Source organism: Luteimonas sp. gir, from assembly GCF_037198055.1.
GTDB classification, from domain to species: domain Bacteria; phylum Pseudomonadota; class Gammaproteobacteria; order Xanthomonadales; family Xanthomonadaceae; genus Luteimonas; species Luteimonas citri_A.
The window spans coordinates 112,735-170,405 of record NZ_JBBAXQ010000003.1 but is presented as its reverse complement, the minus strand read 5'-3'; the positions used below and the strand labels follow the sequence as shown (position 1 = coordinate 170,405).

47 protein-coding genes and 1 pseudogene (2 of these 48 only partly in view) are annotated in these 57,671 nt (G+C 65.8%); 20 read left to right on the top strand and 28 right to left on the bottom strand.

The window, feature by feature from the left end; all coding sequences use genetic code 11:
- Positions 1 to 2,536, bottom strand: partial view of a TonB-dependent receptor gene (locus WAF18_RS07250; RefSeq protein WP_337244505.1) — the 5' portion only. Its footprint begins 602 nt before the window's first position; only the first 2,536 of its 3,138 coding nucleotides appear in the window; the start codon lies at positions 2,534 to 2,536; the stop codon falls past the left edge of the window.
- A gap of 264 nt (positions 2,537 to 2,800) precedes the next feature.
- On the bottom strand, positions 2,801 to 5,563 hold the full coding sequence (locus tag WAF18_RS07245) for a TonB-dependent receptor (protein WP_337244504.1): 2,763 nt from the start codon (positions 5,561 to 5,563) through the stop codon (positions 2,801 to 2,803).
- A gap of 198 nt (positions 5,564 to 5,761) precedes the next feature.
- Between WAF18_RS07245 and WAF18_RS07240 the strand changes: the two genes are divergently transcribed.
- Positions 5,762 to 6,787 carry a sugar kinase gene (locus WAF18_RS07240; protein ID WP_337244503.1) on the top strand — a complete coding sequence of 342 codons (1,026 nt, stop codon included), beginning with the start codon at positions 5,762 to 5,764 and terminating at the stop codon, positions 6,785 to 6,787.
- Positions 6,788 to 6,871: 84 nt separating this feature from the next.
- Here the strand turns inward: WAF18_RS07240 and sppA are convergent, their stop codons facing one another.
- Entirely contained in the window at positions 6,872 to 8,767 is a 1,896-nt protein-coding gene (gene sppA, locus WAF18_RS07235) for a signal peptide peptidase SppA (protein ID WP_183427627.1), read from the bottom strand.
- 120 nt (positions 8,768 to 8,887) lie between these two features.
- Positions 8,888 to 10,267 (bottom strand): MATE family efflux transporter, encoded by a 1,380-nt coding sequence (locus tag WAF18_RS07230; RefSeq protein ID WP_337244502.1) that lies wholly within the window; start codon positions 10,265 to 10,267, stop codon positions 8,888 to 8,890.
- A gap of 197 nt (positions 10,268 to 10,464) precedes the next feature.
- On the opposite strand from WAF18_RS07230, the gene WAF18_RS07225 reads away from it, so the two are divergent.
- A complete protein-coding gene (locus WAF18_RS07225) occupies positions 10,465 to 11,580 on the top strand; it encodes a DUF3667 domain-containing protein (protein ID WP_337244501.1) in 1,116 nt (371 codons plus the stop codon).
- 11 nt (positions 11,581 to 11,591) lie between these two features.
- Here the strand turns inward: WAF18_RS07225 and WAF18_RS07220 are convergent, their stop codons facing one another.
- Together WAF18_RS07220 and WAF18_RS07215 are read right to left on the bottom strand one after the other, a co-directional pair.
- A complete protein-coding gene (locus tag WAF18_RS07220) occupies positions 11,592 to 12,221 on the bottom strand; it encodes a DUF3106 domain-containing protein (protein WP_337244500.1) in 630 nt (209 codons plus the stop codon).
- The gene (locus tag WAF18_RS07215; RefSeq protein ID WP_337244499.1) at positions 12,208 to 13,188 is read right to left on the bottom strand and encodes a sigma-70 region 4 domain-containing protein; all 981 of its coding nucleotides are present in this window, start codon (positions 13,186 to 13,188) and stop codon (positions 12,208 to 12,210) included. Before WAF18_RS07215 ends, WAF18_RS07220 begins: the two co-directional genes overlap by 14 nt.
- A gap of 90 nt (positions 13,189 to 13,278) precedes the next feature.
- On the opposite strand from WAF18_RS07215, the gene WAF18_RS07210 reads away from it, so the two are divergent.
- The gene (locus WAF18_RS07210; RefSeq protein ID WP_337244498.1) at positions 13,279 to 13,548 is read left to right on the top strand and encodes a hypothetical protein; all 270 of its coding nucleotides are present in this window, start codon (positions 13,279 to 13,281) and stop codon (positions 13,546 to 13,548) included.
- Positions 13,549 to 13,695: 147 nt separating this feature from the next.
- Entirely contained in the window at positions 13,696 to 15,930 is a 2,235-nt protein-coding gene (locus WAF18_RS07205; RefSeq protein WP_337244497.1) for a primosomal protein N', read from the top strand.
- 37 nt (positions 15,931 to 15,967) lie between these two features.
- Here WAF18_RS07205 and WAF18_RS07200 read toward each other — a convergent pair whose 3' ends face one another.
- The 4 genes from WAF18_RS07200 to pssA form a co-directional block, all read right to left on the bottom strand.
- Entirely contained in the window at positions 15,968 to 16,741 is a 774-nt protein-coding gene (locus tag WAF18_RS07200; RefSeq protein WP_337244496.1) for an NYN domain-containing protein, read from the bottom strand.
- 65 nt (positions 16,742 to 16,806) lie between these two features.
- Positions 16,807 to 17,295: a ribosomal protein S18-alanine N-acetyltransferase gene (gene rimI, locus WAF18_RS07195; RefSeq protein ID WP_183427634.1), complete on the bottom strand. Its 489-nt coding sequence runs from the start codon at positions 17,293 to 17,295 to the stop codon at positions 16,807 to 16,809.
- A 2-nt stretch (positions 17,296 to 17,297) separates the two neighbouring features.
- Positions 17,298 to 17,552 carry a hypothetical protein gene (locus WAF18_RS07190; RefSeq protein ID WP_337244495.1) on the bottom strand — a complete coding sequence of 85 codons (255 nt, stop codon included), beginning with the start codon at positions 17,550 to 17,552 and terminating at the stop codon, positions 17,298 to 17,300.
- On the bottom strand, positions 17,549 to 18,319 hold the full coding sequence (gene pssA, locus WAF18_RS07185) for a CDP-diacylglycerol--serine O-phosphatidyltransferase (protein WP_183427636.1): 771 nt from the start codon (positions 18,317 to 18,319) through the stop codon (positions 17,549 to 17,551). The genes WAF18_RS07190 and pssA overlap by 4 nt, the downstream gene beginning before the upstream one ends.
- Before the next feature lie 109 nt (positions 18,320 to 18,428).
- Here pssA and WAF18_RS07180 point away from each other — a divergent pair, with 109 nt between their 5' ends.
- The 3 genes and pseudogenes from WAF18_RS07180 to WAF18_RS07170 all read left to right on the top strand — a co-directional run bounded on the left by WAF18_RS07180 (position 18,429) and on the right by WAF18_RS07170 (position 21,229).
- A complete protein-coding gene (locus tag WAF18_RS07180) occupies positions 18,429 to 18,833 on the top strand; it encodes a DUF4124 domain-containing protein (RefSeq protein WP_337244494.1) in 405 nt (134 codons plus the stop codon).
- A gap of 64 nt (positions 18,834 to 18,897) precedes the next feature.
- Positions 18,898 to 20,592, top strand: a complete 1,695-nt coding sequence (locus WAF18_RS07175; protein ID WP_337244579.1) for a proline--tRNA ligase — start codon at positions 18,898 to 18,900, stop codon at positions 20,590 to 20,592.
- A 166-nt stretch (positions 20,593 to 20,758) separates the two neighbouring features.
- Positions 20,759 to 21,229: pseudogene (locus tag WAF18_RS07170) on the top strand (H-NS histone family protein).
- An 83-nt stretch (positions 21,230 to 21,312) separates the two neighbouring features.
- On the opposite strand, the gene WAF18_RS07165 reads toward WAF18_RS07170, so the two are convergent.
- A complete protein-coding gene (locus WAF18_RS07165; protein WP_337244493.1) occupies positions 21,313 to 22,575 on the bottom strand; it encodes a threonine/serine exporter family protein in 1,263 nt (420 codons plus the stop codon).
- A gap of 104 nt (positions 22,576 to 22,679) precedes the next feature.
- Between WAF18_RS07165 and WAF18_RS07160 the strand changes: the two genes are divergently transcribed.
- From WAF18_RS07160 to WAF18_RS07145, 4 genes are all read left to right on the top strand, one after another.
- Positions 22,680 to 23,789: an ABC transporter permease gene (locus WAF18_RS07160; protein ID WP_337244492.1), complete on the top strand. Its 1,110-nt coding sequence runs from the start codon at positions 22,680 to 22,682 to the stop codon at positions 23,787 to 23,789.
- Positions 23,790 to 23,856: 67 nt separating this feature from the next.
- The gene (locus WAF18_RS07155) at positions 23,857 to 24,687 is read left to right on the top strand and encodes an ABC transporter ATP-binding protein (RefSeq protein WP_337244491.1); all 831 of its coding nucleotides are present in this window, start codon (positions 23,857 to 23,859) and stop codon (positions 24,685 to 24,687) included.
- A gap of 6 nt (positions 24,688 to 24,693) precedes the next feature.
- The gene (locus WAF18_RS07150) at positions 24,694 to 25,620 is read left to right on the top strand and encodes an MlaD family protein (protein WP_337244490.1); all 927 of its coding nucleotides are present in this window, start codon (positions 24,694 to 24,696) and stop codon (positions 25,618 to 25,620) included.
- Complete coding sequence (locus WAF18_RS07145) at positions 25,617 to 26,303, top strand: ABC-type transport auxiliary lipoprotein family protein (protein WP_337244489.1); 687 nt, start codon at positions 25,617 to 25,619, stop codon at positions 26,301 to 26,303. The genes WAF18_RS07150 and WAF18_RS07145 overlap by 4 nt, the downstream gene beginning before the upstream one ends.
- A 33-nt stretch (positions 26,304 to 26,336) precedes the next feature.
- Here WAF18_RS07145 and WAF18_RS07140 read toward each other — a convergent pair whose 3' ends face one another.
- Complete coding sequence (locus WAF18_RS07140) at positions 26,337 to 26,933, bottom strand: alpha-ketoglutarate-dependent dioxygenase AlkB (RefSeq protein WP_337244488.1); 597 nt, start codon at positions 26,931 to 26,933, stop codon at positions 26,337 to 26,339.
- Positions 26,934 to 27,019: 86 nt separating this feature from the next.
- On the opposite strand from WAF18_RS07140, the gene WAF18_RS07135 reads away from it, so the two are divergent.
- On the top strand, positions 27,020 to 29,866 hold the full coding sequence (locus WAF18_RS07135) for a rhamnan synthesis F family protein (protein ID WP_337244487.1): 2,847 nt from the start codon (positions 27,020 to 27,022) through the stop codon (positions 29,864 to 29,866).
- A 9-nt stretch (positions 29,867 to 29,875) separates the two neighbouring features.
- Here the strand turns inward: WAF18_RS07135 and WAF18_RS07130 are convergent, their stop codons facing one another.
- Entirely contained in the window at positions 29,876 to 30,511 is a 636-nt protein-coding gene (locus tag WAF18_RS07130) for a CoA transferase subunit B (RefSeq protein WP_337244486.1), read from the bottom strand.
- Position 30,512: 1 nt separating this feature from the next.
- A complete protein-coding gene (locus tag WAF18_RS07125; RefSeq protein ID WP_337244485.1) occupies positions 30,513 to 31,247 on the bottom strand; it encodes a CoA transferase subunit A in 735 nt (244 codons plus the stop codon).
- 110 nt (positions 31,248 to 31,357) lie between these two features.
- Here WAF18_RS07125 and WAF18_RS07120 point away from each other — a divergent pair, with 110 nt between their 5' ends.
- Positions 31,358 to 32,707, top strand: a complete 1,350-nt coding sequence (locus WAF18_RS07120) for a phosphomannomutase (protein ID WP_337244484.1) — start codon at positions 31,358 to 31,360, stop codon at positions 32,705 to 32,707.
- A 15-nt stretch (positions 32,708 to 32,722) separates the two neighbouring features.
- Positions 32,723 to 34,126, top strand: a complete 1,404-nt coding sequence (locus WAF18_RS07115) for a mannose-1-phosphate guanylyltransferase/mannose-6-phosphate isomerase (RefSeq protein WP_337244483.1) — start codon at positions 32,723 to 32,725, stop codon at positions 34,124 to 34,126.
- A 66-nt stretch (positions 34,127 to 34,192) separates the two neighbouring features.
- On the opposite strand, the gene rfbD is transcribed toward WAF18_RS07115, so the two are convergent.
- The 4 genes from rfbD to rfbB all read right to left on the bottom strand — a co-directional run bounded on the left by rfbD (position 34,193) and on the right by rfbB (position 37,673).
- Positions 34,193 to 35,095, bottom strand: a complete 903-nt coding sequence (rfbD, locus tag WAF18_RS07110; protein ID WP_337244482.1) for a dTDP-4-dehydrorhamnose reductase — start codon at positions 35,093 to 35,095, stop codon at positions 34,193 to 34,195.
- Positions 35,092 to 35,649 carry a dTDP-4-dehydrorhamnose 3,5-epimerase gene (gene rfbC / locus WAF18_RS07105; RefSeq protein ID WP_337244481.1) on the bottom strand — a complete coding sequence of 186 codons (558 nt, stop codon included), beginning with the start codon at positions 35,647 to 35,649 and terminating at the stop codon, positions 35,092 to 35,094. Before rfbC ends, rfbD begins: the two co-directional genes overlap by 4 nt.
- Positions 35,646 to 36,533 (bottom strand): glucose-1-phosphate thymidylyltransferase RfbA, encoded by an 888-nt coding sequence (gene rfbA / locus WAF18_RS07100; protein WP_337244480.1) that lies wholly within the window; start codon positions 36,531 to 36,533, stop codon positions 35,646 to 35,648. Before rfbA ends, rfbC begins: the two co-directional genes overlap by 4 nt.
- 84 nt (positions 36,534 to 36,617) lie before the next feature.
- Positions 36,618 to 37,673: a dTDP-glucose 4,6-dehydratase gene (gene rfbB / locus WAF18_RS07095; protein ID WP_337244479.1), complete on the bottom strand. Its 1,056-nt coding sequence runs from the start codon at positions 37,671 to 37,673 to the stop codon at positions 36,618 to 36,620.
- Between the two features lie 209 nt (positions 37,674 to 37,882).
- Between rfbB and WAF18_RS07090 the strand changes: the two genes are divergently transcribed.
- The 6 genes from WAF18_RS07090 to WAF18_RS07065 all read left to right on the top strand — a co-directional run bounded on the left by WAF18_RS07090 (position 37,883) and on the right by WAF18_RS07065 (position 42,906).
- Positions 37,883 to 38,629 carry an electron transfer flavoprotein subunit beta/FixA family protein gene (locus WAF18_RS07090; protein WP_337244478.1) on the top strand — a complete coding sequence of 249 codons (747 nt, stop codon included), beginning with the start codon at positions 37,883 to 37,885 and terminating at the stop codon, positions 38,627 to 38,629.
- A 100-nt stretch (positions 38,630 to 38,729) separates the two neighbouring features.
- On the top strand, positions 38,730 to 39,671 hold the full coding sequence (locus WAF18_RS07085; protein ID WP_337244477.1) for an electron transfer flavoprotein subunit alpha/FixB family protein: 942 nt from the start codon (positions 38,730 to 38,732) through the stop codon (positions 39,669 to 39,671).
- 200 nt (positions 39,672 to 39,871) lie between these two features.
- Complete coding sequence (locus WAF18_RS07080) at positions 39,872 to 40,561, top strand: glycosyltransferase family 2 protein (protein WP_337244476.1); 690 nt, start codon at positions 39,872 to 39,874, stop codon at positions 40,559 to 40,561.
- Positions 40,561 to 40,956 carry a DUF2304 domain-containing protein gene (locus tag WAF18_RS07075; protein WP_337244475.1) on the top strand — a complete coding sequence of 132 codons (396 nt, stop codon included), beginning with the start codon at positions 40,561 to 40,563 and terminating at the stop codon, positions 40,954 to 40,956. Before WAF18_RS07080 ends, WAF18_RS07075 begins: the two co-directional genes overlap by 1 nt.
- On the top strand, positions 40,953 to 41,981 hold the full coding sequence (galE, locus tag WAF18_RS07070) for a UDP-glucose 4-epimerase GalE (protein WP_337244474.1): 1,029 nt from the start codon (positions 40,953 to 40,955) through the stop codon (positions 41,979 to 41,981). The genes WAF18_RS07075 and galE overlap by 4 nt, the downstream gene beginning before the upstream one ends.
- A 133-nt stretch (positions 41,982 to 42,114) precedes the next feature.
- Positions 42,115 to 42,906, top strand: a complete 792-nt coding sequence (locus WAF18_RS07065) for a glycosyltransferase (protein ID WP_337244473.1) — start codon at positions 42,115 to 42,117, stop codon at positions 42,904 to 42,906.
- Between the two features lie 125 nt (positions 42,907 to 43,031).
- Here the strand turns inward: WAF18_RS07065 and WAF18_RS07060 are convergent, their stop codons facing one another.
- The 10 genes from WAF18_RS07060 to WAF18_RS07015 form a co-directional block, all read right to left on the bottom strand.
- The gene (locus WAF18_RS07060) at positions 43,032 to 43,967 is read right to left on the bottom strand and encodes a GDP-L-fucose synthase (RefSeq protein WP_337244472.1); all 936 of its coding nucleotides are present in this window, start codon (positions 43,965 to 43,967) and stop codon (positions 43,032 to 43,034) included.
- A gap of 2 nt (positions 43,968 to 43,969) precedes the next feature.
- Positions 43,970 to 45,091 (bottom strand): GDP-mannose 4,6-dehydratase, encoded by a 1,122-nt coding sequence (gene gmd / locus WAF18_RS07055; RefSeq protein WP_337244471.1) that lies wholly within the window; start codon positions 45,089 to 45,091, stop codon positions 43,970 to 43,972.
- Between the two features lie 262 nt (positions 45,092 to 45,353).
- Positions 45,354 to 45,734, bottom strand: coding sequence for a hypothetical protein (locus WAF18_RS07050; protein ID WP_337244470.1), 381 nt, complete (start codon positions 45,732 to 45,734; stop codon positions 45,354 to 45,356).
- Complete coding sequence (locus WAF18_RS07045; protein WP_337244469.1) at positions 45,724 to 48,342, bottom strand: hypothetical protein; 2,619 nt, start codon at positions 48,340 to 48,342, stop codon at positions 45,724 to 45,726. Before WAF18_RS07045 ends, WAF18_RS07050 begins: the two co-directional genes overlap by 11 nt.
- A 162-nt stretch (positions 48,343 to 48,504) precedes the next feature.
- Positions 48,505 to 50,796, bottom strand: a complete 2,292-nt coding sequence (locus WAF18_RS07040; protein ID WP_337244468.1) for a glycosyltransferase family 2 protein — start codon at positions 50,794 to 50,796, stop codon at positions 48,505 to 48,507.
- Entirely contained in the window at positions 50,762 to 52,978 is a 2,217-nt protein-coding gene (locus WAF18_RS07035) for a glycosyltransferase family 2 protein (protein WP_337244467.1), read from the bottom strand. The genes WAF18_RS07040 and WAF18_RS07035 overlap by 35 nt, the downstream gene beginning before the upstream one ends.
- Positions 52,971 to 54,587, bottom strand: coding sequence for a class I SAM-dependent methyltransferase (locus tag WAF18_RS07030; protein ID WP_337244466.1), 1,617 nt, complete (start codon positions 54,585 to 54,587; stop codon positions 52,971 to 52,973). The genes WAF18_RS07035 and WAF18_RS07030 overlap by 8 nt, the downstream gene beginning before the upstream one ends.
- On the bottom strand, positions 54,584 to 55,936 hold the full coding sequence (locus tag WAF18_RS07025; RefSeq protein WP_337244465.1) for an ABC transporter ATP-binding protein: 1,353 nt from the start codon (positions 55,934 to 55,936) through the stop codon (positions 54,584 to 54,586). Before WAF18_RS07025 ends, WAF18_RS07030 begins: the two co-directional genes overlap by 4 nt.
- Positions 55,926 to 56,747, bottom strand: coding sequence for an ABC transporter permease (locus tag WAF18_RS07020; protein WP_337244464.1), 822 nt, complete (start codon positions 56,745 to 56,747; stop codon positions 55,926 to 55,928). Before WAF18_RS07020 ends, WAF18_RS07025 begins: the two co-directional genes overlap by 11 nt.
- Before the next feature lie 13 nt (positions 56,748 to 56,760).
- Positions 56,761 to 57,671, bottom strand: the 3' portion of a protein-coding gene (locus tag WAF18_RS07015; protein ID WP_337244463.1) for a cystathionine gamma-synthase. It continues 271 nt past the right edge of the window; 911 of the gene's 1,182 nt are visible here — the last part of the coding sequence; the start codon falls outside the window, past its right edge; the stop codon is at positions 56,761 to 56,763.

Sequence of the window (57,671 nt, the reverse complement as noted above, 5' to 3'; positions counted from 1 at the left end):
GATCGAGGGCATAGCCCAGGTCGGCCCACGTGCTCAACAGGCGGGTGCGCTGCACGTAGCTGTCGATGTCCTTGTAGAACACCGCCGCCGACAGCAGACCGCCCTCGGCGAAGTACCACTCGGCGCTGAGGTCGTAATTGGTCGAGCGGAACGGATCGAGCTTGGGATTGCCGAGGTTGATCGAGAACACTCGCCCGTCGTCGAAGAAGTTCGTCGGCCCACCGCTGACGCTGGGCGACATGTAGGTTAGGGTCGGCCGGGCCATGGTCTTGGCGGCGCCGAAGCGCAGCACGACATTCTCGGCCACGTCCCAGGACAGGTTCAGCGACGGCAGCACGTCGGTGTAGCTGTGGCCGACGGTCGTGCCCACCAGCAGGCGCTCACCGGCATCGGCGGTCGCGCTGGCCACGCCGAAGAAACGCTCGCAGTTCGCCTCGCCGCCGGTGGGGCACGGTGCCCAGCCCGACGCGTCGATCTGGGTCCGGACCACGCGCACGCCGACGTTGCCGCGCAAAGCGCGCTCGAGCAGGTCGGTGTTGAAGTCGAGCTGACCGTAGACCGCCATGCTGCGCTCGGTGACCTCGAAGTTGTTGTTCGAGGACCCGAAATGGCCGATGCCGGCCAGCCGATAGTCGCCGCCGGGCACGCCGTTGTCGGCATTGCTGTAGATGTCGAGCAGATCGGCGATGCGATCGAAATCCGGGATCAGCCACGAGGCTGGCATGCTGCCCGAGAGGTTCTTGCCGAAGCCATCGAGCGTGGTGCCAAGGTCGCCCAGCGTCACCCCGGCCGGCAGCGCCTGCGGCAGGCGGCCGTAGCTGATGTGGCGGTACTCCTGGCTGCGCATCTCGTAGTCCTTCCACGCCAGGCCGGTGCGGAAGGTCAGACTCGGCGTGAAGTCGACGGCCAGATCCACCTTGGCGCTGTCGAAGGCGTTCTTCACATAGCTCGGATTGAGCCGCACCTCGCTGATGTTGGCGCCGCGCGCAGTGCCGTTGCTGTTGACCGGCACCGCACCGTAACCCAGCCACGACCAGGCATCGGCGCTGCTGGTGTCGAACGGGAACGTCATGCTCGGCATCTGTGGATCGCCACGCATGTCCAGCACGAAACCATCGAGGTTGGCATTGTCGAAGCTGACCATCGAGAACACCGGCCGCGCATAGTCGGACACCGAATGGCCGAGCGTGGCGTCCAGGCGGACGGCGTCGTTGAACCGGTGCTCGAGCTGCAGGCTGAACTGCTTGAACTCGGTCGACTCCTCGATCTGGCTCGACTCGGTGCGGAAATCGACATTGTCGAACCCGCCGTAGACCAGGCGATTGCGGTCGTCGACCTGGGCTTCGCGCACGATGATCTGGGTCTTGCCGCCGAGATTGGCCGCGCGATGCAGATTGGCGCCGAGCGAATCCTCGCGCTGATCCTTGTCGAGCTTGGAGTACATCGCATCGAAACTCAGCAGGGTGTCGTCGCTGATCCGGAACTGCAACGCGCCGGTCACACCCAGGCGTTCGATCTCGTGTTTGGTGCGGATGTAGCGCGGGTAGCGCGGGATCCAGGCATTGGTCGCGGTCTCGTAGGCGTCGATGTTCGCTTGCGACCCTTCCGGCCGCGGCAGCCCGGTGCCGCAGTTGGCCGCGTCGATGCCCCAGGTGCCGTAGCCGTTGTTGCTGTTCGGATTGCCGAGCTCGCCGGACGTGGGGTTGCGAGGGGTCTGCGGGTCGTAGCCCGCGGGCGAGCAGAAGCCATAGATGCCGTTGTTGTTGGCGTTGGACTGGTTCGAGTTGCGGTGGTTGCCATGCTCCCAGCGCACCGGGTTGTAGCCTTCCTCGAAGATCGAACGCTCGCTATAGGACGCCGACAGCAACGCACCGACCCGGCCGTCGGCCCAGGTGTTGCTGATCAGCCCCGATACGCGCGGGTCACTTTCCTCCGAGAGCTGGTTGTAGCCCAGCTGACCGCTGGCCGAGGCGCGGAAGCCTTCGAAATCGAACGGGCGCGAGCCGCGCAGATCGACCGTCGAGCCCAGCGAGCCCTCGTCCATCTGCGCCGACTGGGTCTTGTTGACCTTGACCTGGCTGAAGAGCTCGGAGGCGAAGGTGTTGAAGTCGAAGCCGCGCGAGCGGTTGACGCCGGCGCTGCCGCTGCCGGCCGTCGCCAGCGCTTCCAGGCCATTGAGGCGCACACGGGTGAAGTCCGAGCCCAGGCCGCGCACGGAGATCCGCTGGCCCTCGCCGCCCTCGCGGTCGATCGAGATGCCGGCCACGCGCTGCAGCGATTCGGCAAGGTTCTGGTCGGGGAACTTGCCGATGTCCTCGGCGAAGATCGCATCCACCTGCTCGATGCTGTAACGCTTCTCGTCGAGCGACTTCTGCAGGCTTTCGCGATAGCCGGTGACCGTGACCGCGGCCATGTCGGAAACGTGGGCAGGGCCCTCGGCGGCCTGCTGGGCAAAAGCCGGCGACGCCAGCACGACAGCGATGCCGGCCGCGAGCAGGGAAACCGGTGTCTTCCGGCGATCGGTCGTGTCTTGCATGGTCTGGCTCCTCCCCTGTGTCGCGCATCGAGCGGTGGCATCAGCACCGCGCCCCGAAATGACACCGATGGTCATTCGGGCCGAAACGGTAACAGCGGCGACACGGGCGGTGCATCTTGCAGCGCAACAAGTAGGACGTCGAAGGCGTGCAACGCACCTGCGATGCGCACCGAGCACAGTGCCGCCATGCATTTGCAAGCCGCTGGTTCGCACACACGAAAACGGGGCGGCCCTCAGGCCGCCCCGGCTTGTCGCACAGCAGGATCAGAACTTGTAGCGCAGACCGAGCAGGTACTGGCGGCCGGTCTGGCTGTACTCCAGCGGCAACTGCAGCGCTGGGTTGGCGACCCAGGACTCCTGCGCCACGTTCGTCAGGTTGATGCCTTCGAGCGTGATCTCGAACTGCTCGTCGAGCTTCCAGCGCAGCGACGCATCGATGGTCGTCGTGCCGGACTGTCCGTGCACGCCATTGCCGGCGCTGTCGAAGCCGACCTCGGTGCCGGGCACCTGGATCAGATAATCGTCTCGGTTGGTCGCCGATATACGCCCGGAAAAGCGCTCGCCCTCGTAGAACAGCGTCGCGTTCCAGGAATGCTTCGACAACCCGGTGAGATCGGTCTTCTGCGCATTCGCGCCGGACGAGGTCAGGTACTGGATCTGCGAGTCGACATAGGTGTAGTTCAACTGCACGCCGAAGTCGCGCCAGATGCCCGGCAGGAACGTGAAGGGCTGCGTGTAGTTCGCCTCCACGCCCCTGAGCTTGCCGCCCGGAGTGTTGATCGGCACCGAGAACACGAAGTCCTCGTTGACCGACACGCCCGTGCCGTCGAGCAGGCTGGCCGGCAACCCGCTGGACGCGAAGGAACGGGTCTCGCGAGTGTTCTGGATGAAGCTGTCGATGTCCTTGTAGAACAGGCCCACGCCCAGCATCGCGCCTTCGTCGAAGTACCATTCCAAGCCCAGATCCGCGGTCTTGGCACGGATCGGATCGAGCAGCGGATTGCCGCCGGCAACAGTCCGCGCCGAGCCACTGACATTGACCGTCACACCAGGCGTCAGGCTTCCGAGGCCGGGACGCGACATCACCTTGGCCGCGCCAAGCCGGATCAGGAGATCGGGCGCGATCTCGGCGACCAGGTTCATCGAAGGCAAGGTATCGCTGTATTCGCGCGCGACCGTAGTCGGCGTGGGCGTGCCACTCGCCGATGCGATGCCGGTCGACGACTGCTTGGTACGCACATAGCGCACGCCGAAGTTGCCGGAGAACGGAATGGAGCCCAGATCGGTCGAGAATTCGCCCTGCAGATAGGCGCCGCGGTCTTGCTCGTCGACGCTGCGCGTGCTCGCCGCGAACTCGCCCTGCGCGAACGTGCCCTCGCCGCTGAAGATGCCGAACAGGTTGGCGATCGCGTTGAAGTCCGGGACCACCCAGGTGCCAGGCGCGCCGGACAGCCCACTGAGGCTGGCGAGGGTGACCAGGTCGGTCGGCACCTGCGCCGAGCCGTCCGGGAACGCCGGCACGAGGGCCTCGTTGGCCGTGCGCCGGAACTCGCGCGAGCCGAACGAATAGTCCTTGGCCAGAATGCCGCCCTTGAGGCGGAAGCCGGGGGCCAGGTTCCAATCGAAATCGACCTGACCGGAGTCGAAGTCGTTCTCGACATAGTTCTGTCGCAAGCGGATCGTCGACAGTGTCCACCCGGCCGGATCGGTCGGATCGATGCCGTAGTCGAAGACCGGCCGATACGGATCCTGGCGGTAGTCGTAGCTGTAGCCGTCGACATTGAGCTTGTCCATCATGATCGTCGCCTGCACCGGATTGCCGTGCTCGGATCGCGAGGTCCCGACACGTCCGCTCACGCGGAAGTCGCTGCTGAAGCGATGCTCGGCTTCCAGGCTCAACTGGCGGAACGTGGTGCTCCACTCGTCGTGGCGGCTTTCCGAGCGCAGATCCACGTTGTCGAACACACCATAGACCAGCGCGCCGTTGCGGATCTCGCCATCGCGGACGATCGTTTCAGGCTTGCCAGCGCCGCCACGACTGAACGAGTACGCCTCGATGTAGCGCTCATCGCGCGAGGCATCGATCTTCGAGTACAGGCCGTCGAGCGAAATCGTGGTCCGGTCGGTCGGCTTGAACTGCAGCGACGCGGTCACGCCGGTGCGCTGCTGGTCGTGCTCCATCAACGTGTAACGCGGGAAGCGCGGGTGGTAGACATCGGCGCCGCGCGCCGCCTGGAACGGCGAGTCCGCGCTGAAGCCGCCGTTGCTCGTGCCATTGGCCCAGCGCACCGTGCCCGTGCCCTCTTCCACGCCCTTGCGCTCGCTGATCGCGAACGACACCAACGCACCGATGCGACCATCGGCCCAGGTGTTGGACACCAAGGCCGCCAGGCGCGGCGACGTGGTTTCCGATGCGTCCTCGTAAGCTGCCTGCCAGCTGGCGGCCATCGTGAAGCCGTCGTAGTCGAACGGACGCGCCGTGCGCAGGTCCACCGTGGCGCCGAGAGAACCTTCCTCGACCTCGGCAGACGCCGTCTTGCGGACGATGAGCTGGGAGAACAGGTCCGAGGCGAAGACGTTGAAATCGAAGCCACGCCCACGGTTGGTGCCGCCCGCGCCGTCGCTGCCGCCGACCGTGCTCAGTGCCTCCATGCCGTTGATCCGCACGCGCGTGAAGTCCGGGCCGAGCCCGCGTACCGAGATGTTGCGACCCTCGCCGGCTTCGCGCGTGATCACCACGCCGGGAATGCGCTGCAGCGACTCGGCGAGATTGAGGTCGGGGAACTTGCCGATGTCCTCGGCCACGATCGCGTCGACCACGCCGGCCTCGCCGCGCTTGATGTCGAGCGCCTTTTCCACGCTCGCGCGGTAGCCGACCACCCGCACCGTGTCGAGCTCGGCGGCCTGATCGTCAGCACCGGCAGCCTGCTGCGCAAGCACGGGGAATGCGGCCGCCTGGAGCGCCAGCGCGATGCCGGTCGCCAGCAAGGTAACCGGTGTCTTTTTTGAATCGACCCACTGCGTCATACGTCCCCTCCCAGGGTGCCCGGTGCATCGTGTGGCGCGGCTTGACTGCATCGTCGCGCTTGCTAATGTGGTGACGGCGCCCGAAATGACACCGCGGGCCAAACGCTATCAGAACGCCGCGAGCGACGCATGCTGCGGCGCGACAGACTCACTTTTCGGCCTGCGCGCGTCGTCGGCCCACCCCACAGGTCATTGTTCATGGGCAAGCGCATCCTCTGTTTCGGCGAACTGCTACTGCGCCTGGGCGCGCCGGGGCGCGAACTCCTGCTGCAGAGCCGGCAGTTGCAGGTGCACGTGGGCGGCGCGGAAGCCAATGTCGCAGTCTCGCTCGCGAGGTTCGGACACGACAGCGCATTCGCAGGCACCGTCGCCGACAACGCGCTGGGCGAGGCCGCGCTCGGCGAGCTGCGCCGCCACGGCGTCGACGTGTCGCGCGTGCGCCGCGTTCCCGGGCGCATGGGCCTGTACTTCCTGGCGACCGGCGCCGGACTGCGCCCCAGCGATGTCGTCTACGACCGCGCCGACTCGGCGTTCGCACGCGCCGCGGCCGAGACTTACGCGTGGCCGTCGCTGCTGGACGGCATCGATTGCCTGCACGTGTCCGGGGTGACCGCTGCGGTCGGCCCGAGCAGTGCGCAGGCCGCCGCCGACGCGGTCCGTGCCGCGCGCGCGCATGGCGCGCTCGTGTCGTTCGACGGCAACTTCCGGCCGAAGCTGTGGGCGACGTGGAACGACCGGCCCGCACCGCTGCTGCAGGCCCTGCTGGCCGAGGCGGACCTGGCGTTCATCGACTATCGCGACGTCGATCTGATTGTGGGGCCAGAGGCCAGCGAGGCGCACCTGCCGCCCGCCGAGCGCACGATCGCCGCCGCCGCGCGCGCATTCGCGCGTTTCCCGTATCTGCAGCGGATCGCCTGCACCCAGCGCGACGTGCGCAGTGTGGACAGCCACTTGCTCGGCGCCTTGCTCGTGCACCGCAACGGCGCAGTCCATCGGCTCGATCCATTACCGGTCGACGGCATCGTCGATCGCATCGGCGGCGGCGACGCCTTCGCCGCCGGCGTGCTGCACGGCGTGCTGTCGGGCATGGAGGACGCGCAGGCACTGGCATTCGGCCTGGGCGCGGCGCGCCTCAAACACAGCGTCCCCGGCGACTTCAACCTCGTCGGCGCGGACGATGTCGCCGCCCTCGTCGACAGCGGCCGCCTGGACGTCCGCCGCTAGAAGAAACAAAGAACCGGGGTCAGAGTGGCATTTTCCTTCAGGGAAAATGCACTCTGACCCCGGTTTAGGCGCGGCTGTGACGGGTCAGAGCTCGCAGAAGCAGTAGGCGACGGCCTTGACCGGCTTGCCGGGCACGGGCGTCATCACGCTCTCGAGCAGGCGCAGGTCCTGTTCGGCCCGCGGCGCGGCGCGCGACAGCAGCCCGCGCGCGAGATCGCTGTGGCCCAGCAGCAGGCTGCCGGCACGGCCGCTGACCAGGCCGGTCAGGAAGCGTCCGAACGGCGTCGCGGTCTTCTCGATGTAGCGCACGCGCCAGCGGTCGGTGCCGAGTTCGGCGAGTTCGGCCGCCTTGGCGATCGCCGTGCGCAGGCCGCCGAGTTCGTCGACCAGACCGCGATCGAGCGCCTGGGTACCACTCCACACGCGGCCGCGGGCGACGGTGTCGATCTCCTCGCTGCTGCGACCACGCGCATCGCCGACCTTGCCGATGAAGTTGCGGTAGCCGCGATCGATGATCGCCTGGATCGCCTGCCCGGCCTCGGGCTGCAGTTCGCGCGACAGATCGAAGGCGCCAGCGAAGCGGGTCGTGCCCACGCCGTCGGTGCGCACGCCGATCTTCTCGAGCGTGCGCGGGAACGTGGGCACCAGCGCGAAGATGCCGATCGACCCGGTGATCGTCGAGGCATCGGCATAGATACGGTCGGCGTTCATGCTGATCCAGTAGCCGCCCGATGCGGCGACATCGCCCATCGACACCACCACCGGCTTGCCCTCGGCCTTGAGCGCGTCGACTTCGCGGCGGATCTGCTCGGAGGCGAACACTTCGCCGCCACCCGAGTCCACACGCAGCACGACGGCCTTGACGTGCTCGTCCTCGCGCGCCTCGCGCAGCAGCGCCGAGGTCGACTCGCCGCCGATCGTGCCCGGCGGCTGGTCGCCGCCGGTGATGCCGCCTTCGGCGACGACCACCGCCACCTGTGCGCGGCGGTCGGTGGCCCGCGGCTCGACATGGGCCAGGAAGTCGCGCATTGCGATCTGGCGGAAGCCACCGTCGGCATCGTCATCGGCGACGCCGCGCTCGACCAGCAACTGCTCGACTTCCTCGAAGGTCTTCAGACCGTCCACGTAGCCATGATCGAGCGCGTAGCGCGCCAGGTCGCCCTGCGCCGCCTCGATGCCAGCGGGCAGCGACTCGATCTCGGCGTTGATCGCCTCGGGCGTCAGGCCGCGCGCCTTGGCGATGTCGGCCACGTGCCGCTGCCAGATGTCGTTCATCCAGTACAGGTCGGCTTCCTTCGACTCGGGCGAAGCGCCATCGAGAATGAACGGCTCGGCCGCGGACTTGTACTCGCCCACCTTGAACAGATGCATGTCCACCGACAGCTTGTCGGCCAGCGCCTCGCGGTAGTACTGGCGATAGCCGCTCAGACCCTCGAGGATCATGCCGCCCTCGGGGTCGAGGTAGACCTCGTCCGCCTGCGCGGCGAGCAGGTACTGCTGCTGGCCGAAGTACTCGCCGAATGCGACCACCTGCTTGCCGGCCGCGCGCAGCTCGGCCAGTGCGTCGGCGATTTCGCGCATCGACGCATAACCCGAGAACGTCAGCCGATCGGTCCGCAGCAGTACGCGCTCGATCCGGTCGTCCTGCTTGGCGGCCTCGAGCGCACGCAGCACATCGCGCAGCTGGACCTCGCCGGTGCCACCGCCGCCACTTTCGGCCAGCGCGCGCGTCAGCGGATCGCTGCGGTACTGCTCCACGAGCGCGCCTTCGGGCGCGATCACCAGCGTCGTGCGGTCGAGCAGCGGCGCCTGCCGCGAGCCGCCGCCGACGATCGCCAGCAACACCAGCAGCGCGAACAGGAACAACAGGCCGAAGAACAGCAGATTCAGGATCAGCCTGCGGATGAAGTTCATGCCGTCCCAGAGACCGACGATGAAGCGCGTCAACGGCGCGCGCGGGGGCTGCACAACGGTACTCATGCTCGATACGACTCCATTAGAAAAGGGCCCGGATCCGCTGACGATGTAGACAATGCCACGCACGGTCCGGTCCACCGCGGCAGACTACCCGGGCGGCCGGCCGAATGCATGCGCCGGTGGTCACTGTGACAGCCGGCCCGCCAACGGCGTCGTCACGCGCCGGCTGGTGCGCAGGAACCGGCCGCCCAGCAGCACCGCGGCCACCGACAGGCCGGCGATCAGCCCGATCCACATGCCCTTCGGTCCCCAGCCCAGGCCAAGGCCGAGCCCCGCGCCCAGCGCCATGCCCACGCCCCAATAGGCCGCGGCGGCCAGGAACATCGGCACCCGGGTGTCCTTGAGCCCGCGCAGCGCGCCGGCCGACAACGCCTGGATGCCGTCGGGAAACTGGAACGCCGCGGCGTAGAGCAGCAGCGCGCCGGCCAGCGACGCGACCGCCGCATCCTGGGTATAGGCGCGGACCACGTGGTCGTGGCCCAGCAACAGCGCGATGCCGGACAGGGTCTGGGTCGCCAGCACCAGGGCCAGCCCTGCGAACCCGGCGCGGCGCACGCCGGCACTGCCGAGCCCACGGCCGACGGCATTGCCCACGCGCACCGTGGTCGCCTCGGCCAGCCCGAACGGCACCATGAAGCACAGCGCGGCGACATTGATGGCGATCTGGTGCGCAGCCGCCTCGATCTCGCCGAGCCGGCCGATCAGCAGCGCGGTCACCACGAACAGGCTGCCTTCCATCGTCACCGTGACCCCGATCGGCAACCCGGTCCGCAGCAACGGACCGATCTTCGACCAGCGTGGCGGATCGAATCGCGAAAAAAGCGCGTAGCGGGCAAAGCGCTTTGACATCGCGAGATAGGTCGCAAAGCCAAGTGCCTGCAGCCACATCATGATCGCCGAGGCCAGGCCCAGGCCACCGGCGCCGCGTTCGGGGAACGGCCCCCAACCGAAGGCGAGCGCGTAGCCAGTGGGCACCAGCACCAGCAGCCCGCCGAAGCCGAACAGCATCGTCGGCAGCGTCCAGTGGATGCCGTCGCTCAGATAGCGCATGCAGAAGTACAGCGTCAGCGCCGGCACGCCCCAGCGGATGCCGTGCAGGAATGCCGTGGCCCCCGGCAAGATGTCCGGCGCGATGCCGAGCGGCCCCAGCGCGTTGGCCAGCAGCGTCAGCAAGACCAGCAGCAGCGCACCCAACCCGGCGGCCAGCCACAGGGCCTGCCGGAACAGCGGCCCCACCTCGGCATGGCGGCCTTCGCCGTCGAGCTGCGACACCGATGGTGGCACCGCCATCAAGGTGCCCATGGGCACCATCAGCGGCAGCCAGAAGATCGCCGTGCCGACCGCGACGGCGGCCAGCGTGTTGGTACCGTGGTGGCCGGCAATGACCGAATCGACGAAGCCGATCAGGCCGGTGGCGACATGGCCGGCAACCAGGGGGGCAGCAAGGAAGGCGGTGCTGCGCACTTCGTGGCCGAAGCGCGGGATGGCAGGTGGGGAGGACATGGGGACCACTCTGGCGACTGCGGCCGCGCGTACGAAACCGATGCGTGCGCTGGCGCCGGGGCGCACAAGCCCGCTATTTTACGGGCATTGCGCGAATCCCGGGGGAACGGCCATCGGCCGGCGGGCCAAGGCGCAATCGCAACCGCGGGCCTCCCAGTCACGCGCATCGTCTACCGCGACACGACCGATACTTGCCCATGCCTCATGCCCACGATCCGGCGCCCGCCGCCTGCGAGAACTGCGAGACCCCGCTGCAGGGCGCGTTCTGCCATCGCTGCGGCCAGTCCACCCACAGCCCGGTCCGCCACGCCAGCCATGCGATCGAGGAGGTGTTCGAGTCCTTCTGGCATCTCGATGGACGCATTTTCCGGACCCTGCGTGACCTGCTGGTGCCCGGCCGCGTCGCGGCGCGCTACCTGGCCGGACAACGCGTGCGCTACGTCGCGCCGATGCGGCTGTTCGTGATCCTCACGCTGCTGACGTTCTTCGTCGCCAAGTTCCTCGTCGACGGCGCGACGTTCGCCATCGCGGCCAACAGTCTCGACCGCGAGACGCACGGACGCATCGCTGCGGCCACGACGGTCGCCGAGGTGGTGCAGGTCCGCGACGACGTGCTCAGCGATCTGGAGGAGACCCGCCGCGTCACCGGCGCGCTCCCCGGCGTGCGGACACAGCTCGACGGCGCCGAGGCGCTGCTCCGGCAGCAGGCGCAGGCGCGGATCCACGCGCTGGGCGGGGACGCGGGCGCAGGCGTCCACGAGGACGGCACGGCGCAGGGCGAAGCCGCGGTCCGCGACGCCACGGCCGCCGCCGACAGTCCGACACCGCCAACGATCGGTGGACCGCTGGCCGAACGCATCGAACGCAACCTCATGCGCATGCGCGACGACCCCGGCGCCTTCAGCCGGGCGCTGCTCGGCGCCGCACCGACGGCGCTGTTCATCCTGGTCCCGTTGTTCGCGCTGCTGCTCAAGCTGGCCTATCTGTTCCAGCGCCGGCTCTACCTCGAGCACGCCGTCATCGCGCTCTACAGCCACGCGGCGCTGATGCTCGGCCTGCTGCTGGTGTTCTGCTGCGCGCTCGCCGGCGGCTGGCTCGCTCCCCATGCCGGCTGGGCGGCACGTGCGCTGGGCTGGGGACAGACACTGCTGCTGTGCGCGCTGCCGCTGTACCTGCTGGCGATGCAGAAGCGCGTCTACGGCCAGTCGTGGCCCTGGACGCTGATCAAGTTCGCGGCGATCGGCCCGTTGTACGTCGTGCTGTTTCTGAGCGTCGCGATCCCGATGGCCGGCTACGCGCTGTACGCGGCCTGAGCTCAGAAAGATTATGGCGCGACGCGTGCACGCAACCACGCGTCGCGTTCGGGCGCGGGCACCGCGAGCCACTGGCGCCGCAGGGCATCGCGATCCTGCGGCGGCGTGCGCTGGGCCAGCAACGCCAGGTCCGCCAGCCCCTGGGACGACGCCGCCCGCAACGCCGCGATCGCCGGCGCACGCTGGGCGTCGGGCATCGCCGCAAACAGCGGATGCAACTGCGGCCACATCGCCCCCAGCGTCGGGCCGAGCAGCCAGCCGCGGCGCATCCCCAGGTCCAGCTGCTCGAAGCGCAGGCGCAGCGCTTGTCGCTCGTCCTCGGGCAGGCTGTCGAAGTAGGCGGCGGCCTGCTGCAGCCGCGCACGCTCGGCCTCGGGCAGATCGGACGCCGCCTCGAATGCCAGTCGCCGACGTGCGCGCTCGGCCGCCGGCAACGCAGCCCAGGCCGCCTGCCGTGCCGCCAGCGCCTCGCGCTCGGCGGCCGACATCGTGGCCAGCCGCGCTGTCCGCTCGGTCAGGCGGGCCCGGTCCAGGTCGGGCAGCCGCTCGAGCGGCAAGGCCGGCGGCAACGCCCATACGCTGCCGGCCAGCCACAGCAATGGCGCACCGAACAGGCGCAACGCGCGTTTACAGCTCCGCATCGCTGGTCTCCGGTTCGCCATCGTCGTCGGTCTGGGCGGGCTGCAGATGGGTGTCCGCCGTGCTGTCCTGCGGACGCTCGCGTTGCGCCGCCAGCCAGGCGAAGAACGCCGGGTCTGCCTGCCAGCCAGTGCCCTCGTCCTGCGCCAGCAGCAGTTCGAAGTCGCGCTCGGTCACCAGAGCGGCCTGGGCGTCATAGCGCGCCGCCGGGGCGCTGTCGGCCAGCGCTTCGATCCGGATCTCCTCCTCGGCCAGCCCGCCGCGCCACGACCCGTTCCAGGTGGCGGCGAGCGCCAGCACCGTCGCCAATGCGACTGCGCCCATCGCGGGCCAGAGCCATCCCGGGCGCCGCGTCACTGCTCGGGTTTCGGGCGGTGGCGCCTCGACCTCGCCGCGCGCCACCGGATAACGCCGCAGCGTCGGTGCGCGGCCGCGCAGCGCTGCCTCGCGCAGGGCGGCCAAGCGTGCGAGGCGGTCGGGTGGCAAGGTCCGGATGCCGGACTGGACGGCCCCGGCCAGCGCGCGCCAGGCCGCGACATCGGGGCTGCCGTCTTCGCCCCGCGGCAAGGCACGCTGCAGGCCGAGCCGATAGGTCGCACGCGACACACCGAGCACCGCGGCCGCCTCGTGCTCGGGCAAGCCAGCCGCCAGCCGCAGCAGAACAACGACGCGCGGCCCGCCAGGCAGGCGGTCCAGCGCCGGCAATCCATCGGCCGCGCTGCCGGCCCGAGGGGCGCGCAGCGCGGGGGCCGCGAGCAGCAACGACCAGAAGCGGCGCGGCCAGTCGGCGAACGGCACCGTGGTCGCCCCCCGGACGAACTCGGCCATCGCCGCGGCGACGGCAGCGTCCCCGCTGTCGAGGTCGCCGCATTGCCACTGCGCGAACATCGCCGCGCGTCGCTCCACGCCACGCAGGAATGCGGCAGCGGCAGGCGGGTTGCCGGGGACGGACGACGGAGACGGACGCATCGGGAAGGACGGTTCGGGCCGGGCATCATAGCGGCCGCGCCGATGCAGGCGAGTCTTGACAAGCGCGATTGCGCTTTCCACAGGCGCCGGATGCATGTCGATGTTGTGCACAGGACTCACGAAGCTGTCATTTGGCTGAAGTCAAGCGGCATCGCGCGGCTCATGACCGGAATGTTTCACGGCCAAGCCTTTGATTCTAAAGAAGAAGAAAGATTTGGCACTTTTTTGTCCAACCGAACGTCGGCCGCACTGAATGCCGACTACGAGGGGGGTTCAATCCGTTCATGCACAGCCTTATCCACAGGATGTGTGGATAAGCCGGATTTCTTTACCAATCCGTCACTTGCAGTGGAAACGTGAATCTGTCCGCAACTTCGGCCTGCAAACGGCGCGACGCCTCTGCACGGCGGCAATGCCGGGGATGGCGCCGGCGAATCCGCACTGCAGCCCACGTCACGTCGCTCGCCGGACCTGCCCTGGGCATCGCGCAGCGCCTAGACTGCGCCGGTGTCCACCTCTGCCTCCCTCCCCACCGTATTGCGCGTCGCGCTGCCGGTGCCGCTGCCGCGCTTGTTCGACTATCGGCCGCCGGTCGGCGGCGATCCCGCCACGCCCGCGCACGTCGGCCGACGCGTGCGGGTGCCGTTCGGGCCGCGCGAGCTCGTCGGCGTGGTGGCCGAGGTGGGGCCACCGGCCGGCGATGCCCCGCAACTGCGCGAGGCGCTCGCGCTGCTCGATGACGCGCCGCTGCTCGCGGGCGAGCTCGACGCCTCGCTGCGCTGGCTCTCGCGCTACACCCACGCTCCACTGGGCGAGGTGCTGACCACCGCGTTGCCGGCATCGCTGCGGCGCGGCGACCCGCTGCCTGAGACCCATGCCTGGGCCTGGCAATTGACCGAAGCCGGCCAGACGGCGGCCCCAGGCCTGAAGCCAGGCGCCCGCCCGCGTCGATTGGCCGAACTGCTGCAGGCCACGCCGCGCGACGAGGACGCGCTGGACCTGCTCTTGCCGGACTGGCGCAGTGCGGCCCGCACCCTGGCGGCGCGGGGCCTGGTCGAACGCATCGCCATCGCCGCGTCCCGCCTTGCACCGGCCCCACAGGCCGGGCCCGATCCGAACCCGGAGCAACGCGCCGCCATCGACGCGGTGACCACCACCGAAGGGTTCGCCGCGTTGCTGCTCGATGGGGTGACCGGCAGCGGCAAGACCGAGGTCTACCTGCAGGCCATCGCGCACTGCCTGGCCCGTGGACGCCAGGCCTTGGTGCTGGTGCCCGAGATCGGCCTGACCCCGCAGACGCTGGCCCGCTTCCGCGCCCGTCTGGGCGTGCCGGTGCATGCGCTGCATTCGGGCCTGGGCGACGGCGAGCGCGCCCGGGTCTGGGCCGCGGCCTGGCGCGGCGAGGCGCGCGTGATCGTCGGCACCCGCTCGGCGGTGTTCGTGCCCCTGCCCGACGCCGGCCTGATCGTCGTCGACGAAGAGCACGACGGCAGCTACAAGCAGCAGGACGGCATCCGTTACCACGCCCGCGACTTCGCCCTGGTGCGCGGCAAGGCGCTCGGCGTGCCGGTGCTGCTGGGCAGCGCCACGCCGTCGCTCGAGTCGTTGCACAACGCCGTGGCCGGGCGCTACCGCCACCTGCGCCTGGCGCAACGCGCCGGCGGTGCGCGACCACCGACGGTCCGTGTGCTGGATGTCCGCAAGCGCCCGCTCGAGGCCGGCCTGTCGCCCGAACTGCTCGTCGCGATCCGCGGCGCACTCGATGCCGGTGGCCAGGTCCTGGTGTTCAAGAACCGCCGCGGCTACGCCCCGGTGCTGCTGTGCCACGACTGCGGCTGGAGCGCGCACTGCCCACGATGCAGCACGCCCGAGCACGGCCACCCGATGACCGTGCATGCCGGCGGCCGCCGCCTGCAGTGCCACCACTGCGGTCACCGCCAGAGCGCGCCGCCGGCCTGTCCCGACTGCGCCAGTCTGGGCCTGCAGCCGCAGGGCATCGGCACCGAACGGCTGGAGGAACTGCTGGCCGCGCGTTTTGCGGACGTGCCGGTGCTGCGCATCGACCGCGGCAGCACGCGGCGGCGCGATGCGCTCGAACGCCTGTTTGCAGAACTGGGCGCGCGTCCGGGCATCCTGATCGGCACGCAGATGCTCGCCAAGGGGCACGACCTGCCGAACCTGACCCTGGTCTGCGTGGTCGGGGTCGACGAAGGCCTGTTCTCGGCCGATTTCCGTGCCGGCGAAAAACTGGCGCAACTGCTGATCCAGGTCGCCGGCCGCGCCGGCCGCGCCGACAAGGCCGGGCAGGTGCTGCTGCAGACCCACCACCCGGACCACGCACTGCTGCAGACGCTGGTGCACGGCGGCTATCACGCCTTCGCCGCGCAAGAGCTCGACCAGCGCCAGGCGGCTGGCTTCCCGCCGTTCGTGCCCTTGGCGCTGCTGCGGGCCGAATCGCCGCACGCGCAACCGCCGATGGCCTTCCTGCACGCGGCCCGCGCGTTGCTGGCCGCCCACATCGGCCGCGACGCGAACGGCGCACCGACGCTGTCGCTCGACGGCCCGGTCGCCGCCCCCATGCCCAGACGCGCAGGCACCTATCGCGCGCAACTGCTGCTGGCTGCCGACCACCGGGCGCGCCTGCACGGCGTGCTCGAGGCGACGTTGCCGGCGATCCACGCGCTCCCCGAGGCGCGGCGGACGCGTTGGTCGCTGGATATCGACCCGGTGGATCTGTACTGAGCTCGGCATCGGCTGCGCGGCGCGCCGATGCCCTCGCTCAGTTCTTTGAGGCGCCTCGAGGGCTGCGGTTTTTCGGCGTCGGCTTCGGCGCCTCGCGAATCTCCACGGCCTGGCCATCGCGCCGGACCTCGAACAGGCCGACGGCGTCGATCAACGCGCTGAGGTTGCGGTAGCCATAGTTGCGCGCATCGAACGAGCCCTGGTTGCGCACATGGCTGCCGACCGCACCCAGATGCGACCAGCCGGCATCGTCAGCGGCAGCAGCGACCGCATTGCGGAGCAACTGCACGAGTTCGCGATCGGCCTGCAGTTCGGCCGACGTCCTCGGCTTGCCGGTGCCGGCATGGTCGGGTTCGTCGAGGGCGCGCAGCTGTTCCAGGTACAGGAACGTCGAACAGGCTTTGACGAACGGCGCCGGCGTCTTTTCCTGGCCGAAGCCGTAGACCCCGTAGCCGTCGTTGCGCAGACGCATCACCAGCGGCGTGAAGTCAGCATCGCTGGACACGATCGCAAAGCCATCGAGATTGCGCGCGTACATCAGATCCATCGCATCGATGACCATCGCCATGTCCGAGGCGTTCTTGCCGGTGCTGTAGGCGAACTGCTGGATCGGACGGATCGCGTACTCGTGCAGCACCTTCTCCCATCCCGACAGATGCTGGTTCTTCCAGTTGCCGTAGGCGCGGCGGACGTTGGCTACGCCGTGCCGCGCGATCTCGGCCAGGATCACATCGATCTTGGAGGCGGGGGCGTTGTCGGCATCGATCAGCAGCGCGATGCGTTTCTCGTCGTCGATCCGGGGGCCGTGCATGGCCTGGCTCCTGTGGGTGCGGTGCGCGGGCGACCAGTCTGCCCGATCCGGCCGACGCCGCGCCGTCAGGGGTCGAGCAGCTCGCGCGCCATCACGATCGCGTCTTCTCGCCCGTGATGCGCCGGGTAGTAGCGCGGGCGGCGGCCGATCTCGTTGAAGCCCTCGTCGTGATAGAGCGCGATCGCATGCGGATTGGACGGGCGCACTTCCAGGAACACCCGCTGGGCGCCGTGACGACGCGCGGTGTCCACCAGCGCACGGAACAGCCGCCGCCCCAGCCCGCGGCCCTGGGCATGGAGATCGACGCAGACATTGAGCACGTGCGCCTCGCCGGCTGCGATGCTGAGCACGCCGTAGCCCAGGATGTCACCGTCGGCGTCCAGCACCCAGGCCGGATAGCCCGCGCGCAGGCAATCTTCGAAAATGCCGCGGGTCCACGGAAACGGGTAGGCGCGCAGTTCGACCGCCATCACCGCATCCAGGTCGTCGCCCCGCATCGGCCGCAGCGTCGCTGCGACGGCGCGCGGCCTGGGCATGTCGATCGGCGCGTCCATCGTCAGCGCGCGCGTGCGCGCAACCGCCGCAGGGTCGGCCACAGCGCGCGCTTGGCTTGCGCATCGCGCAGCGCCCGCAGTTCGCCCAGACTGCGATAGATCGCGAACGCGTCCTCGGCGTCGCGGCTGCGGCCAGCCGCACGCAGCAAGGCGTCGAGCAGCGCATCGTCGGGCAGCGTTTGCCCGGGCAGTTGCGTGCGATAGCGCACATGCCCGAGCGCATCGAGCGCGGCGCACTGCAGCGCATCCCAGGTCATGGCGTCGCTCCTGCGCCGCCTCGCCGCCGCAGGCACCACAGCACCGGACCCGACAACGCGTACAGCAGCGACGCGGCGAGCAAGGTCTTGGGCGGATCCACCCACAGCGCGATCAGGATGCCGACCGCGACCACCAGCGCCACGAACGGCACCCGGTCCGAGCGCGGACCACGTCCGCTGCCCTTGAAGCTGGTGTAGCGGATGCGACTGACCATCAGCAGCGCCGCCACGACGGTCACCCCGAGCGCGACGAAGCGCAGGTCGTCGCCGCTGAACTCCAGCTCGTGGCAAGTCCAGACGAAACTGGCCATCAAACCGGCCGCGGCCGGGCTCGCCAGTCCGACGAAGTAGCGCTTGTCGACCGTCGCGACCTGGCTGTTGAAGCGCGCCAGGCGCAGCGCCGCGCAGGCGGCATAGAGGAACGCGCCCAACCAGCCGATCTTGCCCAGCGTTGGCCCGTCGAGCCGCAGCGACAACAGCGCCCAGTGGTACATCACCATCGCCGGCGCCATGCCGAAACTGATCAGATCGGCCAGCGAGTCGTACTGGACGCCGAACTCGCTCTGGGTGTTGGTGAGCCGTGCGACGCGCCCATCGATGCCGTCGAGGATCGCGGCCACGAAGATCGCCAGGCACGCGGCCGTGAACCGGCCCTGGGACGCGGCGATGATCGCGAAGAAGCCGGCGAACAGGCCGCCGGTGGTGAACAGGTTCGGCAGCAGGTAGATGCCGCGGCCGCGGCGCGGTGTGGGGTCGATCTCGCTCATCGCACGAGTGTAGCGCCTGGACGGCCGCGGCCGTCGGCCCAACGGTTGCGCGCCAGGCTCCCGGGTGCTGGAATCGCGCCCGTCCCCCGCCCGGCTCCTGGAGCCCGCCATGCGCCGTGCCCTTGTCCTGCTCTGCCTTGTGCTGCCGGCCTGCGCTGCCGCAGCCGGGGACGTTTACACCTGGAAGGACGCGGCGGGCGTCACCCACTATTCCCAGACCCCGCCCCCGTCGGGCGTGCGCTACCAGTTGCGGACCGTCCGCCAGGATGCCGAGGCCGGGACGCGCGACCGGTCCGGTGAGGCCCCTGGGGTGCCGGCCCCGACCACCACGCCCGGCGATGCCGGCAGCCTCCAGACGCAGTGTGCCCTGGCAAAGGACAGCGTCGCCGCGCTTGAAACCGATGCACCGGTCCGCCAGGCCGGCGACGACGGCCAATTGCGCGAGCTCTCGCCTGCCCAGCGCGTCGATCAGTTGGAACTGGCCCGCGCCGCGGTGCGCGCATACTGCCGCTGATCGCCGCGGGGCCGCGGGCCTGCGTGGCACAATGTCGGGTCCGATCCTGACCCAGATGCCGCCAATGCGCCTGTCGCAGTTCCACCTCCGTACCGAAAAGGAAACGCCCGCCGACGCCGAGCTCGTCAGCCACAAGCTGATGCTCAAGGCCGGCATGCTGCGCAAGCTGGGCGCGGGAATCTATCTCTGGTCGCCGCTGGGCCTGCGCGTGCTGCGCAAGGTCGAAGCGATCGTGCGCGAGGAGATGGACGCCGCTGGCGCGATCGAGCTGCTGATGCCGACGATCCAGCCACGCGAGTTGTGGGAGGAAAGCGACCGCTGGCAGAAATTCGGCCCGCAATTGCTGAAGGTGAAGGACCGCAAGGAGCAGGAGTTCTGCTATGCGCCGACCGCCGAGGAAGTGATCACCGATTTCGCCCGCGGCGAGTTGGCCAGCTACAAGCAACTGCCGCTGAACTTCTACCAGATCCAGACGAAATTCCGCGACGAGATTCGCCCGCGTTTCGGCGTGATGCGCTCGCGCGAATTCGTCATGAAAGACGCCTATTCGTTCGACATCGACGAGGCGGGCATGGCGGCCTCCTACCAGAAGATGCACGCGGCCTATACCCGGATATTCACCCGGCTGGGCCTGGACTTTCGCGCGGTGCAGGCCGACTCGGGTGCGATCGGCGGCGACGCCTCGCAGGAATTCCACGTGCTGGCCGAATCGGGCGAAGACGCGCTGGTGTTTTCCACGTCGTCCGATTATGCCGCCAACGTCGAGGCCGCCCGCGCTGCCGCGCCGGGCGCGCGGCCGGCGCCCAGCGAGGCCTTGCGCCGCGTGGAGACGCCCACCCAGAAGACCTGCGAGGACGTCGCCGCGCTGCTCGGCATCGCGTTGGCCTGCACCGCCAAATCGATCGCACTGATGGCCGGCGAGCAGTTCGTGCTCGCGCTCGTGCGCGGCGACCACGCCGTCAACGAGATCAAGCTCGCCAAGGTCGAGGGCCTGGCCGACTACCGGCTGGCGAGCGAGGCGGAAATCGCCGATTACCTGGGCAGCGAGCCGGGCTTCCTGGGCCCGGTCGCGCCGCGTCGACCGATCCGGGTCGTGGCCGACCTGGAAGTGGCAGCGATGGCCGACATCGTGGTCGGTGCCAACGAGGCCGGCTGGCATCTGGCGGGCGTCAACTGGGGTCGCGACCTGCCCGAGCCGGACGTCGTCGCCGATATTCGCGACGTGGTCGCCGGCGACCGCGCCGAGGATGGTGGCGAGCTGCGGATGGCGCGCGGCATCGAGGTGGGTCACGTCTTCCAGCTGGGCCGCAAGTACGCCGAAGCGATGAATTTCAAGGTGCTCGATGCCGCCGGCAAGGCCGTGGTGCCGTGCATGGGCTGCTACGGCATTGGCGTGTCGCGCGTGGTGGCTGCGGCGATCGAACAGAATCACGACGACAACGGCATCATCTGGCCGGCCGCGATGGCGCCCTGGCAGGTCGCGGTCTGCGTGATCAATCCCAAGAACGAAACCCATGTGGCCGAGGCGGCCGAGGCGCTGTACCGGGAGTTGCTGGCGGCCGGCATCGAGACCGTGCTCGACGACCGCGGCCTGCGGCCCGGCGCGATGTTCGCCGACATCGAATTGATCGGCGTGCCCCATCGCGTTGTGGTCTCGGGCCGTGGCCTGGCGTCGGGCACCTACGAATATCGTAAACGTACGGCAGCGGATGCAGAGAATCTCGATCGCGAATCGCTGTTCTCCAGGCTTCGCGACTGAAGTTTCCTCGCGCCTTCACGGGGCCGGTTAATCCCTCGATCCACCCGCACCGCGCCCGGCGACCATGCCGGGCGCAGCGGTGATTTGTTTCCTGGGATAATCCCGATTATGATGCCCGCCATGCCAAAGGACTGGTCACCCCCATTAACCAGCCGGAGCCGTACACATGGCGTTTGATCTCAATGCATTTTCCCCGCAGCAACTCGATGCGCTGATTGCCCAGGCCAAGGAGCGCAAGACCACGCTCAAGAAGCGCAAGCCGCTGGCCACCGTCCGCAAGAAGCTCACCGACCTGGCCGCCGCAGAGGGCTACAGCGTCGCCGAGCTGTTCGGGGCCGGCGGTGCCGGAGCGCCTGCAAGGGCTGGCCGTACCGGGCCTGCCAAGGGCCGCAAGCTCGGCAAGGTGCCGCCGAAGTATCGCAACCCCGCCAACAAGGCCGAAACCTGGACCGGTCGTGGCAAGCAGCCCTTGTGGCTGGCCGCCCAGATCAAGAAGGGCAAGAAGCTCGAAGAGTTCCTGATCAAGTAATCGGGCGCTCGCAGGAAGAAAAGGCGCCGTTGGCGCCTTTTTCTTGTGTTTCACCTGGCGCAGGTCCTGCCACTGCGCCCATTCACCTTGCGCGCATCCACATACTAGGCCACTCGACACGCCAAGGCGCGACGGCCGACGGTCCTGCCGCGACTATCACAGGACACGTCCACCGGTGCCCTCGCCTGAGCTCACAGGTTCTTGCGCGCAGGCAGCAGCACGTTGCCGAAGATCAGGCCGGCGATCAGCGCCATCACGATATTCATCACCAGCAGCGCGGCCTCCTGGCCAGCGGCCACGTTCTGCTGCTGTATCAGGTTCATCAGGCCGCGCAGGCTGTTGCTGCCGGGCACCAGCATGATGATGCCGGGCACCCGGATCACCGCCCCCGGGCGGTCGGCCCAGCGTGCATAGCCGTTGCCGGCCGCCGTGATCACCAGTGCGGCGACGAACAGACCGATCTCCGGCCCCAGCGCCGCCCCGACCCAGCGCGATATCAGATAACCCGAGGCCGCTGCGGCCATGACCACCAGCACGTCACGCTTGCCTGCGCGGAACAGAATGGCGAATGCACATGCGGCCACCACCAGCGCGCCCCATTCCACCCAGTCGGGCTGCGGCCGCAGCGCGCGCACATTCGGCGAGACACCGAGCAACTGCGCCAGCGCCAACGCGATGACCGTGCCGATGGTCAGCTTGAGCACCGTGGTAATGGCGCCCGCGAACCGCGCGGTGCCCGAGACCAGATGCTGACTGGTGAGCTCATTGATCGCATTGGTCAGCGCCATGCCCGGCAGCATCACGATCAGCGAGGCAATGATGACCGTGTTGAGATTGAGCGGGGTCAGGAACGCCGACACGACAATCGCGACGAAGCCGGCGAGCATGCCCGCCAACGCCTCCCCGGCCTCCTTGAGCCGGGTTCCGTTGCGGGTCACCAGATCGAGCAGGCCGATCAGCAGACCGATCGTGCCGGCGGTGGCGATGTCGGGCCACGGCAACCGCCACAGCCCGGCCACGCCGGTGGCCACCAGCGCGAAGCCGAGCACGTGCAGTGCTTTGCCAACCCGGCCCGGCTGACGCTGGTCGAGCGCACGCAGCGCGGCATGCCCTTCGGCCAGGTCCATGCCGCCGGCCATGACCTGCTCGGCAATCCGGTCGGTCTCGCACAGCTTGTACAGATCCACCTCGCCGGGCGGCATCCGGATCACCCGGGTGGTGTCGCTGTCGCCGGGCGGACGCAGCGGATCGCTGAACGTCAGGATCATGCCGGTGGGATTGACCCAGGGCTCGCATTCGATGCCCAGCCGCTGGGTCACCGCGATCACCGCCCCTTCCAGGCGCTGGGCGGTCGTGCCGTAGGCATGCAAATGCTCGGCAAGCTCGACCACGAAGGCGATGCGGGCGGCGTAGCTGGCGGAGGTCAGCGAGGCGATCGTCGTGGACATCGACACAGCATGGCATGGGCGCGCTGGCACGGCGATGCGTGATGCTCGGCGTCACATGGTTTTTCGGTATTCTCGTCACTGTTTGCCCCTGGCCGGCCGCACGCTCTTCAATGACCGCTTCCCGACACGCCACGCCCAGCGCAGACGCCGACGATGCCGGCCGGCTGCGGCTGCGCGGCGATTGGACGCTCGACCATGCGGGCGCGATCGAGCGGGTGCTGCGCGAGGCCAATGACGCCGCGGACATCGATGCGACCGGCGTGGACCGACTCGACTCGGTCGGGGTGCTGCAACTGCGGCATTACGCCAACAAACGACAGCTCGATTTTGCTGCATTCGACTTTCGCCAGGACCATCGCGCGCTTGTCGAGGCGATCGACGAAGTGGCCGACGATCGCCCGCCGCGCAAGCGCGAGTACGGCTTTGCCGCAGCGCTCGGCCGGCTCGGTTACACGATGCACGGCAACTGGCGCGGGATCATCTCGCTGGTGAGCTTCCTGGGCGAGCTGCTGGTCAAGCTCGTCCGCCTGGTCGCCTCGCCGCGCAGGCTGCGGATCACCTCCACCGTCCACCACATGGAGCAGGTCGGGCTGGATGCGGTCCCGCTGGTGGCCTTGCTGTCGTTCATGGTCGGCGCGGTGATCGCGTTCCTGGGCGCATCGGTGCTGGCCGATTTCGGCATGACGATCTTCGTCGTCGAACTGGTGTCGATCGCCTTCCTGCGTGAGTTCGGCGTGCTGTTGACCGCGATCCTGCTCGCTGGCCGGACCGCAAGCGCGTTCACCGCGCAGATCGGTGCGATGGTCGGCCGTGAGGAGGTCGATGCGATCCGGACCCTGGGGCTGGACCCGGTCGACCTGCTGGTCATTCCGCGGGTGCTCGCACTGATGGCGATGCTGCCGCTGCTGACCTTCATCGCGATGGTCGCGGGCCTGATCGGCGGCCTGTCGGTCGGCGCCTTCAGTCTCGACATCCCGCCGCAGGCCTACCTGTCGCGCATGCACGAGCAGATGGAACTGCGGCATTTCCTGGTCGGCATGTCCAAGGCCCCGCTGTTTGCCATCGTCATCGGCCTGATCGGCTGCCTGGAAGGGCTGCAGGTCGAAGGGACCGCCCAGTCGGTCGGCGAGCGCACGACCTCCAGCGTCGTCCAGTCCATTTCGCTGGTCATCGTGCTCGATGCATTCGCCGCGATCTGGTTCATGCACATGGGGTGGTGACATCGTGATCGGTGATTCGGCAGAGCAGGCGCAGACGAGCCCGCCCGACGCGCGGGATGGCGGCGTCGTGCCCGATCGCCCGACACAGCCCGCCGATCACGACAGCGACGACGGCGACATCGCCATCCGCGTACGCGGGCTGGTCAACCGCTTCGGCGAGCAGGTCGTGCACGAGAACCTCGACCTCGATGTGCGTCGCGGCGAGATCCTCGGCGTGGTGGGCGGTTCGGGCACCGGCAAGTCGGTGCTGATGCGCGCGATCCTGGGCCTGCGCGCGCCGCAGGCGGGCAGCATCGAGGTCCTGGGCGCCGATGCGCTGTCGCGCGACCCCGACAGCCGCAGCCATATCGAGCGCCACACCGGCGTGCTGTTCCAGGACGGCGCCCTGTTCTCGTCGTTGACCGTCGGCGAGAACGTGGAGGTGCCGCTGAAGGAACACCACGGCAGCCTGCCCGACAAGCTGCGCTATGAGCTGGCGCTGCTGAAGGTCAAGCTCGCCGGCCTGCCGGCGGACGCCGTCGGCAAGCTGCCCTCGCAGCTCTCCGGCGGCATGCGCAAGCGGGCCGGTCTGGCGCGCGCACTGGCGCTCGACCCACCGCTGCTGTTCCTCGATGAACCCACCGCGGGCCTGGACCCGATCGGCGCGGCCGCATTCGACCGCCTGATCCGCACCCTGCAAGAAGCGCTGGGCTTGACCGTCTTTCTCATCACACACGACCTCGACACCCTCTACGCTATCTGTGATCGGATCGCTGTCCTGGCGGACAAGCGGGTCATCGCAGTCGCGCCGGTCGAGGAGATCGAACGGGTCGACCACCCGTGGATCCAGGATTACTTCCACGGCCCCCGCGGCCGCGCCGCACGCGATGCCAGGGCCAACGGGCCGGGAGCCCAGTAGACGACCATGGAAACCAGAGCCAATTACGTCCTGATCGGTGTGTTCACGCTCGTGGCGACGATCGCCTTGCTCGGCTTCGCGCTGTGGGCCGCCAAGTATTCGTCCGACCGCAGCTGGAACGAGTTCGACGTCATCTTCCGCGAACCGGTGACCGGCCTGACCGAAGGCAGCAGCGTGCAATACAACGGCATCGCCGTGGGCACGGTCGACAACCTGCAGTTGGCGCCGGAGGACCCGCGGCAGGTCATCGCGCGCCTGCGGATCCAGGCCAACGCCCCGGTCAAGACCGACACCCGCGCCCGGATGTCGATGACCAGCCTGACCGGCTCGCCGATCATCCAGCTCACCGGCGGCTCGCCCGAGGCGGCGCTGCTCCAGGTGTCCGAGGGCGACGACGTGCCGGTGATCCAGACCGAGGCCTCGGCGCTGCAGAACATTTCCGACACCGCCAACCGGCTGGTCGAACGGCTCGACCAGGTGCTCAGCGAAGAGAACGTCGCACGCATCTCGCAGACGCTGGCGAACATCGAAGGCATGACCGGCGCCGTCGCCGGCCAGCGCGAGGACCTGGGCGCGATGATCGTCAATGCCCGCCGTGCCAGCGAGCAGCTCGAGCAGACCCTGACCACGACCAACCGGGCGATGACCAGCTTCGACCGGGAACTGGTGCAGAAGCTGCCCGACCTTGTCGCCCGCCTCGACAGCACCCTGACCCGGCTCGACTCCGCGGCCGGCGGCGCCGACACGATCCTCAACGAGAATCGCGCCGCGATCAGCAGTTTCGCCAACGACGGCCTGTCGCAGTTGGGGCCGACGCTGGGCGAATTGCGCTCGCTGGTCCGCGACCTGCGCCGCATCAGCGACCGTCTCGACGCCAATCCCGCGCGCTACCTGCTCGGCCGCGACGCCCCGAAGGAGTTCGACCCCGAATGAAACTCTCCTCGACCGCGACCCGCGATGTCGCACGTGCGTCGGCCGGCCTGGTGCTGGTCGCCCTGCTCGGGGCCTGTTCGTCGCTGCTCGGTGGCGGTGCCGGCGACCGCGACCGCTCGACGATCTACGCTCCGGATCCGCGTGTACAGACCGTGGCGCAGTGGCCCCATGCCGACTGGCAGCTGACCCTGAGTCCGCCGACCGCCGCACGCATGATCGACAGTTTCCGCATCGCGGTCCGGCCAACGCCCAGCGAGTTGCAGGTCTACCGCAGCGCGAGCTGGGCCAAGACCCCGACCGATATGCTGCAGGACGTGGTGCTGCGCACGCTCGAAGACTCGGGCCGGATCCCCGCGGTCGCGCGCCAGGGCGCAGGGATCACCGCCGACTACAAACTGGTCATCGACCTGCGGCGCTTCGAGGCCGACTACGCGGGCAACGTGATGCCGTCGGCGACGATCGAAGCCAACGCCAAATTGATCCACAACATCGACCAGACCGTGGTCGGCTCGCGCACGTTCCTGGCCGCGATCCCCGCCAGCGGCACCGAGGTCGCACAGGTCGTCGACGCATTCGGCACCGCGTTGCATAGCATCGGCGGCGAGATGGTCGGCTGGATCCTGACCTCGGGCAATGCCCACGAGACCAGCCACCACAACGGCACTGTCACCCCACCGCGTTGATCGTCGCCGACCGCCCGGGCCGACGACGGTCGATCAGCGCAGCACCCGCCGGAACGTGAGGTTGATGCGTGGCCCGACCGGCCGCGCGGTTCTGGGCAACGCATGCCGATAGTGGGCCTGCGTCTCGCCCCGCATTACCAGCAGACTGCCGTGTGCCAGATCCAGCGCAAGTCGCGCCGGTTGTTGCCCGGGCGGCACATCGCGCCCCTTGAGCACGAAGCGCCGGGTCGCCCCCAGACTCAGCGAGGCGATCACCGGCTGCGGCCCGAGTTCGGGCTCGTCGTCGCTGTGCCAGCCCATCGCATCGCGGCCGTCGCGATAGAGATTGGCGAGCACGCTGTCGAACGGCACCCCGGCGGCCTTCGCCACGCGCTCGCGCACCGCGCCAAGCGCGGCCGGCCACGGCAACGGCTCGAAGCGCACTCCGGAGTAGCGGTAGCTCGCGCCCGGATCGCCGATCCAGCAGCTCAGCCGCGGCGCATCGACCTGGCGTCCGAAGATCCGCAGGCGATGCGTCGTCCACGACAGTCCGGCCTGCAGCGCCGCGAACAGCGCATCGGCCTCGGCGGCCGGCAGCCAGCCTGGGTCGAAAGCGAGGTCGGCGCCGGGGAGCGCGGAGAGTGGTCGCATTCCTGCATCATGCCGTACATACCGGCGCATTTGCCGCTTGTCGCTCGAAGCCGCGACAATCGTTGCCTTGCACAACTGGCCCCTCAATGCCCAAGTCCAACCGCCCTCATTTGCTGGCGTCGCCAAACCGGGTCGATGCGTTTGCCCATGCGATCGGCAGAGCGATCGAGGTGCGTGGCGGTGGGTTTCGGGGCGTTGTCGCCTTGGCGCGCCGGGCCTGGCGCATGGCCTGGGCAATCGGTCCGACCGCCCTACTGACCCGACTGCGCACTGCCAGCGCCTTGCCGGCGGCATCGAGCGTGACGGTCTGCGACCACGTGTTTCCCGACCCTTTGCCGCTGACCGACGTGTCACTGCGGATAGGCGTGATGGTGCATGTGTTCTATCCGGACCTCGCGGAGGAACTGGCGATTGCGCTGCGACGGATGCCGACACCCTTCGTGCTCCTTGTCTCGATCACCGACGCCGACGCCGAAGACCACGTGCGCACCGTGTTCTCCACCGTGCCGATGGCCCACGACCTGGAGATCGTGCGGGTCCCCAATCGCGGCCGAGACATCGCGCCATTGGTGGTGGCATTCCGTGAGCGGATCCTGGCCCTGGACCTCGTCGCCCACCTGCATACGAAAAAATCGTTGCACTCGGGCGGCAGCCAGGCGAACTGGCGATCGTATCTAGTTGACGCGCTCTTCGGCGATGCTGATAGGATCGCTTGGCAGATGGGGATGTTCGCCGCGGATCCGACACTCGGCATGATCTATCCCGAGAGCCACGTCTCGGTGCCATTGTGGGGCCACACTTGGCTGGGCAATGTGGCTCCCGCCCAGGCATTGGCGACCAGGCTGGGCGTCACCGTAGAGCCTCACGCCTACATCGATATGCCAGCAGGATCGATGTTCTGGGCGCGCGTCGACGCGATCCGCCCGCTACTCGAACTCAGTCTGCGCGTCGAAGACTTCCCGGAAGAATGCGGGCAACTCGACGGCACCCTTCAGCACGCCATCGAGCGGTTGTTCGTCGCGGTGGTCCGCGCCTCCGGCCATCACGTGGGCATCTTGCCACGCAACGGCGCGCTGGCACTGTCGCTTGAAGGCGAGCGGAACTGGACGACTTACCTGCAAGCATCTGTGCGCGAGCGCATTCAGGTGTCTGCATTCGATGCATCGCTCGTTTCTGTCGACATATTCGACACATTGGTACAACGTCCATTCCTGACGCCCACCGGGGCGCGACGATATCTGGACGGTCTGGCGCGACGGATGCTGGGCGTCGTCGGCTTCATGGCGCTGCGCGAGCGCGCCGAAGCCCGCGCACGCCACGCCGCTCGACGCGATCCCCGCTTGAACGAGGTCTACGCCGCCTTGGCGGCGCTCGACCCTCTCGCTCCGGCCGCCGCCCTCCAGGCACTGGAAATCGAGACGGAGCGTCGGCTGCTGACCGCCCGCACTGCGACCCTCGACGCCGTCGAAACGCTGCACCGCCAAGGCAAGCGGGTGATCGCGCTGTCGGACATGTACCTGGATACAGCCACCTTGCAGCAGGTGCTGCCTGAGGCCATCGCCCGGCTGCCCGATACCTGGCGGGTCTCGTGCGAAACCGGGACACGTAAGGATGACGGCAGTGCCTGGACGGCGCTGGCTGCCGAAGGCGCCAGCGTCGCAAACTGGTTGCATATTGGCGACAACGAGCATTCGGATGTCCAGCAACCGCATTGGCAGGGCCTGCTGACTCCGGTCCACGTCCTGCGCCCCGGCGCGCTCCTGGACGTGATCCCGGCATTACGCCCGTTGCGCACACCTGCGTCGGCCCCCTGGGGAGAACAACTTCGACTCGGGCTGATCGCCAACCATATCGCGGCGCATGTGGATGTCGATCCAAGGGCCTACCTGAGCGGGATCACCGTCGATCCCCGGTCCCTTGGGTTCGTCGTCCTGGGGCCGTTGATACTCGACTACCTGACATGGTTGCTGCGCCTCGCATGCCAGCGGGGAACTTCGCATCTGCTGTTCCTGAGCCGCGAGGGGTACCTGCTGGCGCAGGCCTATACACGCTTGTCCGCCGCGTGGCCCAGCACCGCGCCACAAGGCCACTACTTTCTCTCATCCCGGCAGGCAACCGGCATCGCGGCGCTGCGATCGGCTGACGATCTCCAGGCGGTACTGGGCGGCACTTTCAACGGCACGCTTTCGGCCCTGGTCGAGGCGCGCCTTGGCACGGCAGCCGCCAAACGGCTTCGCACCCATATCCCTGCGACCCTCTGGACCGGCGAGCTGTTTCTTCCGGAGATGCGCAGCGAGGCAGTGGACATGCTTGCGCCCGCGCTCGACGTGCTGCTCACGCTGGCAGCGGAGCAACGTGCGAGCTACCGGCGTTACGCACGCGGCCTGCTCGGCGATGACGACGGCGGCGTCATGGTCGCGGATCTGGGCTACGCCGGCACGATCCAGCGCCATCTGGGGCGGGCACTGGAACGGCCGATCGATGGTGCCTACTTCGCGCTCGATAGGCGCGCGCCCTTGGTCCTAGCCGGCGTCGGCGAAGCTGCTGCGCGCTACCACGATGCGCGCGAAGGCGAGGCGGACTCGCTGATCCTCAAACATGACCTGCTGCTGGAAAGCCTGCTCACTGCGCCGTATGCGCAATTCACCGGCTTCGCGCCCGGCACCGACGCCATGCCCCAACCGCGCTACGCGACGGCGGCGGCGTCTGCTGCGCAGTGGTCAATCGTGGCCGAGGTCCACGCCGGCGCACTGGCTTTCGTCGAGACCGCGCTGGCTGTAGCCGGCCCCCTCGTCGACGAGCTGGCGTTCGACACGGAGGCCGTACAGATCCCGCTCGACTGCGTCGGGCGCGGGCTGTGGCAGGCGCCCTGGCTTGCCAACTTGACCGTCGACGATGCCTTCACTGGCCGGGGCGCCGTGCCCGCCGGATGAACCGGCGCCTCAACCGTCGCTAGCGAACACGACGCCGGTCTTGGCCTCGAGTGACGCCACGTCCACGCCGTCGGCCATCTCGACCAGCACCAAGCCATCAGGCGTGACGTCGAACACCGCCAGGTCGGTGATGATGCGATCGACCACGCCGACACCAGTCAGCGGCAGCGTGCATTCGGACAGGATCTTGTGGCCGCCATCCTTGGCGACGTGCTCCATCAGCACGACCACGCGCTTGACGCCGGCGACCAGATCCATCGCGCCGCCCATGCCCTTGACCATCTTTCCGGGCACCATCCAGTTGGCGAGATCGCCGCGATCGGTGACCTGCATCGCGCCGAGGATCGCCAGGTCGATATGGCCGCCGCGGATCATCGCGAACGAGTCTTGGCTGCCGAAGTAGCTGGCGCCCGGGCGCGCGGTCACGGTCTGCTTGCCGGCGTTGATCAGGTCGGCGTCTAACTCATCCTCGGTCGGGAACGGGCCGATGCCCAGCAGCCCGTTCTCGGACTGCAGCCAGACGTCAACGCCGTCGGGAATGTGGTTGGCCACTAGCGTCGGCAAGCCGATACCGAGATTGACGTAGGCACCATCGGTGAGCTCACGGGCGGCGCGCGCCGCCATCTGATCGCGGGTCCAGGCCATCTCAGTTCCCCTCCTGCCGTACGGTGCGTTGCTCGATGCGCTTCTCCGGGGTCGCATTGACGACAATGCGGTCGACGTAGATCCCCGGCAGGTGCACCTGGTCGGGATCGATGTCGCCGGTCTCGACCAGTTCCTCGACCTCGGCCACGCAGACCTTGCCGGCCATCGCACAGGCCGGATTGAAGTTGCGTGCGGTCTTGCGGAACACGAGGTTGCCGGCCTTGTCGGCCTTCCACGCCTTGACCAGCGCCACGTCGGCGACCAGCGCGGTCTCGAGCACGTAGTGGCGGCCGTCGAACTCGCGCGTTTCCTTGCCCTCGGCAACGACCGTGCCGTAACCGGTGGCGGTGAAGAACGCCGGAATACCAGCGCCGCCTGCACGCAGGCGCTCGGCCAGCGTGCCCTGCGGGTTGAACTCCAGTTCCAGTTCGCCGCCCAGATACTGGCGCTCGAATTCCTTGTTCTCACCGACGTAGGAGGAAATCATCTTGCGGATCTGCCGGGTTTCCAACAGTTGCCCCAAGCCGAAGCCATCGACGCCGGCGTTGTTGGAAATCGCCGTCAGCCCGGTCACGCCCGAGTCACGCAGCGCGGCGATCAGCGCCTCGGGGATCCCGCACAGGCCGAAGCCACCGACCGCGAGGGTCTGGCCGTCAGCAACGACACCGGACAGCGCCGACGCCGCATCGGGGTACAGCTTGCCGCGGCGGGCCGCGGCGGAACTCTGCTCGCTCATCTCGATCCTCGTGGCGCAACTCGACGCATTCTAGCCGGCAGCGCGCCTTGCCGCCGGCAGGTCGGCGCGCGGGCTAGAATCGGCGCTTCCCCTTTCCACATGGATGCGCCATGCCCCTGCCCGCTTTCAAGGCCTACGACCTGCGCGGTCGCGTGCCCGACGAACTCAACCCGGCGCTGGCCCGCGACATCGGCGTTGCGCTGGCCGCCCAACTCGAGCCGGGGGCGGTGGTACTGGGCCGCGACGTGCGCCTGACCAGCCCAGAGCTGCAAACCGCGCTGTCGGAAGGACTGCGCAGCCAGGGCCGCGAAGTCGTGGATATCGGCGTGGGCGGGACCGAAGAGGTCTACTTCCAGGTCGACCGTTTGGGCGCGGCCGGTGGCGTCATGGTGACCGCCAGCCATAACCCAATGGACTACAACGGTATGAAATTGGTCCGGGAGCAGGCGCGGCCCATCAGTTCCGATACCGGCTTGTTCGCGATCAGCGACGCGGTCGAGACCGGCAACCTGCCGCCACCGGTGACCAAGCCGGGCAGCGAACGCCCCCACACGGACAAATCCGAGTACATCGCCCACCTGCTCGGCTACGTCGATGCGGCCGCGCTGCGGCCACTCAAGCTGGTGGTCAATGCCGGCAATGGCGGCGCCGGCGCGATCGTGGACCTGCTCGCTCCGCACCTGCCGCTCGAGTTCGTGCGCGTCTTCCACGACGCCGACGGGCGCTTTCCCAATGGCATTCCCAATCCGCTGCTGCCCGAGAACCGCCAGGCGACTGCGGATGCCGTGCGCGCGCACGGGGCGGACTTCGGCATCGCCTGGGACGGTGACTTTGACCGCTGCTTCTTCTTCGACGAGAGCGGCACGTTCATCGAGGGCTACTACCTGGTCGGCTTGCTGGCGCAGGCGATCCTGGCCAAGCAACCGGGCGGCAAGGTCGTGCACGACCCGCGCCTGGTCTGGAACACCGTCGAACAGGTCGAGGCCGCCGGCGGCGTCCCGGTGCTGTGCAAGAGCGGGCACGCCTTCATCAAGGAAAAGATGCGCGCCGAGGATGCGGTCTACGGTGGCGAGATGAGTGCTCACCATTACTTCCGTGAGTTCGCCTATGCCGACTCAGGGATGATTCCGTGGCTGCTGATCGCCGAACTGGTCTCCAAGAGCGGGCGCACGCTCGGTGATCTCGTCGCCGCGCGCGTGGCGAAGTTCCCCTGCAGCGGCGAGATCAACTTCCGCGTCGCCGATGCCAAGGCCGCTGTCGAGCGCGTGATGGCGCACTACGCCGCGCAGTCTCCGACGCTCGACCATACCGACGGCATCAGCGCCGACTTCGGCGACTGGCGCTTCAACCTGCGCAGTTCCAACACCGAACCCCTGCTGCGGCTCAACGTCGAGACCCGTGGCGATCGCGCGCTGCTCGAGGCGCGGACGCGGGACATCTCCGCCCTCCTGAATGCATGAACCAAGGAATCGTCAGTGAGCCAACTCCAACCCGTCATCCTGTCCGGCGGCTCGGGCACGCGCCTGTGGCCGCTGTCGCGCGAGTCCTACCCCAAGCAGTTCCTGCCGCTGGTCGGCGAATTGACGATGCTTCAGGCGACCTGGAAGCGTGTTGCAGGCATCGCCGAACTGCCGCCGATCGTCGTCGCGAACGAGGAGCATCGTTTCGTGGTCGCAGAACAGCTGCAACAGGTGCAGGCCGGCCCCCAGGCCATCGTCCTTGAGCCGTTCGGGAGGAACACCGCACCTGCAATCGCGCTGGCCGCGCTGGAGGCGACGCGAGACGGCGCCGATCCGTTGCTGCTGGTCCTGCCCTCCGATCATGTGATTGGCGACGAACAGGCATTCATCGATGCGGTGGGCGACGCCCGATCCGCAGCCGAGGCTGGCAACCTGGTGACGTTTGGCATCGTGCCCACCGGGCCGGAAACCGGTTATGGCTATATCAAGGCCGGCTCTGGCACGTCGACCCGACCGGTCGATCGTTTCGTCGAGAAACCCGACTTCGCGACCGCTCAACAGTACGTGGCGTCCGGCGAGTACTTCTGGAACAGCGGCATGTTCCTGTTCAAGGCCTCGCGCTACCTCGAAGAACTCGCTCAGCACCATCCCGGGATTCTTGCCGGAAGCCGGAACGCGCTGGCATCTGCGCGTCAGGATGCGGATTTCATCCGTATCGATGGGGATGCTTTCGCGGCGACCCCTTCGGATTCGATCGACTATGCGGTCATGGAGAAGACCTCGACGGCCACGGTGACGCCGCTCGATGCCCACTGGAGCGACGTCGGCTCATGGGCTTCCCTGCGCGAGGTCAGTCCCCAGGACGCGGACGGCAATGCGCACCACGGCGATGTCGTCGCGATCGACTGCCGCAACACCTATGCGCACGGCAGCCGCCTGATCGCAATGATCGGCCTGGAGGACACGATCGTCGTCGAGACTGACGACGCGATCCTCGTTGGGCGCAGCGACCGGATCCAACAGGTCAAGGACGTCGTCGCCGAGCTCAAGGCGCGCAAGCTGCCGCAGGCCAGCTGGCATCGCAAGGTCTACCGGCCCTGGGGCGCCTACGACTCGATCGACAACGGCGCACGCTTCCAGGTCAAGCGCATCACCGTCAAGCCCGGCGCGACACTGAGCCTGCAGATGCACCACCACCGCGCCGAGCACTGGATCGTCGTCAGCGGCACTGCCGAGGTCACACGCGGCGACGACGTGCTGCTGTTGAGCGAAAACCAGAGCACCTACATTCCGCTCGGCGTGACCCATCGCCTGCGCAACCCGGGCAAGCTGCCACTGGAGCTGATCGAGGTGCAGTCGGGCAGCTATCTGGGCGAGGACGACATCGTGCGCTTCGAGGACACCTACGGCCGCGCTTGAGTCGGCACCTGATCGCTCAACTTCGAGGACGGCGCCTTCGGGCGCCGTCCTGTATTCGAAGCCCTGTCAGCGATCCGCGGCGAGCGTATCGAGGACGCCGCCCAGCGCATGCTTCCACTCGGGCAGCAGGACACCGAAGTCGCGCTCCAGCGTGCCGGTATCCAGGCGCGAGTAGGCCGGGCGCTTGGCGGGAGTCGGATAGTCGGCGGTCGCGATCGGCTCGACCTTCGGCGCGCGTGCGATCAGGCCACGTTCGAGCGCGCCTTCGAAAATCGCCTCGGCAAACCCATGCCAGCTCGTCTCGCCGTTCGCGGTCAGATGCCAAGTACCGCGCCGCCTGCCGCCGTCCTGCAGCAACTGCGCGGTGACGTCGGCGATCAGCGCCGCCGGCGTCGGCGTGCCGATCTGGTCGGCGACCACACGCAGCACGTCGCGCTCGGCGCCCACGCGCAGCATCGTGCGCAGGAAGTTGTGGCCGTGCGCTGCATAGACCCAGGCCGTGCGCAGGATCAGGTGCTGCCCGCCGGCTGCTCGGATTGCGTCCTCGCCGGCCAACTTACTGGCCCCGTAGACGCCCAGCGGTGCGGTGGTGTCGTCCGGCCGGTACGGGCGCGTGCCTTGGCCGTCGAATACATAGTCGGTCGAGTAGTGCACCAACGGCACGTCGTGTGTCGCGCACCAGCGTGCGATCGCACCCGGCGTCTTCGCGTTGGCGGCGAATGCGACCTCCTGCTCGCTTTCGGCCTTGTCGACGGCGGTGTACGCCGCGGCATTAATGACCCGATCCGGCCTGACAATATCGAGCAGCGCTACGACGGCTTCCGCGTCGGCAAAGTCCGCCTGCAGGCACGGCGCGCCGTCGGCGAGCGTGCCGCTGCGCGTCGTGGCCTGGACTGCACCAAGCGGTACGAGTGAGCGCAGCAGCTCGCGGCCGACCTGGCCGTTGGCGCCGAAGACCAGCGTGGTCATGCGCGCAGGTCCGGCAGCCGATCCTCGGCAATGTCGGCCAACAGGGGCGCCTGCGCATCCTTGTCCGACAGCAGTGGTGCGTCGATCGGCCATTCGACGCCGATCTGCGGATCGTCCCAGCGCACGCCGGCGTCGGCTTCCTTGACGTAGACGTCAGTGCACAGGTAGCTGAACAACGCCGTCTCCGACAGCACCGCGAAGCCATGTGCGAAGCCTTCTGGGATCCAGAACTGACGCTTGTTCTCCGCGCTCAGCAGCACCCCTTCCCATTGTCCGAAGGTCGGCGACCCACGCCGAATGTCGACCGCCACGTCGAACACTTCGCCCTGGAGCACGCTGACCAGCTTGCCCTGCGGACGTGGCCACTGGTAATGCAGGCCACGCAGCACGCCCTTCGCGGATGAAGACACGTTGCTCTGCACGAAGCTCGTCGGCAGGCCATGCTGGCCGAAGCGCGCCGCGTTCCAGGTCTCGAAGAAGAAACCACGAGCATCGCCGAATACGGCAGGCTCAAGCACGACGGCGCCGGGCAGTTTGGTTTCGATGATCTTCAACGCACCACTCCTCGGGTCACCAGCGTCTGCAGGTATTGGCCATAACCGTTCTTGGACAACGGCTTGGCCAGCGCCAGCAATTGCTCGGCATCGATCCAGCCCTGCCCGAAGGCGATCTCCTCCGGACAGCATACCTGCAGGCCTTGGCGGTCCTGGATGGTCTGGATGAAGTTGGAGGCCTCGTGCAGCGACTGGTGCGTGCCGGTGTCGAGCCAGGCATAGCCACGGCCGAGCTGTTCGAGATACAGCGCGCCGTCGTCGAGGTAGCGGCGGTTGAGGTCGGTGATCTCCAGTTCGCCTCGCGGCGAGGGCTTGAGCTCGGCGGCATAGTCGCTGGCCCGGCCGTCGTAGAAGTACAGGCCGGTCACCGCGTAGTTCGAACGCGGCTGCTCGGGCTTCTCAGCGATGTCGACGACCTTGCCCAGGGCATCGAACTCGGCCACGCCGTAGCGCTCGGGATCGTTGACCCAGTAGCCGAAGACCGTCGCGCCGTCGCCGCGCGCGTCCGCCCGCCGAAGCGTGTCGGTCAGACCGTGGCCGTGGAAGATGTTGTCGCCCAGCACCAGGCAGCTCGGCTTGCCGCCGACAAACTCGCGCCCGATCAGGTAGGCCTGCGCCAGACCATCGGGACTCGGTTGCACCGCGTAGCGGATGTCCATGCCCCACTGTGATCCGTCGCCCAGCAGCGCCTGGAACAGCGCCTGCTCGTGCGGGGTGTTGATGATCAGCACCTCACGGATACCCGCCAGCATCAGCACGCTGAGCGGGTAGTAGATCATCGGCTTGTCGTAGACCGGGAGCAGCTGCTTGCTGACGCCCTTGGTGATCGGATAGAGCCGGGTGCCCGAGCCGCCGGCCAGGATGATGCCCTTGCGTTGCGTCATTGGAATTCTCTCGTCTCCTCCCCGCGCACGGGGATCACTGATCTCCCTCCCCCGCAAGCGGGGGAGGGCCCGGGGTGGGGCGATTCAGACCGCGGTCCCGATCCGCTCGAGCCGATAGCTGCCATCGAGGATGCCGCGCACCCAGTCCTGGTTGTCCAGGTACCAGTCGACGGTCTCGGCGATACCGGTCTCGAAGGTGTGGCGCGGCTTCCAGCCCAGTTCGGTCTGCAGCTTGGAGGCATCGATCGCGTAACGTCGATCGTGGCCCGGACGGTCGGCGACGAAGGTGATCTGGCTGCTGCGCGGCTGGCCGTCCTCGCGTGGGCGGCGCGCGTCGAGCAGTCGGCAGATGGCCTCGACGACCTCAAGGTTCCGGCGTTCCGAATCACCGCCGACGTTGTACGTCTCGCCGACCCGGCCTTTCTCGAGCACCGTACGGATCGCCTCGCAGTGATCGGTCACGAACAGCCAGTCGCGCACCTGCTCACCGTCGCCATAGACCGGCAGCGGTTCGCCGGCCAGCGCCTTGGCGATCACCAGCGGGATGAGCTTCTCGGGGAAATGGTAGGGGCCGTAGTTGTTGGAGCAGTTGGTGGTCAGCGTCGGCAGGCCGTAGGTATGGTGGAACGCGCGCACCAAGTGATCGGACGCCGCCTTGGAGGCCGAGTACGGGGAGTTGGGGGCATAGGGTGTGGTCTCGGTGAACTTGCCGGTTTCGCCGAGCGTGCCGTAGACCTCGTCGGTGGACACGTGCAGGAAGCGGAAGGCCGCCTTGGCGTCGCCATCGAGCTGCTTCCAGTGGTCGCGCACGGCCTCGAGCAGAGCCAGCGTGCCGACGACGTTGGTGTCGATGAACGCGGCCGGGCCGTCGATCGAGCGGTCGACGTGGCTTTCGGCGGCGAAGTTGAGGACGGCATCGGGCCGATGCTCGGTCAGCAGCCGGGAGACCAGGGCCCGATCGCCGATATCGCCATGCACGAAGACGTGGTCGGGATTGCCTTCCAGCGAGGCCAGGGTCTGCAAATTGCCCGCGTAGGTCAACGCATCCAGGTTGACCACGCGCACGCCCAGGCGGACCGCCTCGAGCACGAAATTACCGCCGATGAAGCCGGCGCCGCCGGTGACGAGCCAAGTGGGCACGGAAACACGCTCCTGTGTGAATACGCTGGACCGCCATGCAGGGGCGGATGCCACAGGATACCGGGTCGGCCCAGGGATTTCGGTGGAAAGCCGCCAAGCCGAGACACCGGGCTCGCGGCCTACCCCGCAGACCGCTAGAATCGGGCGATTCGCCCCGTGCCTGCCGCCGCGGCCGGGTGACCCGTCAGACATCAAGGAATGCCCGCCCGATGAAGATCCTCGTCGCCTACAAGCGCGTGGTGGACTACAACGTCCGCATCCAGGTCAAGCCCGACGGCTCCGGCGTCGTCACCGACGGCGTCAAGCTGTCGGCCAACCCGTTCGACGAGATCGCGCTCGAAGAGGCCCTGCGACTGCGCGACAAGGGCATCGCGACCGAGGTCGTGGTCGCCACGATCGCGCCGGCCGACGCCCAGGCGCACCTGCGCAATGGCCTGGCAATGGGCGCCAACCGGGCGCTGCACGTGGTCTGCGACCAGCCGATCCAGCCGCTGACTGCGGCCCGTACGCTGCTCAAGCTGGTCGAAAAGGAACAGCCCGACCTCGTCATCCTCGGCAAGCAGGCGATCGACGACGACGCCAACCAGACCGGCCAGATGCTGGCCACGCTGTGGGGACGCCCGCAGGCGACCTTCGCCAGCAAGCTCGAGCTCGCCGACGGCAAGGCCACGGTGATCCGCGAGGTCGATGCCGGCCTGGAAACCCTCGAAGTCGACCTGCCGGCGGTGGTGACGACCGACCTGCGCCTGAACGAGCCGCGCTTCATCAAGCTGCCGGACATCATGAAGGCCAAGGCCAAGCCGCTCGAGTCGATCCCGTTCGCCGATCTGGGCGTCGAGACCGCTGACACCCTCACGACCTCGCGCTACGAGGCGCCGGCCAAGCGCAGCAAGGGCGTCATGGTCAAGGACGCGGCCGAGCTCGTCGCCGCGCTGAAGGCCAAGGGCCTGCTCTGAACCGTCGCTCCCGCACCGCGGGAGCCCAGTGACTGCCGGCCGAAGCCGGAGTGCATCGACGCGAGCCCGCACGGACGCGACGATTCCCAGGAGAACTTCCATGTCCAACGTCCTCGTCATCGCCGAACACCTCGACGGCAAGCTCAACGCCAGCGCGACCGCCAAGACCGTCGCCGCGGCGCAGGCGCTCTCGCCGGACACCATCGACGTCGTCGTGCTCGCCGCCGACCCCGCCGGCGCCGCGACCGATGCGGCGACCATCGCGGGTGTCGCCAAGGTGCTCACGGTCGCCAACCCGGCCAACGCGCAGCCGCTGGCCCAGGTGCTCGGCCCGCAAATCGCCAAGCTCGCCGCCGGCTACAGCCATGTCTTCGCGCCGTCGACCACCTTCGGCAAGGACCTGATGCCCGTGGTCGCCGCCCTGCTCGGCGTCAACCAGATCTCCGACCTGATGACGGTCGAAGGCAGCCACACCTTCAAGCGCCCAATCTACGCGGGCAATGCCATCGTCACCGTCGAGGCGCCTGCGGGCCAGCCCGTGGTCGCCACCGTGCGCACCGCGTCGTGGCAGGAAGCGGCGCGCGGCGGCAGCGCGGCGATCGAGCCGACCAGCGTCGATGCCGACCTACCCACCCATACGCGCTTCGTGGCCCTGGCGGCGGGCAGCACCGACCGTCCCGACCTGCAGAGCGCCAAGCGCGTCGTCTCGGGTGGCCGCGGTGTCGGCTCGGAAGAGAACTTCAAGATCATCTTCGACTTCGCCGACAAGCTCGGCGCGGCCGTCGGCGCCTCGCGTGCGGCGGTCGATGCCGGCTACGTCCCCAACGAGCTGCAGGTCGGCCAGACCGGCAAGATCATCGCGCCCGAACTCTACGTCGCGATCGGCATCAGCGGCGCGATCCAGCACCTGACCGGCATCAAGGACGCGGGCACCATCGTCGCGATCAACAAGGACGCGGATTCACCGATCTTCGAGATTGCGGACATCGGCCTGGTCGGGGATCTGTTCAAGGTGCTGCCGGAGTTGGAGGCGGCGCTCTGAAGCCATGACACGCCGTGCGCTGGAACGGTAGACCGCAACGCGCGGCCAACGATTGCTGCGACCGCATCGCAGACCGGAAGCCCACCATTCGCACCGAGCGTTCAACCAGAGCAGTTGCGACCCCAGAGATGCTACCGACTCCACAGCGGTGTCCCGACGCTCGTCACTCCACGCCCCCCCCAATCCAATCCGTGAATACCATGCGATCCAGATACTCCAACGTGGTCCTGGTCATTCCCGCTTACAACGAGGGAGCCGCGATCCGTGCGACGATCGAGGCGATTCCAGACGAGTTTCCACATGTGTTCGTCATCGATGACGGCAGTACTGACGATACGCGCGCGCAGGTTTCCGCCACCCGAGCGACCCTGATTCGCCATCCGATCAATCTCGGCCAGGGCGCGGCCCTGCAGACCGGCATCGATGTTGCGCTTCTGGATCCGACCATCACCTACATCGTTACTTTCGATGCCGATGGCCAGCATCGGATCGAAGACGTACGAAATATGCTCGCGCACGCGGAACTTAACGACCTGGATGTCGTGCTCGGCTCGCGCTTCCTTGGCGCCGCGATCAATATGCCGACGACCAAGCGGCTCATCCTCAAAGCCGCGGTCTGGTTTTCGAATCTGACCTCGGGCGTGCGACTGACCGATACGCACAATGGCCTGCGCGTGATCCATCGACGTGCGGCCGAGCGCCTTAAGCTGGAGCTCCCCGATTTCTCGCATGCGTCGGAGATCGTCGAGCGCATCGGGCAGCAGCGTTTCAGCTACGCCGAGGTCCCCGTTACGATCATCTACAGCGACTACTCTCGCGGCAAAGGCCAATCGATCATCAATGCGGTCAACATCGCGTTCGACGCTTTGCTCAGGAAGGCAATCCGATAATGATCATCCGCGCACTGCTCATCGTTTCAACGATCTGGATTGCCTGGTACTTCCTGTCATCTAGAGGCACGAGCCGCTCTAACGCCTTCAAGAAGGTGCTGCTGGTCGGATTCGTGATCGCCGCAGTCGTCGCGGTGCTGTTCCCCGAGAGCCTGACTGCGTTTGCGCACCTCGTAGGTGTAGGCCGAGGTACGGACCTCCTCGTGTACGCCCTTGCACAGGTCGCTGCATTCCAGATGTTTAATACCTACGCGAAGGACAAGGACAACCAGCGGCAGATCGTTCATCTCGCGCGTCGCATCGCCATGCTCGAAGCTGCAATGAAAAAGAAACCGGAATCTGAAACGGGCAGCGCACTCGAAAACCATATCCCACCGCCAGGGAGTCTTGAGTGACCTTCTGCACAGAAGAGGGGACGACGATTCTGGTTACCGGCGGTGCCGGCTACATCGGCTCCCACACATCGATCGCATTGCTGACTGCTGGTTACGACGTGGTGATCGTCGATAATTTCTGCAACAGCGAGCGCTGGATTCCGGATCGCATCAGGGCCCTCGCGGGCCGTGACCTCCGGTGCATCGAGCTGGATCTGCGCAACCGTGACGACACGATTTCGATCATGCAGGACATCAGGCCTGAGGGCGTCATTCATTTCGGCGCATTGAAATCCGTCGGCGAGAGCATCGCCGAGCCGTTGCTTTACTACCGAAATAACGTTTGTGGGACGCTCAACCTTCTGGATGCGATGCACGCGACGGATTGCAAGCGGCTGGTCTTCAGTTCGTCAGCGACCGTCTACGGACATCCAGACCGATCCCCGGTGCGCGAGGATGCGCGCGTCGGCGCCATCAATCCCTACGGCCGCACGAAGTTGATGATGGAACAGGCCATCGCCGACGTTGCCGCAGCAGGTGTTGGCTTCCACGCTGCAACCCTTCGGTACTTCAATCCCGCCGGAGCGCATCCGAGCGGCCGCCTCGGCGAACTGCCTCGGGGCACCCCGAGCAATCTAGTTCCCTATGTCGCGCAAGTCGCTGCAGGCTTGAGGCCCGAGGTACACGTGTTCGGAAACGATTACGCAACCGCGGACGGTACCGGGGTTCGCGATTACATCCACGTTATGGATCTTGCCCGGGCACACGTCTGCGCCTTGTCCTATCTGGAGCGTACGGCCACGAGCATGACAGTCAACCTTGGAACGGGATGCGGATACTCAGTTCTCGAGATCATCCGAAGTTTCAGCGAAGTGTGTGGACGTGACATTCCTTACCGCATTGTCGATCGTAGACCCGGCGACACGGACTCATGCTTCGCCGATCCCACTCTCGCGGAGACGCTCCTCAGGTGGAGGGCCGAACACGGCTTAGCGCAAATATGCGCCGACGCCTGGCGATGGGAACAACATCTACATGAAGCCTAAGGGGCTCAGCACAAAATGGCGCGCCCCGTCAGCGCTCGCAATCTCGCTATAATTCGGCGAACGCGTTAGAAAAGCGTCTTTGCCCGGCCTATACCATGTGGTCTACCGGGGGACCAACCGGGAAATGTGGACCATGACCGCTTCAAAGGTGCTTGTCATCCTGCCGACCTTGGGCGACCGCCTCGAGACGCTATTGGAAACACTCGAGTCGGTCGATGCGCAGCGTCGGGATGTCGCGCTGACGCTCGTGGTCGTCGCGCCGCCCGACGCGCTGGCGGCTCGTCAACTGGCCGCTTCCAAGGGGGCAGTTGTTGTGGACGACCCACGGAAGGGGATTTCGGCGGCGATCAATTGTGGACTGAACGCACGCGATGGGGAAATCTATTACGCGTGGATTGGCGACGACGACGTTTTCCGGCCTGGCGGCCTCGGGAAGCTGCAGCACATTCTGGAAACGCGCCCCGACGCGGTTCTGGCGTTCGGAGGATGCGACTACATTGACGCCGAAGGCCGCATCATCGCTACCAGCAACGCAGGCGCACTTGCGCCTGCGTTGCTCGCCTGGGGTCCTAATCTGATTCCGCATCCGGGCACGATGGTGCGCCTCGACAGTCTGCTCGCCATTGGCGGATTCGACACCTCGCTGAAGTACGCGATGGATCTCGACGCATTCTTGAAGCTTCGGGCCCACGGGAACTTCGCCTACACGCGAGATGCCGTCTCCGGATTCCGCTGGCATCCGGATTCCCTCACGGTAGCCAACCGCAACGCCTCTGGCGCCGAAGCTGAGGCGATCAAGCGACGGCATCTGCCTGCAGCGCTCCGTCCGCTGAGCCCACTGTGGGCGCTTCCCATCCGTTACGCCTCAGCCTTTGCCGCCAAGCGAGTGAATGCGCGCGCTCGTCTTCTGGCCAATCGGGATTGACGTCCGGCGCCTGACGCCCGCTCATGCACGCCCGCGAATCGCGGGCATCAACCGGTTCCTTGCCGCAGAGCGCGTGAGGCGATGTACGTCCCCGGAACTGCCCAGACGATGCCCGCCTATTGGCATCAAGCGCCGGCATCGAGGAAATGACGATAAGCATCTGCGATGCCGGCATCGAGATCCCGGCTGCGATTCCAACCCATGGCGCGTAGCCGACTGGAGTCCATCAGCTTCCGCGGCGTCCCATCAGGTTTTGTGCTATCGAATACCAGTTCGGCCTCGTATCCCACCACGCGCGCAATGGTTTCCGCCAGTTCTCTGATGCTCACTTCGACGCCCGATCCGACGTTGACGTGGTCATGGCCAGAGTACATCTTCAACAAGAACACCAGCGCGTCCGCCAAGTCATCGCAGTGCATGAACTCGCGCAGTGGAGTACCCGAGCCCCAGACAACGACCGACTGTGAACCCGCCTTCTTGGCTTCGTGAAACTTTCGCAGAAGTGCCGGCAGCACATGTGAGGAATCCAGGTCGTAGTTGTCGCCAGGACCATAAAGATTCGTCGGCATCGCGGAGATCCAATCGCGCTGGTACTGGGCGCGGTACGCTTGCGTCAGCTTGATGCCTGCGATCTTCGCGATTGCATACCACTCGTTGGTCGGCTCAAGCGGCCCGGTTAGCAAGCTGTCTTCTGCGATCGGTTGCGGCGCAAGCTTAGGATAGATACACGAGGAGCCGAGAAACAACACGCGCGAAACTTCCTGCTCGTGCGCAGCTTGCAGTATGTTCGCCTCGATCATCAAGTTCTGGTAAAGGAAGTCGACAGGAAAATCGCTGTTCGCCTTGATGCCGCCGACCTTGGCCGCAGCCAGAACGATCGCATCAGGCCGTTTTTTCTCCATCCATTCGCGCACCTGCGCCTGCTCAACGAGGTCGACCTCATCGCGGCCGGCAACAATGACCTCGCAATTCTCGCTTGCAAGCCGACGGACCACCGCACCACCCACCATACCGCGGTGTCCCGCGACCCAGATGCGCTTGCCAGCAAGTGTGAAGTTCATGCTCAACCCTCCAGACTGACAGGCACATCGTGTCCGTGCGCCTTGAGCAACGCGTGTCGCCGCGCGATCTGCAGATCATGGGCCACCATCTCCTCGCACATTTGCTTCACGGTAATCTCCGGCACCCAGCCCAACCGGGCCTTCGCTCTGTCGGGGTCACCCAGTAGGGTCTCGACTTCGGCAGGACGAAAGTAGCGGTGATCAATGCGCACGATGATATCGCCGGGCCTGACCGCGGGCGCCTTGTCACCCGTGACGGAGACGACCGTCGCGACTTCATCGACGCCGCTCCCTGAGAACGCCAGCTCGAGCCCAAGCTCCGCTGCCGACCACGCGATGAACTCACGCACGGAGTACTGCACACCCGTCGCGATGACAAAATCCTCGGCGGCATCTTGCTGCAGCATGAGCCACTGCATACGCACGTAGTCCTTGGCATGCCCCCAGTCACGGAGCGAATCGATGTTGCCCATGAACAGACAGGACTCCAAACCCTGTGCGATGTTCGCCAAACCTCGAGTGATCTTACGGGTCACGAAGGTCTCGCCACGACGCGGACTCTCGTGATTGAAGAGAATACCGTTGCACGCATACATCCCATAGGCCTCGCGGTAATTGACCGTGATCCAGTACGCATACAACTTTGCGACCGCATACGGACTGCGCGGATGAAAAGGTGTGGTTTCGCGCTGCGGTGTTTCCTGTACAAGACCGTACAACTCAGAAGTCGATGCCTGATAGAAGCGGGTCCGATCGGTCATCTTGAGGAAACGAATGGCCTCCAGCAGGCGGAGCGTACCGATGCCATCGACGTCGGCGGTGTACTCTGGCGACTCGAAACTCACGGCAACGTGGCTCTGAGCGCCGAGGTTGTAGACCTCATCCGGTTGAACTTCTGCCAGAATCCGAGTGAGATTACTGGTATCAGTCAGGTCACCGTAGTGAAGGTGCAAACGGGCGCCGCTCTCATGCGGGTCTTGATAGATGTGGTCAACACGCTGCGTGTTGAACGATGATGCACGACGCTTGATACCGTGCACCTCGTATCCCTTCTCCAGTAGGAACTCCGCCAGATAGGAGCCGTCCTGCCCTGTGATGCCCGTGATGAGCGCGCGCTTTGTCATTTGAGCTCCTGATTGATTACTGGATCGCCACGACCTGTCGACGGCCTGGCAGGACTGCTTCTGATTTCACCGGGGGTCTAACGGCACTGCGCCGCGGCCAGAAAACCGATGTAGTCGGGTAAGGGAGTTAGCATAACGAAAAGAGCTCGCGTGCTCTAACGCTGATGCCACCTGGGAGCAGTGCAAACGCATCACGCTCAGGGCTGCTCATCACTGCACTACCACGCAGTGTCCAGGCGCGCTGGGTTACTCTGGCGACCAATCAAGCTGGCTTGCCCGCCAACATCATTAACAGAACGCCGGACGATACCAGCACAAGCCCCATCCACTGCAAGGGCTGGAGTCGTTCCCCGTAAAGCAGCCAGCTCGACGCAGCAATCAGGATGTAGAGGAAAGCACCAGAAATCGCAAATGCGAGGCCTAGTTTGACCCGGCTTACGATCACCACCCAGGTAATGAAGCCCACAGCCTGAATAGCGACGGCAGCGATTACATAAGGCGAAAAGCAGGCGGCGATCAGCCAGTGGATCCCGGTAGGCACTGGTTCACGCAAGGCAAGCAGTGTTACCGCTCGCTTGACCATCAGCTGGCTTCCAAGCGTACAGAAGGTGACGAAAGCGATCATTGCGATTTCACGGAACATGGGCTTCTCGCTCCAAGTCAATGACACGGGCATCTCCGGAAATCGCTACTGTTTGCCACCGAGTGACAAGCGTAGCGACATCATGGATGCACCAGTCTCCCTCTGTCGCGGGGAGCAGCACGTAGCGCACCTTCTGCTCCCGTAACCACGAGATATCGAATCGTTCGCAGATGTGCGTAATATAGTTGTACGTTGTGTAGTCCGGGTCGCCCTGGAAATAGAAAAACGCAACCGGACCGACATCCGCATGGGGCGCGAGACGTCCGCCACCAGCGGGGAACAGCCATAGCTCTCGCCCCATGCGGACAATTCTGTTCGCGATAAGAAGTCGATCCTCCGACGCGTCCGGATCAACACCTTCCGCCTCGAGATACGCTCTGAATTGTCCAAGCACTTCGATGTCGTCCTGGACGGGGCATTCAACGCCCCCGCAATAGGAACGCTTGGGAGCGAGGAAGAAGTTCGCGTTCGGACGAATGACAGATGCCGAACCCGCTACTAGCGCGGCAGCTAGTACTGCCGCCGCAGCTACGCGCCGGCGGGCGGCAATCTCTGTCACGAGGGCAATTGACAAAGACATCACCAAGAGCATCTTGACCTGAGCCAACGCTACCGGCAGGTACGGCGCGACCAGAAAGAACCGCTTGTCGGTTCCGAATTGCTGTGAGATCGCCAGCGCAGATGCCGCGACCATCAGAACGGCAAAGGCGGAAAGCCCGATACGCCACAGGTCGCGCCTGCGCAATATGCAAGCCCAGGTGACCCCGAGACCGGCCAACAGCAGAATCGAAGCAAGGCGAGGCGCCCCCGGGAAGACTTCCATCGCAGCCGCCAGGTGGGACCAGGGGTGTGCCGACAAATCGACCAGCCCCAGCCGGATACCTTCTACGACCGACGTCGAGCCGAAACCTTCGAGTGCCAATTTCTCAGCAGAAGCCTGTCCAGTCGCCATCCCAAGGAAGTACGGATCCACCACAACAAGCGCGACGCCGAACACAGAAAGCAGCAGAACAATACCGTCGTGCCAGCGTCCGCCAGCAATGGTCCAGACGGCCCCGGCACCCACGATCAGAGCACCCGCCACAACATTGACCGGGTTCAAAGAAGCCAGAGCGAAGAGCAGCGCCGCCAGGATGGCAACTGCGTGTACCCGACCCAGGACCTGCCTGCAGACCGCAAGCACGATCATACCGACCAGCGTCAGAAAGCCGAACGCCAGTACGCGCCCGAGACCCTCCATGTGCACGTAGCTCGCGTGCAAGGGCATCATGTAAGCAGCGAACAGGAGCAGAAGCGCCATCAGGCCCATCGCGACCCGCACACCGCCGCTCGCGCGATAGCTCGTTGCGTCTGCCAAGGCCAACGCGGAGAGCGAGTAGATGATGAAGGACGCCACACTCGCCGAGTCCCGGACATCGAGCATGGATAGCCATGACCACAGAGCAATCAGGACACCTGTGCCAGCCGGATAATTGAGGCTGTCTTCCCCCCAGACGCCCTGCTGCCGGGGCACGCCACCGAAATGAACGATCTGCCGCGCAAAGAAGGCGTGCGAATCAGGATCACTGGATAGCATGACCAGGCGTGGCAGCTCGCGGTCAGCTACGACAACGCATAGCAAGAACAGGACCGTCACCTGGAATGCGACCAGGCCAACATCGGTCGAGGTCAACGCCTGGCCCGCTCCGCGCCGGACCAAGAACACGCCGCATAGCACCGCGACCATCATTATTTCCAAGCCCGTAATGCGAATTGGAACACCCAGGGCACCCGGAAGTGATCGCAGATACACGTAGAGAAACAGCAAGCCCAGACCCAGCAGCGCGTTTCCCGCGAGTCCAAAGGAACGCCAGGATCGCGCCGACATTCCAACGCCTAGCGCGGCCCGACCGATCGTGGCAAATGCCAGGATGGCGATCATCAATCCGCCGCCCTCCAGTAAAGACCGGAAGGGACGGACACCCGAAAGGCCCACGCCAGTAATGCGTAGGATCGCGAAAGTGCCAATGAGGCCAATGACAGGCCAAAGCAACGTTGGCCGGATCAGGGCCACCGTCGCCAGGGCGCGGCGCAACCAGGAACGATAGGTCCAAGCGAGTACCAGTAGACCCAAGAGCGCCGCCGATGCCATTGCCACACTGCCCCATGCGGGCGTCCGAAGCGACTCGGGGACCACTATCTCGAAGTGCGGGTCGGGGTCCAGCGAGGCAATGGCAAGTCCATCCCGCGCGTCGCCCACTGCCACACCGCTCAGTGGCTGAATCGACTGGGCAAGGTCGTCAGGACCGAGGACAACCTCTCTACTGCCTCGCTTGAAGACCAGCTTGTACAGCACGATCTCACCGGGCGCCGCCCCCAGATCGAGACGGATGGATCGCGGAAGCTTTCCGGCAACTGGAATCCGATAAATATTTCGCCGGCCTACGACGACGTCGAACCACTCCGAGCGATCCTCACTGTAGCTACCGTCACGCGAATGGAACACCTGACCCGCAGCCGAAGTCCCGATGTTGGCGTCAATCTCTAGCACAAGGGGAGCTGGCCGTAGTGCGTTGCCAATGACCAAGAGACACAGAATTGCGAACGCGAGAGCGAGTAACTTTCCCATCCGGGCACTCCAAGTGGGAGAGGCCACGGGTCCGAGCGGACGGGATGCAGTGGCCTCACTCATGAAACGCTCCACCGCTCACGTGGCCGGGCATGCTCGTCGTGCTCACGACTGCAATCCATCCGCATACATTCTTGCGCTCTTCCTGGCAGTATCGAAACTTCACCTTGCACCTGTAACGTCTGATGGAGAACCATTGACGCGCGGGGGATAAGCAAGTGTGAATGGAGCATTCGTAAGACTGAGATTGAGATTGTAGTAGGGGTCCGATTCGAGAATTTTCCCCCAGCGCGCCCTCATGAAACTCTCTTCCCGTTTGAACCGTTCGATCTTTTCTGGCGTATTCTCGTACCCACGTGACGCAGATTCGTGGTGGTAGAGCTCCGCAAACGGAGTCCAAAGGTTCCGATATCCGGCCTCACGTACGCGAATGCAGAAGTCGACATCGTTGAACGCCACGACGAGCGCCTCGTCGAGTCCGCCGACTTTATCGAAAACAGAACGCCGCAAGACAGCGCAGGCGGCTGTTACCGCGCTTACATTCTGCGCAAGGCCCGCTCGATGCTTGTCCCCCGGGTATCCGCGCGGCATGCCGACATAAGAATGGCCCGCTACGCCGCCGACACCCAGAACCACGCCCGCATGCTGGATCGTATCATTGGGGTAATAAAGCATCGCGCCGACCACACCGATTTCTGGGCGATTCGCGTGGGACACCATCTCAGTCAACCAGCCTGGACTAATGACCTCGATGTCATTATTGAGTAGCCCAATTATCTCGCCTCGAGTGTTCGACGCGCCGAAGTTGTTGATCTTCGAATAATTGAATGGCTGATCATATCGGAGCACACTGACATTCGAGTGACGTGCCAGCTCCCGAAAATAGGCTAGCGTATCTTTCTCAATCGATCCGTTGTCGAGAATGACGACCTCATAGTTTCGATAGGTCGTGCGCTCCAAGATGGAATTCACGCATTGGCGCAGGAGATCCACTCGATCTCGGGTTGGAATAAGCAGGCTGACGCGCGGCTGAGGCTCAGGAATCTCATGAACGATGTGATAATAGCCGCTGTACCCATGCATTTCCTCAACCTTGGCGGGAGTGCCAGTGCGGTCGAAGTGATCCTGGATTACTCGCAGCGCAGCAAAGTGCGCATAACTCTTCTCACCGGGCGCCAATGCGGTCGATCCTTCGATCATGCGCCAATGGTAAAGGACCTTGGGCACATGGCCGATCTGACCGTGCGACAGGACTTCGCTGGCACGCAGTGCCAGATCCCAATCCTGTGCACCGTCGTACCCCTCGCGAAACCCTCCAATTTCTTCGATCAGTGCACGTTCGTAGACTCCAAGGTGACAGACACAGTTCTGCGAAAGAAAAAGATCCGGATTCCAATCCGACTTGAAGTACGGGTCGCTACGATTGCCTTCCGCGTCGATCTTGTCCTCGTCGGTGAACAACATCCGCCAGTGGGGGTTGCGATCGAGCTCGACCGCGCACCAGGCAAGGGCCATCGGATGCAACGCATCGTCATGGTCGAGCAGCGCGATATGGCTGCCGGTGGCAAGCGCGATAGCACTGTTCGAAGCCGCCGCGATATGCCCGTTGCTTTCTCGCCGCACCGTTTTGATTCTAGGATCACCCGCGGCAAAATCTTCGATCAATGCCCACACCCGCGGATCCGGGGAGGCATCGTCGGCAATGCACAGCTCCCAATGCGGATACGTTTGCGCCTGCACACTTTTGATGCACGCGCTCAACCACTTCGGATCGGTGTTATATGTCGGCACGACGATCGAAAAGCGCTGCTTCGCGCTGAAGGCAGGCATCGCACTCAGTGCCAGCGCGACGGCATCCTCCGAGCAATCGTCATAGAAGTCCACCCAGACCTGATAATCGGAGACGATCATTTCCGTCACTTCAGCCGCATACATGTGATACAGACGATCGGCCATGCGCCTGGGGCCGCCCAACAGATCCAATCCGACTCCGCGCAGCAGCAGCGCGCGTTCTTTCCACGATCCTCCTTGCCAAAGGGTTAGCGACATTGTCCGCGCGGCAGCAAACTTGCCAACACGCTCCAGCGAGAACGCGAGGACTCGGAACTCGCACGGAATCAATGTCGGATCGAACCGCAGAGCGGTGACATCCGCGACGAATCTCACCAGCCGACGGACCGAATGTCGGCCCGCACGCGCGCCGCTTAGTGGGATCGACAAGCGATCGGACTCGAGCACATGGCTTCTAGAGTAGTCCGGATACAGCATAGGTCCATGGATGCGTCCACGGAGAACCTCGAACTGTAGATCGACGATGTACCAGCCGCCCGCTATTCCCCCATCGGGAAGACGTACGTCGAAGCACGGATCATTGCCGGAAGCGCGCCAAAGGGTCTGGGGACCAGCACCATCCAGGCGCTCAAGCTGCTGTATCGGACTCAGCTCTGCATTCATTGCGACAGTCAACCTGCATACTGGCCCGCGGCGCAGGAGCGGCAGACCGGGCGGGATCGATCGAAAAAGCCCGACCGAAAAGGGAAAGATTGGGATTGTAGGCGGGATCGCTGACGAGCACGTCACCCCAACGTGCCTTCATCGAACCGACTTCGCTCGCGAAACGGGCAATCTTCTCCGGACTGTCTTCCTGACCCCGGCTAGCAGATTCATGATGATACATCCACACCCAGGGCAACCAAAGATTGGAGTATCCCGCCTCGCGGACACGCAAGCAGAAGTCGACATCATTAAAGGCGACGGCCAGCCTCGGGTCCAAACCGCCCACTTCATCAAAAACGCTTCGTCGGACCGCCAGACAGGCTGCCGTTACCGCGGACATCCGCTGAGCCGCCAATGCACGGCCGAACTGCCCGGGGTGAGACCGCGGAAAGCCCGGGTAGGCATGCGCCGCGACACCTTCCACGCCCAGAATCACGCCTGCGTGCTGAAGGCTCCCATCCGGATAGAGGAGTTTGGCGCCCACGGCCCCGATTTCGGGACGGCAGGCGTGCGCCGCAAGCTCCCGGAGCCAGGTACCGTCCACGATCTCGATATCGTTGTTGAGCAGAACCACAACGTCTGCCGTGGAGTCAGCCACCGCACGATTGTTGAGCGCAGAGTAATTGAATGGAGATTCATCGCGGATCACGCGAATCCGCCCGTCCTCACGCAGCCGATCCAGATACGCGAGCGTTTTCGGCTGCGACGAGCCGTTATCGACGACCACGATCTCGTAATCCACCCCAGACGTCAGCGCGAGGATGCTGTCTACACAAGCCGACAGCAGTTCCACCCGGTCGCGTGTGGGAATAACGATGTCGCAGCGAGTACCCGCCTGCAATTCGTAGGTCAGCCGCGGCAGGACTGTTTCCTCGGCGACGACGGCCCCTGAGGCGCGTGATGGACGCAAGCGTGCAAGCGCATCAGCGACCTGCACAGCTGAGGCGCCCGACGAGCGCAATGGCCGATGCGAGGGACCCGGCGATGCGAGATGGCGACGAGCCTGCACGGGCAGATGTCGAATGCCGGCGTCCCCCACGACGTGAGCGATCCGTAACGGTAGTATGTGCGCCCACGCAACGCCGTCGCCGCGCGCATCCGAATAGATCTGCCTCAACAGGCTCACTCGGTGGAACGACGATGGGCCGACGAAATCGTGCTGCCCCTGGAGATCGGGATCCCAAGCCGGCTTGAAGTAAGGCGTACACGCGCGCCCTTCGACAGTCGCAAAATCCTCATCCGTATAGAGGGCGCCAATGTCCTCGGCATCGGCCAAGGCGTCATACACATACTGGAGGCCTTGCCGCGACACACGCTCGTCGGCGGAAATCCAGCTGATGAAGCGTCCGCTTGCCTGCTCCAATCCCGGCGCGATCCTGGGCGCCATCGGCGCGAGGATTCGCACATCCCTGGATCCAGCGATCCCCGCCGCCGCGGGCACAATGAGCTCAACGCCAGGTACAAGTTGCTCGATGAGTGACCGCGCCGCGGCCACTAGGGCAGTCGTGCAAGCCCCAGGCAGCAGCACCAACGTAATCGTGGTGACTTGAGACCGGGTCTCTTGCGCGCTGCTTGCAGCAGTCGGCGTATCTAGCCCGCGCGATGACAGCCAGTGGCCGTAAGCGATACGCGCACTACCCGCGTCCTGCACTCTGTATGCCGGCCAAAGATGCTCGGCGCGAATCTCCGCCGACTCATCGGACAATGCCGAGTGCGCCGCCCGACGATCAGCGAGCGCTCGCCACATGCGCCACACAGCCTCGCTGGGCGGGACCGAATCGAAGCGGATGCTACCGAGCGAAAACCTGCCTGGACGCGTACTGGGATCGAGCCGCACATGTCGCAGCGGTCCCCATACGCGGACAATCGCATCGATTCCACCTGCGTCGTCGAGGTCCAAGTCCTGACGCCCTGCCTCGCTTATGCCGGCGCCGCAGTCAAGATACAGGCTCGGAAGCGAAATCTTGCCATCGATGCGCACCCGAAGGCGATACCAACCCGGCTCCAGGTGCTGGCCGAGCGCGAACACCAGATGCGGATCGTGGTCTTCGCTGACCAGCGCATCGCCTTCGACGCGCAATTGGGAACTCGCGACCAACGTCCAGTCGGAAGGTGCATCCAGCGCGCCGGCATCAATCATGACCAGGTACTTTCTTCCACCAACGCCTACCCTTGGACTGCTCGATTCTCTCGATGGCCGCGCCGATCGACCGCACTCGTGCATACGTCTCCGGAAGCCCGTCCACACGTTCTAGGATCGCGTGGAATCGATCTCTATGATCGGCCTGCAGGTCGAGCGAGAACTGTGCAGAACCATTGGCCGAATGCTGCAACGTCGCCACTGCCTCCACCAAAGCCGGCATGACCGAGGCCGCACGCTCCGCGTTATGGGATGCGATCGCCACTCGATCCTGAAGCGCGTCGAATGCAAGCCGGAGCTCCTGACGTAAGTCCGCACCCACTGCTTGCGGCACGCCCGAAGCCACGGCACCGATGTCCCGCACCTCCTGAAGCGTCGCCTCCAGAAGGTGAGCCACGTGGGTTTGGGTTCTCGCTGAAACCAGAACGCCATCGATCGCCGTCTTCAGTGCATCGAACACTTTTTGTGCACTGTCTTCCGGCACAACCGCCTCGAAATCTAGCGTTAGCTCGACGAAACGAACATGCTCATGCTCGAGTTCGGGGAGATCCAATTCGACATGCGGGTCCCGTCCAAGCGACACCCACCGCAGCCAGTTGGGCATCTGCGGCCTGAGCAGATCACCCTCGACGGCAACTAGGCGCGACTCCAGCGCACCGATTTCATGCTGGATCTGTCCATCTTCGTCCAGCAAGGAGAGCTTTGCGATTCCAAAGACACCTGCGCGTTCCGCAGGATCGATCCGCAGCCGGTTCACCGCCCTGCTCTCAGGTACCGCGAAGCGCAACGCGTACGGGCCTGCGCCCAGCGGTCTACTGGCGACCGCCTGGCGCAAATCGTCGAAATCCTCGTCCATGCGCCGGAAGTAAACACGGACGTCCTCATGCCGCTGTGTACCTCCCGCGCTACTGGTTGCCGCCGGGTCTGGCGCGGACGCGGCGAGGAAGTCCGCAAGCGCGTCATCTCGAGCGAATGCATCGGCAAAAGCCCGCATCGGCTTGGGCACCTGGTCGCCCACCAGCACAACGCCAAGACCGTTGCTGTGCGGAAAGCTGAAGGTCCGATAGCGTGTCGAGAGCTCACGAAGATAGCGTCCCACGCCGAAACCGCGCTCTTCCACAGCCGTGTCATGCAGCAGCACCACCGCGCGCGGACTGAGCTTGGGCAACCAGGTTTCGAAATCGTGACGCACCGCCTCGTAGGTATGCAGGCCGTCGATGTGCAGGAGATCGATGCTGCCATCTTCGAACTCGCCTAGTGCATCGTCGAAGAAGCAGCGGTGCAACCGGGAAAAGCGGGCATAGCGCGGATCATGATAGGCACGCAGCGTATCGAGCACGCCTTCGCCGTAGCCCTGGGCATGCGCGTCGCCCTGCCATGAGTCGACAGCGACGCATCGCGTGCCGTCGAGCCCGAGATGGTCGACCGCCTGGCAGAACGCGAGGTAGGAGTTACCCGAATGGGTCCCAAGTTCGACCAGCAGGCGTGGACGCAACAGGTCGACGGCCAGATACGCGAACGGAATGTGCCCGACCCACGAATAGGGTTGCGAAACATACGGTTGCAACAGCACAACCGGGTGCTGCTCGAGCCGGAAGAGGTCGCTCATTCAATCACCTCCAAGGAGATCTTCGACATGGGGAGGCCCAGGATGCCGATCGACCACGACTGGCAAAGCGACTTCAGGGCGAGCGCCTCGTGCACCCAATGCTGAATCGAATGCTCGTCCTTGCTGCCATCGGCGATGCCGACCGTAATGAAGTAGTCGCCCGCCTTGAGACGCGGCATCTCGAACTCGAAACGCGCTCGTGCTTGGCTTCCCGTCCCGATGGGCATTGCTTGCCCCAGGGAAGACACATAGGTGTTGTCTCCGAACAGAAGCTGCCCAAGGCGATCCTTGACGTAGAAGCCGACGATCGGCCTTTCCAGGACACCCTCGACGCTGAAATCCACGTCCAGAACCACCGATTCGCCGCCAACGCACCAAGAGAGGTCGCGTCCGTCGCGATCACGCAAACTGACGTTGACAACTCTTGCGCGCATCTCTCCAAACCCCTGAGCTTCGGGATCGAACGGCACGATCTCGATATCGTTGCGGAGATTGGATGCATTGACCACGTCGCGCCGCATATCGTGGCGTGCGCGCTCACCTATCGCGCCCTGGCTCCGGCCCGAGAGCAAGGCCGTCTCCCCTTGACGATTCGCGATGACGGATTCGAGGTACTGCTGCACGACATCGCGCGATTCGCCGTAAGCCATGGCGCGACCACTGTCGATCCAGAGCGCCCTATCACACAAGCCGCTGACAGCGGCGTCATCATGGCTGACGAATAGCAAGGTGCCGCGCGCCTTGAATTCCCGCAGGAATCGCATGCACTTCTGTGTGAAGAATGCATCGCCCACGGCCAGCGCCTCGTCGATGATCAGCACATCCGCATCGACGTGGGCCATGACAGAAAACGCAAGACGCATCACCATGCCGCTCGAATAGTTGCGGATAGGCTGGTCGATGAAAGTACCGATGTCGGCGAAGTCCAGAATGTCCTGCAGCCGGGCATCGATCTGTGCGCTCGACAAGCCGAGAATCGACGCATTGAGGAACACGTTCTCGCGTCCGGTGAAATCGGGATTGAACCCGCTGCCGAGTTCCAGCAGCGCCGCGATCCGGCCCCGGATGTCGATGCGACCCTCGGTCGGGGCCAGCGTCCCGGCGATCATCTGCAGCAGGGTCGACTTGCCGGACCCGTTCTTGCCAATGATGCCTAGCGTCTCGCCGCGTCGCACCTGCAGGTCGATTCCACGCAAGGCCCAGAACTCGCGATAGAAGCGCTTCGAGTCGCCGAACAGGCCCTGCAACAGACGGTGAGAAGGGCGTTCGTAGATTTGGTAGCACTTGCCGACGCCACTGGCGTCGATGATCAGATCGTCGATGGCGATGGAGGTCGAGTCAGAGGACATCGGCGAACCCCCGACGGGTCTTCTGGAACACCGCGAACGCGAGATAAGCGAAGACCATTGCACCGGCCAGATAGGCGAGCAGTCCTAGCCAATCTGGAACGCGCCCCCAGAACGCGATTTCCCTGACCTGATCGATGATGAATGTCAACGGGTTGAGACGAAAGATCGCCTGGTATCTCTCCGGCAACGTTTGCACCGGAATGATCGCAGAGGAGAGAAACAGCATGGCAGTGGCCAGAACCCCCGTGATCTGGGCGATGTCACGCAGGAATACGCTCAGAGAAGACAACAACCAGATCGTCCCCAATGCCACGAATGCGAGCGGTGCCAGGACCAGTGGCCAGAACACCAATGTCCAGTGAATCTCGCCCCGCAGCAGCAGGTTGAGCAGGACGAAGACCACCATATTGGTCATCGCATGGAACAGCGCCGACAGCACCACCGTCCACGGCAGTACTTCCAGCGGAAATACGATCTTCTTGACTAGGTTCACATTTCCGGAGATCAGCGTCGGCGCCCGCGTCAGGCATTCGGCAAAGAAGCCGTGCGTCAGCAGTCCAAGAAACAACAGCATGGCGAAATCCGTCGTATTCCCGGTGGTTCCAGGCCAACGCGCCTTGAGGATGTAACCGAACGCCAGGGTGTAGACGATCAGCATCAGAAACGGGCTGATTAATGACCAGAGCAATCCGAAGCTGGCCCCGCGATAACGGCCGAGGATGTCGCGACGCGACAACTCGAGCGTCAGGGAACGATGCTTGATCCACGCACTGAACGGCCCTGTGATCGAGAAGAGCGGCGTCGGCGACATGCTTGTACGCACTTTAGCGCTCCAGCGCGCGATCAAGATCAGCCCGCAGATCCCCGAGATCCTCCACCCCCACACTCAACCGCACCAGGTCGTCGTGGATCCCCAACTGTGCGCGCCGCGCCGGCGGCACCGAGGCGTGGGTCATCACCGCCGGGTGATTGACCAGGCTTTCCACGCCGCCGAGGGACTCGGCCAGCGTGAACAGTTCGGTCCGCTCGCAGAAGCGCTGCGCGGCCGCGTGGCCGCCCTTGATACGGACCGAGACGATGCCGCCAAAGCCATCCATCTGGCGCTTGGCAAGCGCATGCTGCGGGTGCGAAGGCAATCCTGGGTAGATCACCTGCGCCACGGCGTCATGCCCTTCGAGGAACTCGGCCAGCGCCTGGGCGTTCTCGCAGTGCGCGCGCATGCGCAGGTGCAGCGTCTTGAGGCCGCGCAGCGCCAGGAAGCTGTCGAACGGGCCCTGGACGGCGCCGGCGGAGTTCTGCAGGAACGCGATCTGCTCCGCGAGGTCGGCGTCGTCGCCGACGACGAGAATGCCGCCGACCATGTCCGAGTGGCCGTTGAGGTACTTGGTGGCCGAATGCATGACGATGTCGGCGCCCTGTTCGAGGGGGCGCTGGACGATCGGCGAGGCGAAGGTGTTGTCGACAACCACGCGCAGCCCGCGGCGGTGCGCCCGCTCGGCGATCGCCTGGATGTCGACGATCTTGAGCAGCGGGTTGGTCGGCGTTTCGATCCAGACGAGCTTGGTCCTGTCGGTCACCGCGGCGTCGAACGCGTCGGGGTCGGTCAGGTCGACATAGCTGAACGTCAGACCGGCGCTGCGCGTGCGCACGCGCTCGAACAGGCGGTAGGTGCCGCCGTACAGGTCGTCCATCGCGATGACGTGGTCGCCGCTATCGAGCAGTTCGAGCAGGGTCG

Coding starts and splice junctions, on each gene's coding strand:
- WAF18_RS07245 (WP_337244504.1), bottom strand. CDS start 5,563: ATGACGCAGTGGGTCGATTCAAAAAAGACACCGGTTACCTTGCTGGCG.
- WAF18_RS07240 (WP_337244503.1), top strand. CDS start 5,762: ATGGGCAAGCGCATCCTCTGTTTCGGCGAACTGCTACTGCGCCTGGGC.
- sppA (WP_183427627.1), bottom strand. CDS start 8,767: ATGAGTACCGTTGTGCAGCCCCCGCGCGCGCCGTTGACGCGCTTCATC.
- WAF18_RS07230 (WP_337244502.1), bottom strand. CDS start 10,267: ATGTCCTCCCCACCTGCCATCCCGCGCTTCGGCCACGAAGTGCGCAGC.
- WAF18_RS07225 (WP_337244501.1), top strand. CDS start 10,465: ATGCCTCATGCCCACGATCCGGCGCCCGCCGCCTGCGAGAACTGCGAG.
- WAF18_RS07220 (WP_337244500.1), bottom strand. CDS start 12,221: ATGCGGAGCTGTAAACGCGCGTTGCGCCTGTTCGGTGCGCCATTGCTG.
- WAF18_RS07215 (WP_337244499.1), bottom strand. CDS start 13,188: ATGCGTCCGTCTCCGTCGTCCGTCCCCGGCAACCCGCCTGCCGCTGCC.
- WAF18_RS07210 (WP_337244498.1), top strand. CDS start 13,279: ATGCATGTCGATGTTGTGCACAGGACTCACGAAGCTGTCATTTGGCTG.
- WAF18_RS07200 (WP_337244496.1), bottom strand. CDS start 16,741: ATGCACGGCCCCCGGATCGACGACGAGAAACGCATCGCGCTGCTGATC.
- rimI (WP_183427634.1), bottom strand. CDS start 17,295: ATGGACGCGCCGATCGACATGCCCAGGCCGCGCGCCGTCGCAGCGACG.
- WAF18_RS07190 (WP_337244495.1), bottom strand. CDS start 17,552: ATGACCTGGGATGCGCTGCAGTGCGCCGCGCTCGATGCGCTCGGGCAT.
- pssA (WP_183427636.1), bottom strand. CDS start 18,319: ATGAGCGAGATCGACCCCACACCGCGCCGCGGCCGCGGCATCTACCTG.
- WAF18_RS07180 (WP_337244494.1), top strand. CDS start 18,429: ATGCGCCGTGCCCTTGTCCTGCTCTGCCTTGTGCTGCCGGCCTGCGCT.
- WAF18_RS07175 (WP_337244579.1), top strand. CDS start 18,898: ATGCGCCTGTCGCAGTTCCACCTCCGTACCGAAAAGGAAACGCCCGCC.
- WAF18_RS07160 (WP_337244492.1), top strand. CDS start 22,680: ATGACCGCTTCCCGACACGCCACGCCCAGCGCAGACGCCGACGATGCC.
- WAF18_RS07150 (WP_337244490.1), top strand. CDS start 24,694: ATGGAAACCAGAGCCAATTACGTCCTGATCGGTGTGTTCACGCTCGTG.
- WAF18_RS07145 (WP_337244489.1), top strand. CDS start 25,617: ATGAAACTCTCCTCGACCGCGACCCGCGATGTCGCACGTGCGTCGGCC.
- WAF18_RS07140 (WP_337244488.1), bottom strand. CDS start 26,933: ATGCGACCACTCTCCGCGCTCCCCGGCGCCGACCTCGCTTTCGACCCA.
- WAF18_RS07135 (WP_337244487.1), top strand. CDS start 27,020: ATGCCCAAGTCCAACCGCCCTCATTTGCTGGCGTCGCCAAACCGGGTC.
- WAF18_RS07130 (WP_337244486.1), bottom strand. CDS start 30,511: ATGGCCTGGACCCGCGATCAGATGGCGGCGCGCGCCGCCCGTGAGCTC.
- WAF18_RS07125 (WP_337244485.1), bottom strand. CDS start 31,247: ATGAGCGAGCAGAGTTCCGCCGCGGCCCGCCGCGGCAAGCTGTACCCC.
- WAF18_RS07120 (WP_337244484.1), top strand. CDS start 31,358: ATGCCCCTGCCCGCTTTCAAGGCCTACGACCTGCGCGGTCGCGTGCCC.
- rfbD (WP_337244482.1), bottom strand. CDS start 35,095: ATGACCACGCTGGTCTTCGGCGCCAACGGCCAGGTCGGCCGCGAGCTG.
- rfbA (WP_337244480.1), bottom strand. CDS start 36,533: ATGACGCAACGCAAGGGCATCATCCTGGCCGGCGGCTCGGGCACCCGG.
- WAF18_RS07090 (WP_337244478.1), top strand. CDS start 37,883: ATGAAGATCCTCGTCGCCTACAAGCGCGTGGTGGACTACAACGTCCGC.
- WAF18_RS07085 (WP_337244477.1), top strand. CDS start 38,730: ATGTCCAACGTCCTCGTCATCGCCGAACACCTCGACGGCAAGCTCAAC.
- WAF18_RS07080 (WP_337244476.1), top strand. CDS start 39,872: ATGCGATCCAGATACTCCAACGTGGTCCTGGTCATTCCCGCTTACAAC.
- WAF18_RS07075 (WP_337244475.1), top strand. CDS start 40,561: ATGATCATCCGCGCACTGCTCATCGTTTCAACGATCTGGATTGCCTGG.
- WAF18_RS07065 (WP_337244473.1), top strand. CDS start 42,115: ATGACCGCTTCAAAGGTGCTTGTCATCCTGCCGACCTTGGGCGACCGC.
- WAF18_RS07060 (WP_337244472.1), bottom strand. CDS start 43,967: ATGAACTTCACACTTGCTGGCAAGCGCATCTGGGTCGCGGGACACCGC.
- gmd (WP_337244471.1), bottom strand. CDS start 45,091: ATGACAAAGCGCGCGCTCATCACGGGCATCACAGGGCAGGACGGCTCC.
- WAF18_RS07050 (WP_337244470.1), bottom strand. CDS start 45,734: ATGTTCCGTGAAATCGCAATGATCGCTTTCGTCACCTTCTGTACGCTT.
- WAF18_RS07045 (WP_337244469.1), bottom strand. CDS start 48,342: ATGGGAAAGTTACTCGCTCTCGCGTTCGCAATTCTGTGTCTCTTGGTC.
- WAF18_RS07040 (WP_337244468.1), bottom strand. CDS start 50,796: ATGAATGCAGAGCTGAGTCCGATACAGCAGCTTGAGCGCCTGGATGGT.
- WAF18_RS07035 (WP_337244467.1), bottom strand. CDS start 52,978: ATGATTGATGCCGGCGCGCTGGATGCACCTTCCGACTGGACGTTGGTC.
- WAF18_RS07030 (WP_337244466.1), bottom strand. CDS start 54,587: ATGAGCGACCTCTTCCGGCTCGAGCAGCACCCGGTTGTGCTGTTGCAA.
- WAF18_RS07025 (WP_337244465.1), bottom strand. CDS start 55,936: ATGTCCTCTGACTCGACCTCCATCGCCATCGACGATCTGATCATCGAC.
- WAF18_RS07020 (WP_337244464.1), bottom strand. CDS start 56,747: ATGTCGCCGACGCCGCTCTTCTCGATCACAGGGCCGTTCAGTGCGTGG.